The 57,671-nt window shown below is 53.2% G+C and carries 51 protein-coding genes, 1 tRNA gene and 3 pseudogenes (1 of these 55 cut by a window edge); 23 read left to right on the top strand and 32 right to left on the bottom strand.

The window, feature by feature from the left end; genetic code table 11:
* The 8 genes from ACZ500_RS05080 to ACZ500_RS05045 all read right to left on the bottom strand — a co-directional run.
* A protein-coding gene (locus tag ACZ500_RS05080; RefSeq protein ID WP_464231436.1) for a PAS domain S-box protein crosses the window boundary here: on the bottom strand, positions 1–4,345 show its 5' portion. It extends 464 nt beyond the left edge of the window; the window shows 4,345 of its 4,809 coding nt (coding positions 1–4,345); the start codon lies at positions 4,343–4,345; its stop codon lies off the left edge, out of view.
* 159 nt (positions 4,346–4,504) lie between these two features.
* The gene (locus ACZ500_RS05075; RefSeq protein WP_464231435.1) at positions 4,505–5,326 is read right to left on the bottom strand and encodes a flavodoxin family protein; all 822 of its coding nucleotides are present in this window, start codon (positions 5,324–5,326) and stop codon (positions 4,505–4,507) included.
* 3 nt (positions 5,327–5,329) lie between these two features.
* On the bottom strand, positions 5,330–5,551 hold the full coding sequence (locus tag ACZ500_RS05070) for a hypothetical protein (protein WP_464231434.1): 222 nt from the start codon (positions 5,549–5,551) through the stop codon (positions 5,330–5,332).
* Between the two features lie 132 nt (positions 5,552–5,683).
* Positions 5,684–6,643 (bottom strand): L-lactate dehydrogenase, encoded by a 960-nt coding sequence (locus ACZ500_RS05065; protein ID WP_464231433.1) that lies wholly within the window; start codon positions 6,641–6,643, stop codon positions 5,684–5,686.
* Positions 6,644–6,694: 51 nt separating this feature from the next.
* The gene (locus ACZ500_RS05060) at positions 6,695–7,117 is read right to left on the bottom strand and encodes a hypothetical protein (protein ID WP_464231432.1); all 423 of its coding nucleotides are present in this window, start codon (positions 7,115–7,117) and stop codon (positions 6,695–6,697) included.
* A gap of 54 nt (positions 7,118–7,171) precedes the next feature.
* Positions 7,172–7,591 carry an ester cyclase gene (locus ACZ500_RS05055; protein WP_464231431.1) on the bottom strand — a complete coding sequence of 140 codons (420 nt, stop codon included), beginning with the start codon at positions 7,589–7,591 and terminating at the stop codon, positions 7,172–7,174.
* A gap of 94 nt (positions 7,592–7,685) precedes the next feature.
* The gene (locus ACZ500_RS05050) at positions 7,686–8,186 is read right to left on the bottom strand and encodes a hypothetical protein (protein ID WP_464231430.1); all 501 of its coding nucleotides are present in this window, start codon (positions 8,184–8,186) and stop codon (positions 7,686–7,688) included.
* Between the two features lie 45 nt (positions 8,187–8,231).
* Positions 8,232–8,729 (bottom strand): hypothetical protein, encoded by a 498-nt coding sequence (locus ACZ500_RS05045; RefSeq protein WP_464231429.1) that lies wholly within the window; start codon positions 8,727–8,729, stop codon positions 8,232–8,234.
* A 522-nt stretch (positions 8,730–9,251) separates the two neighbouring features.
* On the opposite strand from ACZ500_RS05045, the gene ACZ500_RS05040 reads away from it, so the two are divergent.
* The 7 genes from ACZ500_RS05040 to ACZ500_RS05010 all read left to right on the top strand — a co-directional run bounded on the left by ACZ500_RS05040 (position 9,252) and on the right by ACZ500_RS05010 (position 15,590).
* Positions 9,252–9,434, top strand: coding sequence for a hypothetical protein (locus ACZ500_RS05040; RefSeq protein WP_464231428.1), 183 nt, complete (start codon positions 9,252–9,254; stop codon positions 9,432–9,434).
* An 11-nt stretch (positions 9,435–9,445) separates the two neighbouring features.
* Positions 9,446–10,237, top strand: coding sequence for a sulfide-dependent adenosine diphosphate thiazole synthase (locus tag ACZ500_RS05035; protein WP_464231427.1), 792 nt, complete (start codon positions 9,446–9,448; stop codon positions 10,235–10,237).
* 3 nt (positions 10,238–10,240) lie between these two features.
* Complete coding sequence (thiE, locus tag ACZ500_RS05030) at positions 10,241–10,888, top strand: thiamine phosphate synthase (RefSeq protein ID WP_464231426.1); 648 nt, start codon at positions 10,241–10,243, stop codon at positions 10,886–10,888.
* An 874-nt stretch (positions 10,889–11,762) separates the two neighbouring features.
* Entirely contained in the window at positions 11,763–13,001 is a 1,239-nt protein-coding gene (locus tag ACZ500_RS05025; protein ID WP_464231425.1) for a glycosyltransferase family 2 protein, read from the top strand.
* Positions 13,002–13,031: 30 nt separating this feature from the next.
* Positions 13,032–14,123, top strand: a complete 1,092-nt coding sequence (locus ACZ500_RS05020) for a UDP-galactopyranose mutase (protein ID WP_464231424.1) — start codon at positions 13,032–13,034, stop codon at positions 14,121–14,123.
* 98 nt (positions 14,124–14,221) lie between these two features.
* Positions 14,222–14,965, top strand: a complete 744-nt coding sequence (locus ACZ500_RS05015) for a hypothetical protein (RefSeq protein ID WP_464231423.1) — start codon at positions 14,222–14,224, stop codon at positions 14,963–14,965.
* 28 nt (positions 14,966–14,993) lie between these two features.
* Positions 14,994–15,590 (top strand): glycosyltransferase family 2 protein, encoded by a 597-nt coding sequence (locus ACZ500_RS05010; protein WP_464231422.1) that lies wholly within the window; start codon positions 14,994–14,996, stop codon positions 15,588–15,590.
* Positions 15,591–16,908: 1,318 nt separating this feature from the next.
* Here the strand turns inward: ACZ500_RS05010 and ACZ500_RS05005 are convergent.
* Entirely contained in the window at positions 16,909–17,073 is a 165-nt protein-coding gene (locus ACZ500_RS05005; RefSeq protein ID WP_464231421.1) for a hypothetical protein, read from the bottom strand.
* Between ACZ500_RS05005 and ACZ500_RS05000 the strand changes: the two genes are divergently transcribed.
* The gene (locus ACZ500_RS05000) at positions 17,057–17,344 is read left to right on the top strand and encodes a hypothetical protein (protein ID WP_464231420.1); all 288 of its coding nucleotides are present in this window, start codon (positions 17,057–17,059) and stop codon (positions 17,342–17,344) included. The genes ACZ500_RS05005 and ACZ500_RS05000 overlap by 17 nt on opposite strands.
* A 111-nt stretch (positions 17,345–17,455) precedes the next feature.
* On the opposite strand, the gene ACZ500_RS04995 is transcribed toward ACZ500_RS05000, so the two are convergent.
* The 5 genes from ACZ500_RS04995 to ACZ500_RS04975 all read right to left on the bottom strand — a co-directional run bounded on the left by ACZ500_RS04995 (position 17,456) and on the right by ACZ500_RS04975 (position 21,985).
* On the bottom strand, positions 17,456–18,985 hold the full coding sequence (locus ACZ500_RS04995; RefSeq protein WP_464231419.1) for a hypothetical protein: 1,530 nt from the start codon (positions 18,983–18,985) through the stop codon (positions 17,456–17,458).
* A gap of 581 nt (positions 18,986–19,566) precedes the next feature.
* Complete coding sequence (locus tag ACZ500_RS04990) at positions 19,567–20,604, bottom strand: potassium channel family protein (RefSeq protein ID WP_464231418.1); 1,038 nt, start codon at positions 20,602–20,604, stop codon at positions 19,567–19,569.
* Positions 20,605–20,768: 164 nt separating this feature from the next.
* The gene (locus tag ACZ500_RS04985; protein ID WP_464231417.1) at positions 20,769–21,608 is read right to left on the bottom strand and encodes a GNAT family N-acetyltransferase; all 840 of its coding nucleotides are present in this window, start codon (positions 21,606–21,608) and stop codon (positions 20,769–20,771) included.
* Positions 21,609–21,654: 46 nt separating this feature from the next.
* Positions 21,655–21,798, bottom strand: coding sequence for a hypothetical protein (locus tag ACZ500_RS04980; protein ID WP_464231416.1), 144 nt, complete (start codon positions 21,796–21,798; stop codon positions 21,655–21,657).
* 19 nt (positions 21,799–21,817) lie between these two features.
* Positions 21,818–21,985: a hypothetical protein gene (locus ACZ500_RS04975; protein ID WP_464231415.1), complete on the bottom strand. Its 168-nt coding sequence runs from the start codon at positions 21,983–21,985 to the stop codon at positions 21,818–21,820.
* A gap of 413 nt (positions 21,986–22,398) precedes the next feature.
* Between ACZ500_RS04975 and ACZ500_RS04970 the strand changes: the two genes are divergently transcribed.
* The 5 genes from ACZ500_RS04970 to ACZ500_RS04950 all read left to right on the top strand — a co-directional run bounded on the left by ACZ500_RS04970 (position 22,399) and on the right by ACZ500_RS04950 (position 28,432).
* Entirely contained in the window at positions 22,399–24,348 is a 1,950-nt protein-coding gene (locus ACZ500_RS04970; RefSeq protein ID WP_464231414.1) for an alkyl sulfatase dimerization domain-containing protein, read from the top strand.
* A 164-nt stretch (positions 24,349–24,512) separates the two neighbouring features.
* A complete protein-coding gene (locus tag ACZ500_RS04965) occupies positions 24,513–24,743 on the top strand; it encodes a 4Fe-4S binding protein (RefSeq protein WP_464231413.1) in 231 nt (76 codons plus the stop codon).
* A gap of 103 nt (positions 24,744–24,846) precedes the next feature.
* Positions 24,847–25,242, top strand: coding sequence for a hypothetical protein (locus ACZ500_RS04960; RefSeq protein WP_464231412.1), 396 nt, complete (start codon positions 24,847–24,849; stop codon positions 25,240–25,242).
* 104 nt (positions 25,243–25,346) lie between these two features.
* A complete protein-coding gene (locus ACZ500_RS04955) occupies positions 25,347–25,700 on the top strand; it encodes a DUF488 domain-containing protein (RefSeq protein WP_464231411.1) in 354 nt (117 codons plus the stop codon).
* A 161-nt stretch (positions 25,701–25,861) separates the two neighbouring features.
* Positions 25,862–28,432 carry an amino acid permease gene (locus ACZ500_RS04950; protein WP_464231410.1) on the top strand — a complete coding sequence of 857 codons (2,571 nt, stop codon included), beginning with the start codon at positions 25,862–25,864 and terminating at the stop codon, positions 28,430–28,432.
* A gap of 43 nt (positions 28,433–28,475) precedes the next feature.
* Here ACZ500_RS04950 and ACZ500_RS04945 read toward each other — a convergent pair whose 3' ends face one another.
* Together ACZ500_RS04945 and ACZ500_RS04940 are read right to left on the bottom strand one after the other, a co-directional pair.
* The gene (locus tag ACZ500_RS04945) at positions 28,476–28,982 is read right to left on the bottom strand and encodes a BON domain-containing protein (protein WP_464231409.1); all 507 of its coding nucleotides are present in this window, start codon (positions 28,980–28,982) and stop codon (positions 28,476–28,478) included.
* A gap of 207 nt (positions 28,983–29,189) precedes the next feature.
* Positions 29,190–30,062 carry an MBL fold metallo-hydrolase gene (locus ACZ500_RS04940; RefSeq protein ID WP_464231408.1) on the bottom strand — a complete coding sequence of 291 codons (873 nt, stop codon included), beginning with the start codon at positions 30,060–30,062 and terminating at the stop codon, positions 29,190–29,192.
* Positions 30,063–30,361: 299 nt separating this feature from the next.
* Here ACZ500_RS04940 and ACZ500_RS04935 point away from each other — a divergent pair, with 299 nt between their 5' ends.
* The 4 genes from ACZ500_RS04935 to ACZ500_RS04920 all read left to right on the top strand — a co-directional run bounded on the left by ACZ500_RS04935 (position 30,362) and on the right by ACZ500_RS04920 (position 33,156).
* Complete coding sequence (locus tag ACZ500_RS04935) at positions 30,362–31,351, top strand: 4Fe-4S dicluster domain-containing protein (protein ID WP_464231407.1); 990 nt, start codon at positions 30,362–30,364, stop codon at positions 31,349–31,351.
* Positions 31,335–31,847, top strand: coding sequence for a FeS-binding protein (locus ACZ500_RS04930; RefSeq protein WP_464231406.1), 513 nt, complete (start codon positions 31,335–31,337; stop codon positions 31,845–31,847). Before ACZ500_RS04935 ends, ACZ500_RS04930 begins: the two co-directional genes overlap by 17 nt.
* A gap of 387 nt (positions 31,848–32,234) precedes the next feature.
* A tRNA-Glu gene (locus ACZ500_RS04925) sits at positions 32,235–32,312 on the top strand.
* A 304-nt stretch (positions 32,313–32,616) separates the two neighbouring features.
* Positions 32,617–33,156: a hypothetical protein gene (locus ACZ500_RS04920; RefSeq protein ID WP_464231405.1), complete on the top strand. Its 540-nt coding sequence runs from the start codon at positions 32,617–32,619 to the stop codon at positions 33,154–33,156.
* 168 nt (positions 33,157–33,324) lie between these two features.
* On the opposite strand, the gene ACZ500_RS04915 is transcribed toward ACZ500_RS04920, so the two are convergent.
* The 10 genes from ACZ500_RS04915 to tnpA (ACZ500_RS04870) form a co-directional block, all read right to left on the bottom strand.
* Entirely contained in the window at positions 33,325–33,858 is a 534-nt protein-coding gene (locus ACZ500_RS04915) for an aminotransferase class V-fold PLP-dependent enzyme (RefSeq protein WP_464231404.1), read from the bottom strand.
* Positions 33,859–33,860: 2 nt separating this feature from the next.
* On the bottom strand, positions 33,861–34,226 hold the full coding sequence (locus tag ACZ500_RS04910) for a TusE/DsrC/DsvC family sulfur relay protein (RefSeq protein WP_464231403.1): 366 nt from the start codon (positions 34,224–34,226) through the stop codon (positions 33,861–33,863).
* 5 nt (positions 34,227–34,231) lie between these two features.
* Positions 34,232–36,889, bottom strand: coding sequence for a molybdopterin-dependent oxidoreductase (locus ACZ500_RS04905; protein WP_464231402.1), 2,658 nt, complete (start codon positions 36,887–36,889; stop codon positions 34,232–34,234).
* A gap of 370 nt (positions 36,890–37,259) precedes the next feature.
* Entirely contained in the window at positions 37,260–38,057 is a 798-nt protein-coding gene (locus ACZ500_RS04900) for an electron transfer flavoprotein subunit beta/FixA family protein (protein WP_464231401.1), read from the bottom strand.
* A complete protein-coding gene (locus ACZ500_RS04895) occupies positions 38,054–39,043 on the bottom strand; it encodes an electron transfer flavoprotein subunit alpha/FixB family protein (protein WP_464231400.1) in 990 nt (329 codons plus the stop codon). Before ACZ500_RS04895 ends, ACZ500_RS04900 begins: the two co-directional genes overlap by 4 nt.
* A gap of 441 nt (positions 39,044–39,484) precedes the next feature.
* Complete coding sequence (locus tag ACZ500_RS04890) at positions 39,485–41,086, bottom strand: FAD-binding oxidoreductase (protein WP_464231399.1); 1,602 nt, start codon at positions 41,084–41,086, stop codon at positions 39,485–39,487.
* 16 nt (positions 41,087–41,102) lie between these two features.
* A complete protein-coding gene (locus ACZ500_RS04885) occupies positions 41,103–42,290 on the bottom strand; it encodes a (Fe-S)-binding protein (RefSeq protein ID WP_464231398.1) in 1,188 nt (395 codons plus the stop codon).
* A gap of 111 nt (positions 42,291–42,401) precedes the next feature.
* On the bottom strand, positions 42,402–43,868 hold the full coding sequence (locus tag ACZ500_RS04880) for an FAD-binding oxidoreductase (protein ID WP_464231397.1): 1,467 nt from the start codon (positions 43,866–43,868) through the stop codon (positions 42,402–42,404).
* A gap of 159 nt (positions 43,869–44,027) precedes the next feature.
* Positions 44,028–44,150 (bottom strand): hypothetical protein, encoded by a 123-nt coding sequence (locus tag ACZ500_RS04875; protein WP_464231396.1) that lies wholly within the window; start codon positions 44,148–44,150, stop codon positions 44,028–44,030.
* A 250-nt stretch (positions 44,151–44,400) separates the two neighbouring features.
* Positions 44,401–44,832 carry an IS200/IS605 family transposase gene (tnpA, locus tag ACZ500_RS04870; protein ID WP_464231395.1) on the bottom strand — a complete coding sequence of 144 codons (432 nt, stop codon included), beginning with the start codon at positions 44,830–44,832 and terminating at the stop codon, positions 44,401–44,403.
* A 582-nt stretch (positions 44,833–45,414) separates the two neighbouring features.
* Between tnpA (ACZ500_RS04870) and ACZ500_RS04865 the strand changes: the two genes are divergently transcribed.
* From ACZ500_RS04865 to ACZ500_RS04840, 6 genes and pseudogenes are all read left to right on the top strand, one after another.
* Positions 45,415–47,031: a sigma 54-interacting transcriptional regulator gene (locus ACZ500_RS04865; RefSeq protein ID WP_464231394.1), complete on the top strand. Its 1,617-nt coding sequence runs from the start codon at positions 45,415–45,417 to the stop codon at positions 47,029–47,031.
* 259 nt (positions 47,032–47,290) lie between these two features.
* Positions 47,291–47,722, top strand: a complete 432-nt coding sequence (gene tnpA / locus ACZ500_RS04860; RefSeq protein ID WP_464231393.1) for an IS200/IS605 family transposase — start codon at positions 47,291–47,293, stop codon at positions 47,720–47,722.
* A 586-nt stretch (positions 47,723–48,308) separates the two neighbouring features.
* Positions 48,309–49,019 (top strand): annotated as a pseudogene (ltrA, locus tag ACZ500_RS04855) (group II intron reverse transcriptase/maturase); the annotation flags it as partial.
* Positions 49,020–49,215: 196 nt separating this feature from the next.
* Entirely contained in the window at positions 49,216–49,359 is a 144-nt protein-coding gene (locus ACZ500_RS04850) for a hypothetical protein (RefSeq protein WP_464231392.1), read from the top strand.
* Positions 49,360–49,580: 221 nt separating this feature from the next.
* A pseudogene (gene ltrA / locus ACZ500_RS04845) lies at positions 49,581–50,828 on the top strand (group II intron reverse transcriptase/maturase).
* Positions 50,829–50,880: 52 nt separating this feature from the next.
* Complete coding sequence (locus tag ACZ500_RS04840; RefSeq protein WP_464231391.1) at positions 50,881–51,501, top strand: group II intron maturase-specific domain-containing protein; 621 nt, start codon at positions 50,881–50,883, stop codon at positions 51,499–51,501.
* Positions 51,502–51,657: 156 nt separating this feature from the next.
* Here ACZ500_RS04840 and ACZ500_RS04835 read toward each other — a convergent pair.
* The 6 genes and pseudogenes from ACZ500_RS04835 to ACZ500_RS04810 form a co-directional block, all read right to left on the bottom strand.
* A pseudogene (locus ACZ500_RS04835) lies at positions 51,658–52,116 on the bottom strand (aminotransferase class V-fold PLP-dependent enzyme).
* Positions 52,117–52,193: 77 nt separating this feature from the next.
* Positions 52,194–52,556, bottom strand: a complete 363-nt coding sequence (locus ACZ500_RS04830) for a TusE/DsrC/DsvC family sulfur relay protein (RefSeq protein ID WP_464231390.1) — start codon at positions 52,554–52,556, stop codon at positions 52,194–52,196.
* Between the two features lie 8 nt (positions 52,557–52,564).
* Positions 52,565–55,222 carry a molybdopterin-dependent oxidoreductase gene (locus ACZ500_RS04825; RefSeq protein ID WP_464231389.1) on the bottom strand — a complete coding sequence of 886 codons (2,658 nt, stop codon included), beginning with the start codon at positions 55,220–55,222 and terminating at the stop codon, positions 52,565–52,567.
* 253 nt (positions 55,223–55,475) lie between these two features.
* Positions 55,476–55,640 carry a hypothetical protein gene (locus ACZ500_RS04820; RefSeq protein ID WP_464231388.1) on the bottom strand — a complete coding sequence of 55 codons (165 nt, stop codon included), beginning with the start codon at positions 55,638–55,640 and terminating at the stop codon, positions 55,476–55,478.
* A gap of 456 nt (positions 55,641–56,096) precedes the next feature.
* Positions 56,097–57,329, bottom strand: a complete 1,233-nt coding sequence (locus ACZ500_RS04815) for an acyl-CoA dehydrogenase family protein (RefSeq protein WP_464231387.1) — start codon at positions 57,327–57,329, stop codon at positions 56,097–56,099.
* A gap of 24 nt (positions 57,330–57,353) precedes the next feature.
* Complete coding sequence (locus ACZ500_RS04810) at positions 57,354–57,518, bottom strand: hypothetical protein (RefSeq protein ID WP_464231386.1); 165 nt, start codon at positions 57,516–57,518, stop codon at positions 57,354–57,356.
* Between the last annotated feature and the right edge of the window lie 153 nt (positions 57,519–57,671).

The following is a 57,671-nucleotide window of genomic DNA, read 5'->3' as shown; positions in this document are numbered from 1 at the left end:
CACGGCCCGGTTCACTGTAGACATTGATGAAACCATTGTTTTGCTTGACAATGCCGTAAACCGTAGACAATCCCAGGCCGGTTCCCTTTCCCAAGCCTTTGGTGGTGAAGAAAGGCTCGAAGATATGATCCATCGTCTCGCGGTCCATGCCGCAACCGTCGTCGCTCACAACCAAAAGGACGAATGCACCGGGTATAAATCCCGGATGCTCGGAACAATAATCCGCGTCAATGGTCGCTGCGCCTGTTTCGATGGTGATCCTGCCGACGTCGGCGATGGCGTCGCGGGCATTGACGCACAGGTTGGCCAGGATCTGATCGAGTTGGGATGGGTCCATCAGCACCGGCCCAGGCACCTTTCCTGGATGCCAGGCCAGGTCGATGTCTTCGCCAATGAGTTTTCGTAAAATCTTGAGCATGTTTTCCACGGTTGCATTCAGATCCAGGATTTCAGGCGCGATGGTTTCCTTTCTGGCGAAGGCAAGCAACTGCCGCGTAATATCCCTGGATCGGTTGGCGGCGCCATGGATTTCATCCAAGTCTTTTAGCAGCGGATCTTCCGCCCCCACTTTGTCCATGGCCAGTTCGGAGTAACCGATAATGACGCTGAGGATATTGTTGTAATCATGGGCTACACCACCGGCCAAGCGCCCCACCGCTTCCATTTTCTGGGCTTGTCTCAGTTGTGCTTCAAGATTTCGCTGCTTCGTGATGTCTTCAACGATCCCCTTGTAATGGGTGATGCGTCCGTCATTGTCCCTGACGATGAACGTCCAGTCACGTACGAATTTCTCTGAACCGTCTTTAGCGATGACGCGATAGGGTTCGTGGACGAACTCCACGGTCTTCTCTTGAGCGCTCATTCTTGCCACTTCTTCCATCACGCGCGGCAGATCCTGGACGTGGATACAATCGGTGTACGACACCTCCCCTATGATGAATTCACCCGCCTTGTAGCCAAGGAGCCTTTGCACATTTTCAGAAACAAACTCCACCGGCCATCCCACCGCGTTCTTCCAGGTGAAGGCCACGGAAGAGCTCCTGTTCACGATAGTGCAGGCTTCTTTCAACGCCTTCTCGGCACCCTTGCGCTCGGTAATATCGCGGAAAATGCCGACGAGGTAGCGGCGGCCGTCCATCTCCAGGGGTGCGGAACTCACGTCCACGGGAAAGACGCTTCCGTCCTTCCGTTTCATGGGGATGTCCTCGGCCAACATAATCTCGCCTTGTGCCTGCTTCTCGAACAGCGCGCGTATGAGTTCGACAGCCTCTGCCGGATGGATATCGACGACGGACAATCCCAATATCTCCTCCTCCGAGTAGCCGAGCATCCGACAAATCGCCTCATTGCCCAACCGGAAACCGCCCGACTCCGCCTCAGCCACCAGAATGCCGTCGTTGGCGGATTGAAAGACCGCCCGCAGGGTCCTCTCGTTGCGAATCCGCGCCTGCTCGGTCTCCATAGTCTGCAAGGCGTAAGCCACGTCGCCGATGAGTTCGCGGAACAGGGACTGTTCCTCGGCGTCATCGGCCAACCCTTCCGGCAAGGCCACCACCAGCACGCCGTAATCGCGCTCGGCGTGCCGGAGCCTTCCGGCCAGGGCTACCGTGTCTCGATAGTTATTTGCCAGGGCGCAAGCCTTGCACTTGACGGCGGTATCGTGCATCGGTACGATACCGCCGGGATGCTCCAGCGCACGCCGGTAACACTCGGGCCATTCGCCCCCTTCGAGACGCTCCCTTAGGGCGCCGAAGTCCTCGCCGATCCCGCATTCGGCCACGGCCTCGAGTTCGCCTTCGGCGTCGCGCAAGGCAACCCACGCGCTGTGATAGCCCCGCGTCGAAACAAGAATCTCACATGACCGGCGCAGCAGGCGGTTCCTATCTTTCTCGTGGGTAATGAGCTGATTGACATCGCGAATCGCCCGCAACACGCGGTTCAAATGCTCGATTCGGCTTTCCGCCCGCTTGCGGTCCGTGATGTCCTGGAACGAGCCGCGCACGCGCACGACCTTCCCATCTTCAAGGATCGGGCTACCGATGGTGCGGACCCACTTGTGGAGACCCTTTGCGGAGACCAGTTCCAGTTCGAGGTCGTATGGTTTGCCGGATTCGATGGCCTCCCTGACCGCCAGTTCAATCCTCGCGCGCGACTCGTTTCGGTAGAAACTCAGGCCCTCCTCCATGCTCGTCTCGTCGGCCCAGTCGAGATCGTGGATCCGGGCAACTTCTTCGGTCCAGGTCCCTTCGCCGGTATCGGGATCGAACTCCCAGCCGCCGATGTGGGCGATCCGGCCCATCTCGCGGAGAAGCATCTCGTGATGCCGCAGGCTCTCTTCCGCCCGTTTACGTTCGCTGAAGTCCACGTTCGTGGTGATGAAGTGGAGCGGTCGGTTACGGCTGTCGCGCACTATGCTCATGCTGACATCCGCCCAGACAATGCCGCCGTCCTTGTGGACGTACCGCTTCTCGAAACGCGCGGAGTCTTCGCGCCCGTCCAGCAAGGGCGAGATGCGCCGCTCCGTCTCCGGCACGTCCTCGGGCAGGGTCAGTTCCTGCCAGGTCTTGCCGCGCAGTTCCTCGGGCGCATATCCCAGCATCTCGGCAAATGCCTTGTTGGGATTGAGTTCTCCCGTGGGCAGGGTGATGGACTTGCCCACGTTCGCCGCCTCGAACACGGACTGAAAACGGTCGAGGCTTTCCCGTAATTCCCGCGTCCGGCCGGAGACCTGCCGCCGCAGCAACCACGACCAGAGTAGGGCCAAGAGGGCAATCAGCAAGAGCGGCACAGCAATGAAGGCGACGAGCTTGAAAACGGTCCGCGCGGACATCCCCGGCTCATAGAGGCCCAGCCATTTCTCGTATATACGCTGGTATTCGCCCGAATCTTCGAGTATCCGCAGCCCCTCGGTGAATTCCGCCAGCAACGCCTCGCGTCCCTCCGGGACCGCGTAGCAGTACTGGCCGGAGTAGAATGCGCGATCGCCGACCGCGATGTTCGTCCACCCGTTTTTCTTGATCGCGTAAAGCGCGCCGAAGCGAGTCCCCAGACCGCAAGCGTTCCGGCCTTCGGCAACCGCACGCACGACATCCTCCTGGGTTTCGACGGTCGTGATCCGGGCCGCGATGCCATGTTCCGCGAGCGCATCCAGAATGGCATCCTCGGCCTGCACCACCAGGTCCCGTCCGGCGAGACCTTCGAGCGTTGTGGGGGGCGGGCCTTCGCCGCGCCGCATCATGCTGACGCAGTGGATCACCAGATACCGCGGGGAGAAATCCATTACCCGATCGCGTTCCGGGCTGTAGAACATCCCTTCCAACGCGTCGATCTTGCCATCGCGCAGCCCATTGACCATGTCTTCCCAAGGGCCCAGTTGAATGTGCACGTCCATGTTCAGCTCGCGCGCGATGGCCCGCGTCAGCTCCACCGTGAACCCCGCCGGGCGGCCTTTTTCGTCGAGAAATTCAAAAGGCGGATAGTTGTGGTCGCCGCCCACGACAATGGGCCGGTCCGACGGCAGCTCGAGGTGGGCAAACCACCTGGCGTGCAAACGGCGGTGCGTGCCGTCGGCCACCGCCAGGGCCAACCCTTCATTGAGGACCGACAGCATCTCGCGGTCGCCTTCTTTGACCGCGAAACAGAAGTCCTGCGAAAACCGCCGGATGGGCCGGTCAACGATCTTGAGGTTCGACAGGCCGGTTTCTTCCAGGAGCCGGAGGGCCACCAGCCGCTGGATGACGACGGCCTCACAGTGTCCCTCCGCGAGCGCGTGGAAAGCGTCCGAAAACGTGGGCCTCGTGACGATGTCGAATCCCCGGTCTTCACGCCGAAGAAACTCCTCCGCATTGTCGCCCTTCATCACGCATACCCGCCGCCCGCGCAAATCCGCCAGCCTGCGCACATCTTCCGTTTCCTTGCGCACGACAATCGCGCCATGTATCGTCATGTAGGGGACCGTGAAGTCGAAAAGCGGCTCCCGCTCCCGCGTCCGGCCCACCATCGGCAGCGCCTGGACCTCGCCCCGCTCCAGCCAGCCCCGCACCTCGGCCCACGGGCCGGTTCGGAACGTGACCTCGCGTCCCATCTTGCCCAGCGCCGCCCGCATCAGCTCGACGGAGAACCCGTCGACACGTCCGTCTGCATGAACGATACAGAAGGGAGGATAATCGATTTCGCAGCCGCTGCGGACCGTCAGTGCGGTCATCTCATCGGCAAAGCCCTCTACAGGGCACAATAACCCGACCGCCAGACTCACAACGTACAGCGCCAAAACACCCATCCCTCCGGCAGCACCCCGCAACGCCCGGGCCGGACATCGTTTGCTGTTTTGCCTTGCGCTTTTCATGCTTTCCTCTTCCCGGCGCTTTCCCAAAGTACTCGTCGCCCCGCAGCGCTTCGACGATCTCCGGGCCGGGGCTGTCGCGTTCATTGCCCAGCACGTCACTTCAGCCGATGAGGCATCACCTGTTGCGCTCTGCCAGGAAATGACGTTTAGAATTCATCATCAGAGAAAACATTCCGGTTCCCGCCGCGTACCGGCAAACTTGACCTCCAGTTCATGCTTGTGCCATAAATAATTTTCATCATCGAAATATTTCGCCCCAACAGGACATTTTTTGATGCAGGCGCAACACTTAATGCAAATGCCTGTCATTTTAGAAACATCATCTGGATCAATCGATCCCATGGGGCAAACCTCGGCGCAAAGCTTGCAGTCGATGCAATCGCTGCTTGTCTTGGGAGTAACTTTAAGGATGCTTATGGAATTACCTTTTTGATCCTTCAGTCGGTAATATTCTCTGTAAGGTTTATTTCCTCTTACGGCAACGGCGGAAATTTTACCCGGTGTCTTTGTTTTAGCATATATCCTGGCAGCAAAATCGCCCGCCGCGGCCATATCCTGTTCGTCAGGCCTGTCGGCCCCGAGCGTCGTTGAAAAAGAATGCTCGCCGATAAATGCTCCACCGGCAATAACATTAAAACCGTTCGACTCCAGAATGTCCTTGAACTCTATTAACGCATCGTCATAATCACGGTTTCCGTAGAGAACCACGGCGACTGCAGTTGCCCCGTTACCGGAAATTGTGTTTAAGAATTTCAGCAACACATTAGGTACGCGTCCAGCATAAACCGGAATACCCGCGATAACAAGGTCATCCTTGTTAAAGGAAAAAATTTTCTTTCGAGCTTCCGGCAGCGTAACGTCAATATTGCTGACCGTAATTTTCCCGCCGTAATTTTCCGCAATTTTTTCCGCAATACCGGTTACAATTCTCTCAGTTGTGCCTGTTGCGCTGAAATACAGTGTATTGATTTTCTTATTCATCGATTAAGTCTCCCTATTTGCATTGGGTGCAATCGGTCTTATTTCAAAATTCGAGTTTAAATAGTCTCCATCCGGAAATGATTTCCCGGTACAACCCAGTTTCCAATCCGGAAATGAGGATTTTTTGCCAATATCAAGGAAATCAAGCGCTTGCGCGGAGGCGACCTGGTGGTCGCCGCACAAGCAAATGTGCAGATTGACGCCGAGATTGGCAAAAAAGACCATTCCCGGATGGAAACTAAATATCAAATATACCAATGGGTTCCAGCTCGCGCCAGTTGATTTGGAAATAAAAAGATTAGAGGTGTGGCACTTAGGACATCGCCTCCAGTGCCTGGTTCGGCATCGGTTATTCCATCATGCGTTGGTATCGAGTTGCGCAATTGCCACCTTCAGGACCGCGGCTGAGGCATGGAGAGCCGCAGTTTCATTCTCCGGAAGATTGGCGGTAACGATCTGCTCGACTCCCGTTTCAGAGACGACACAAGGCACGCTGACGCAAACATCCTGAAGCCCGAATTCACCTTCGAGTCTCGTGCAAACAGTCAACACGCTTCTTTCCCTCCGTAGGATCGCTCCTACAATACGTACGAGTGCCAGACCCACTGCGAAGCAGGTGGCGCCCTTGTAATCAATGATGTGGTAAGCCGAGTCCCGCACCTGTTGTTCCATAGCGTCGCGTTTCTCATTCCAGTCCTCACACCGTCCGCAGATTGGGCAGAACTCGTTGATCGGTATTCCGGCGACATGCGTCATGGACCAGGCCGCGAATTCAGAATCGCCGTGCTCACCAAGGATGTATGCATGGACATTGTGAACATCAATACTGCAATGGGCACTGAGAAGATGCCGAAGACGTGCGCTATCCAGGACTGTGCCGGAACCCAGAATTCGTCCTCTGTCAACCCCGGCGCTTTGCAGGGCAACGTAGGTCATCACGTCCACGGGATTACTCACGACGAGGATCAAACCATCCGAGTCCTGCTTGACAATATCGGCGACGATGTTGTGCATGATGGCCGCGTTCTTATGCAAAAGCTCAAGTCGGGTTTCCCCGGGCCGTTGAGCTGCCCCCGCCGTGATCACGATCAGTTGGGCGTCCCGGTAGTCGGAAGGATTGCCCTCACGAATGGAGACCGCGGGGAAGAACGGCTGCCCGTGCGCAAGGTCTAGAACCTGTCCCCGCGCGAGTGCTTCGTTCTGGTCGATCAGTACGATTTCGCCAGCCAAGCCGCTTTGTGCGAGAGCGTAAGCAAAGGTCGAACCAACAGCACCCGCACCGACCACAGCAATCTTTCTTTGAGATGCCAAGGGCATAGCCTTCACTCCTTTCTGATTGCCGAACGAAAAAAGTCAGCGACGCGGGCGTCAACCCGCTTTCGCTGCATTGGTTTTGTTAGGAGATGGGGCTGACAAAAAGCCGAAATAGGCGAACAACAGTCCGACACAAATGGAAATGCAGGCGAAAATTTTCACGGTTCCGCCTGTGTATATCCGCATGGACAAATCATGAACCCATTGGGGATAGACAATGATGACAATGCCCTTCAGCAAAACGGGCCAACCGAGGAGAGTGATCAGAACCGTCCAGTTCTTTGCCCAGTTATTGTGGTAGTTCGCGATGAGGAATCCAATGATGACTGTCACAAAACCGCTCATGTAGGTCAGTCCGGCGTTGCTGAACAAATCGTCAGCGATTTGGCGATAATGCCCCAGGTTGAAAAACGCCTCCAAACTGGCGGACGGATAGATGATCGCCGCCATCTTCGCGATGAGTTTGGATAGTTGCATTTCTTTTCCCCCTGACATTTGAATTGGACGGCATTTCTAGGCGCCGGCAGATGCCTACCGTAATTGCCGATAAACCCCGAGGCGATCGGTGATCTGCCAATGTCCGGTTAGTCGACTGCCAGCAAAGTAGTAAACAGTAGCCCCCGACATCTCGATCTGCTTACCGGTAGCAGGAAATCCCGGAATATCCCCCTTCTGCGTGGCTGAACAGAACCATATCATTAAAACAGCGTCACCATCGGCAAATAGGCCCTGAATTTCGAAGTGTTGATCCGGAAATGCAGCCCGCAACGTTTTGACGCGCTCCTCATAACCGGCGAGCTCAAGTTCTTTTCCCTCCCACGGATCGCCTGGATCGTGATGAATCGTGTACTTCGGCGCGATGTATTTGTCCGATGCCTCGATATCGCCCTCGCTCCATACCTCGCGGGTAAATTCGCGCAGTATCGCTTTGGCGTTGTTACTGATTGACATCGGTGTTGCTCCGTACTTTTGATGTTTATTTCTTTGATCACCGATTTTCGCGCTCCTTTTAAGCGTCACAGCGATATAAGAACCGACGACACATTCAGGAAAATATCAAATGCAGTTTTGCATCCTCTAACCAGTTGATAACGAAAGGTATTCGGTGCCAGGGAACCGCTCTTGAAATGGAGTTATGGGCTCTTTTGGGGTATATGACGCTTAAAATTCCGTTTTTGGCGACTATTTTGCCCCTGCCTTTAACAAAATGGCGGTAAAGCTCAGGCGCGTCACAGTCCTCGAAACCCCGCAGGTTTTTGGCCAGCATGCTGTAGAGGGTGTCTGCAATTATGGTCATAACGACATCGAAGTGGACCTTGATCAGGATTGGAGAGGATAACGCATTGAGATTGAAAAATTTGACAGCCTCAGAGATGGCGTTTTCAACCCGCCATCGACCGGAATAATTCCCCACAATCAACTCCACGGGTGAATCGAAATCGTTGGAAATGAGGAAGACCGCTTTCTCATGGCCGTTGCCATGGATAATCACCTGCCGTAAGAAACCTTCATAGTCTTTGATCTCAATGAGCGACTCATGGACCAACGGCTCAGGTAATTTCCGTCTGGCGTGGGGGATGTGAATTACGATTCAAGGGCTAGAGAGAAAATAGTTGATTGCTGGAATTATTTTGGTGCCAGGCAATCCAGCCTGTTGAAAAACCCGTTGGATATCCAGTTTCTGGATGAATGGGGCAAAAGTGAAAATACCGGCATCCCGGCATTCATGTTTTCTTTTGTCCCATCCCCTCATATGAACCACCCGGGATGTTTCGGGCACCTTGGCGCCTTTTACCGTAAATCCGATCTTAAGGCTAGTCCGACGAGGCAGTTTTGGGTACCCCTCTTCTGCCAAAATACGCTCGACCGTGCGAATAGAAATCTCAATTCCTCCTCCAAACAACAGTAGCTGCGCAATTTCACCAGCTGAGAACTGATGTTCATGCCAACTACAGATTTTGTTGCGAGCAATGGTGCCGACTTTGCGTCTTTTGATCTTGTCTTCAGGAACCGGTTCAGAAAAGTCGATTTTACCATGAGCGAACCGATGACAAAGGATACTCTTAAGGATTCGTACCGCCTCTGCCATTCCTGGGTTGGATGTAGGAAGAATTTTTCATCGAGCATGTCTTTTATATATGCCATGACGCTTATTTTGTAAAGATATAATGGAAAAATCCGCGAATTTCTTGAGCCTCACGGAATCCCAATAAGATTCATGGACGCGCTCATTGCAGTCGATGCGCCTTGTCGGGGTTGTATTTTGGTCACCAACAACGGACGGCAGTTCCGTCGGGTCCCATTTCTAAAAATCGAAAACTGGACCCACTTGTTCCCTTCAGAGGGTCGGCCCGCCGAACGTCCCGGCCGAACCGGGACGCGTCGGCGCCGTCGCGCTCCAGCCGGTTCTTTAATTTTTTCGAGCCGTCTTCCATGCAACACCTCCTACTCTCCGACCCTTTCACCTCAAAGAGCGCAACCACCTTTTATCGCCCTCAGCTTGTCTGGGCGGCACCTTATCACAGGCGATTGACAGATCAGGTCAGATAGGCGTACTCTCCATCGAGGCGCCCGCCGCTGATGCGAGATCCCGCCTAGTTTCCATCCGGAAATGGTCTTTTTTGCCAATCTCGGCGTCAATCTGCACATTTGCTTGTGCGGCGACCACCAGGTCGCCTCCGCGCAAACGGTTGATTTCCTTGATATTGGCAAAAAATACTCATTTCCGGATTGGAAACGGGGTTGTACCGGGAAATTATTTCCGGATAGACACCGCCCAATATCCGACGTCTGAAGGAGCAAGCTATGAACCTTGATGACCTGCTTATCTCGAAATCGATTATAGAAGCATTTCACGAAAAACTGCTGGCCCACCTGAAAGTGGACGTAGCCTTGGTCGGAGCCGGACCGTCCAACATGATCGCCGGGTTTTACCTGGCCCGCGCGGGCGTACATGCCGCCTTATTCGAGTCCAAACTTGCGCCCGGCGGCGGCATGTGGGGCGGCGGGATGATGTTCAACGAGGTCGTCATCCAGAATGATGCTCTTGAAGTCGCCCAGGACATGGGGCTCAGATATGTGGAAAGAACAGACGGCTATTACACGATTGACAGTGTCGAAGCCACTTCCACGATCATTTCACAGTGTGTTCGGAGCGGAACGCCTATTTTCAATCTGATTCGGGTGACCGACGTACTGTTCAGAGAAATCGACGGAGCACCCAAGGTGTCGGGCCTGGTTCTGAACTGGTCCCCGGTGGAAAAGCTTGACCTCGCCGTTGACCCACTCAGCATCCAGGCGGAGGCCGTGGTGGACGGCACGGGCCATCCTGCGGATATCTGCCGCGTCATTACCCGGAAAATGGATGCCCGGCTGAACACACGCACCGGAGACGTCATCGGCGAAATGTCCCTTTGGGCCGACCGCGGCGAGCAATTCACCGTAGCCAATACAGGGGAGGTGTTCCCCGGCCTGTACGTAACCGGTATGGCTGCGAACAACGCCTTCGGAGGACCTCGCATGGGGCCGATTTTCGGGGGGATGATGCTCTCCGGGAAAAAGGTCGCAGACATGCTGGCCGCGAAGCTGAAGGAGTGATCGTTGCCAAGAACCGCAGAAGACATCCGCCTCTACTGTTTCTCCCCCGGTCCCTTTCTCGCCGGGAGGGATCCCGTCGCACTGGTGGAGGCCCAAATCGAAGGCGGAGCGGACGCGATCCAGTTGCGCGAGAAAAACCTCCCCACACGGGAGCGTTTGGCCCTCGGACGGAAGATCCGGGACATAACGAGGCGGCACGGTGTCCTTTTCATCGTCAATGACAACCTGGACTTGGCCTTGATCCTGGAAGCGGATGGGCTTCACCTCGGCCAGGAGGATATTCCTATCCAGTCGGCCCGCCCGTTCATGAGAAACCGTATCATCGGGGTTTCAACCCATTCCATGCAGCAGGTGCAGGAGGCTGCAGCAGCCGGAGCGGACTATATCGGCTTCGGTCCCGTTTTCCCAACCGGTACGAAGCCGGATCACGCGCCCGAAGTAGGGCCAGAAGGTCTGGCAAGGCTGGCCCGGATGTGCCCGCTGCCTTACGTAGCCATCGGCGGCATCACACGGGCCAATCTGCCGGAGATCATCCAAGCGGGCTGCTCCCGAGTAGCCATTATGTCCGATATTCTGAAAGCGGAAAGCCTCGACGAAATAGAAGAACGATGTCGGAAAATAAAGCTGACCTTGTGTTCTTCGCGGAAATAGGGCCGCTGAGTGCGTGTCAGGGACGCTGTCCCTCATTCACCACGTTTTTGCCACAGCCGTTCCTAATTCCAGGGTAAAATTTCATTTCTGCAGTCTGACAACCTGCCGAGATTCATTGATGATGCGTTTAGAAATCTCTATTCTTCATTGGTCAACATCGAATAAGATTTTGGTCGGAAATAGGGCTTGTCTTTCATGGCCTTTGTAGTCGAATCTTGCCTTAGAAATGAGAGGGTGTTTATGCAACTCATTTGCGTCTGGTGCAGCGGCAAGTGATAAAACAGAAACATGTTGCGGAATCGCAGGAGCGGCCTCTTTTTTGACATTCGAGCATTGTGTCAAATTCTAGACACTGGTCCAAAACCGAGCCAATACGTCCTTTGTTCCACGCACCCTCGCAGCCTAGTTTCCATCTGGAATAGAGTCCATCACGCTCGTAGACGGTCGTTTCTCCGTTCTCCATCGCCTCTTGAAGGTTGGGCAAGTCGTTGACCAGCCATGTGTTTGATGTTTCCTTAACCGCCCCATATCCGATGAACCCGTCCGTTGCCCAAGACCGCGCCTCCCGGATTGCTCCATGCGGCCGGTTCGTAGATCAAGAAAAGCACAGCAGCCAAGAGCGCTGATGCATTGAACCTACGACGTAAACATGCCTTCCTTTGATGCCCCCCTGTGATGAAATCGGCACTTCCTTCTGTCAGCATAGGGCTCAGCGTTCCCCATGCAAAGAGAAAGAACCATTGCGCTGTAGGCCTTCCACTGGATGTAGCCATGCCCAGGCCGGTTACGCCACGTAGCGCTGCAGCTCGGAAACGGTTTACAGGTCGCTGCACCAGCCCGGCGGGACATTGAAGCGGGACACTGACCCGGGGCCTTGACAACCAGCCTTCGACATGATGATATCATCGACTTCCAAGACCCCGTTATTTGCAAAGAGAGGTATGGCTCCGATATGAAAACACCCAGACCGGTCAGCGTCATCATGCCCGTCTACAACGCCGCCCCGTACCTATCAGAGGCGGTGGAAAGCATTCTCAATCAAACCTTCCGCGATTTCGAATTCATCATCATCAATGACGGGTCGACAGACGCCAGCTTGGATATACTGGAACATTATTCCCATATTGACCGCCGCATCACGGTTTACCATCAGGAGAACAAGGGGTTGATCCACGCCCTGAATAGGGCATGCCGGTTGGCACAGGGACCTTTATTAGCGCGCATGGATGCAGATGACATCAGTTTGCCCACTCGGCTCGAGCGGCAGGTCGCCTTTCTCGAAAACCACCCCGAGGTAGGTGTGCTGGGCTCCTGGTATGAGAGCTTTATCCAAGACAAAGAAAAATCCACCTTGGTGCCGCTGCCAACACAACCCTTGAGTACAGCCTGGAGACTGCTCTTCGGGACGCCTGTCCCTCATCCAACGGTTATTTTACGTAAGGAATTGTTGGAGAAATCCGGTTACTACAGGGAAACTGCACCTTTTATCGAAGATCGCGATCTTTGGCTTCGAATGTCCAAAATTACAAAATTGATGAACCTTCCAGAGGTTCTCTTGCGTTATCGAATACATGATGACAGCATCTGCGTAAAATTTTCCGAAATGCAAAGTCAGATGCTAAGAGAATCTGTTCGCGAAAATATGCCGGTTTACATTGAAAAAGATTTTAAAGACAGATCCTTTGAATCATTTTATGATCTATTTATTGATAATCATGTATGCAATCAGAGGGCAATAAAAGAGGCTGTTGATATGCTAATAAAGCTCTACATATCGTTTAAAAACAAAAACAAATTAGATGCCGTATCACACTGTGAGATAAAAAAAGATATTATAGAAAAACTTTTGGTTGCTGCAAAAATGCATATCAAGTATTTTCCCTATAAAAGTCTGAAGTTGCTACTTGACTCCTTTTCCATTGATGGATATATAACTACGAGACGGTTATCTTTCAAACTGCTGTTATGTATATTACCGGAGAATCTACCATTTTCACCTTTTGCAAAAAGATCATGGCTTGTATCAATGAATAATTTTTGTGCAAATATACGTTCCGAATCGAATATATCCTTTCCCTGCACAATCATAAGCCATCATCATAATAGACGTTAAACATTATCATCATATTGTTGAAGCGCAACAATGGAAAATGATTATATTATAGTTGGATCAGGATTAACTGGATCGGTCATAGCTCGCATGCTGACTGATGCGGGATGCAAAGTGACTGTTATAGAAAAAAGACCTTACATGGGAGGGAATCTACACGATCAAATATCCAACACAGGTATCCCTTACCATACATATGGACCCCATTTTTTTCGCACAGATTCTAGCGAAATCCGGGATTTCCTTAAGCGATTTTCCATCTGGTATCCATTTGAGGCTGTCATAAAGACGTTTGTCGATGGGAGACTTGAGAACTGGCCAATTTCTCTCAAATATATCCAGCGTGAGATTGGCTCCACATGGGATTCTTGCTTCAAGGGACACCCGACCAATTTTGAAGAGCAGTCTCTGTCCATGATGCCAAGGCTCGTTTATGAAAAATTTGTCAAACCATATACGGAAAAGCAGTGGGGAGTATCGGCCGACACATTGGAGACAGCACTGGCCAGCCGTTTCGAGGTCCGCTTGGACAATGACCCAAGGCTGTCAAAAAAACGCTACCAGGGGTTGCCGGAGCAGGGATATACAGAACTTATAAAAAATGTGCTGAATGGAATTGAAGTGCATCTGAATTGCGACTATCTCAAACATCGCCCCCAAATCAACGCAAAAAAACTCCTTGTATTTACGGGGGCTGTCGATGCCTATTTCGATTATCGATTCGGGCGCCTCCGGTACAGAGGACAAAAAAGAACGGTAAGATATCTTCGTGATACAGAGATTCATCAGCCCTATCCTATCGTCAATTATCCATCATCGGATCGTGAATTCATCCGTGTTATCGAATGGAAACATTTTCTGCCCACCCATCAAGCTCAACGGTGCAAAGGAACATTGCTTTCTTATGAAACTCCCTTTACTCCAGAGGACCCCGATCTATTCGAATATCCTTTCCCAGGCAGTATTGACCGTGCCATATATGACAGATACAGACAGCTCGCCTATACAATCCCTGGCTTATTGATCTGTGGGCGCCTTGGAGAATACCGTTATTATGATATGGATCATTCAATTGAAAAAGCTATGGTCCACGCAAAAAATATCATTAGTAACAGTTCTTTCTGATGGATAAGACAAGAATATATACAAACAGATGAATTGTTTATGTGTAAAATATATGGTTTTTCTTTTTAAATGAATTTACCATTTAATACTGTTTGTTTATGAATGATACAGCCATTCTTTTTTGTTGCCATTTTATCGATCCCAAAATCAAATCTGCGTTTTCGAGATTAAAACGAAACTGCGCGCATGATTTTGATGTCTATTTTTCATACGATAACACAAAAAGCCCAGAAATTGAACTCTCATGTTTTTCAAAACATGTTTTCAATCTGAATATTCTAAAAAATCACGGGTACAAATTTGCAGAAGAATCTACCTGGTTTCACATAGATTATCCTATCATCGATTTCTTCCTGAAAAATCCAAACTACACATACTATTGGCGTATTGAGTATGATGTAAGGTTTTTTGGAAATTGGCATATTTTTTTCGATTATTTCGCTGGCAGCGATGCTGATATTATTGCAACTTATATAAGAAATTTTGCTTCTGATCCAAATTGGTACTGGTGGAAAGCCATCAATATAGAAATTGATCGTTCAGATCTTATAGGCATGTTTTTTCCGGTTGTTAGATTTTCTAATACTGCTCTGAGGCTTCTTCATGAAAAATACCGATCAGGCATATGCGGTTATCCAGAGGTTACCGTTCCCACTTTGTCACGTTTAAATGGCCTGAAATTGCAGGATATTGGAAAACAATTCTATAATTTTCTGACATTTAGCTTCGACGGTCTTGTTTTCAGAATCCCTGGAAAATTGCTGCATCCGATTAAAAAATCCTCTTTGAGGGGAAGGATGCGAGGCACGTTACGCGGCCTGATCCAGAAACGTATACCCTGAAAAATTTACATTTTAGGACTTTCACACGATGTCACATGCGAAACTATGGATCATTATGCCGGTTTTCAATGAAGAAAGAGGTCTCGAGTCAGTCCTAAGCGAGTGGGTGCGGAATCTGCACAAAATTATCCATAAATCCTCATTCATATTTCTAACGCTGAACGATGGATCGACCGATGGATCATTGGCGAAATTAAAAAGTTTATCTTCTCACTTTCCCGAAATAAGGGTAACCGACAAGGTCAACAGCGGCCACGGTCAAACGTGCGTAACAGGTTACCGGATGGCCGTCTCAGCAGGGGCCGAGTGGATCCTGCAGATCGACTCCGACGGACAGTGTGACCCGCGCTACTTTGCAAGACTCTGGGCACGTCGAAATGAGGCCGGTGCCGTCTTCGGATTTCGAAAGGTGAGATCGGATGGCATCGCGCGCCTTTTGATTTCTAGAATGCTGTCCCTCGTCATTTTCCTTCGCACCGGAATCTGGATTCGCGACCCCAATGTTCCTTATCGGCTGATTCGAACGGATGTTCTTCGCCCCTTGTTACCCCATATACCCCGGGATTTTTATCTCGCCAATATCCTTCTGAGCATCCTTTTAGAACGCTGCACTTCTATTGATTAGGTCGATATCGCTTTTCGTAAACGTTCGACCGGTGCATCATCTTTTAAACCTGTTACATTTGTCCGTGAAGGATTCCGCCTGCTATCAGATCTAAAGCGTTGCGATATGGGTCTAAAATGAGGTGTCGTTCAGCCTTCACGCTCGAAAACATACTCCTGGCGCTTTTTTTGCTGCCAGTGATTCTGTTTCTCATCACGTGGTTCCGCTACTCAGTCGGAATTCCAAGCGCATTCGCTTTGAGCCTCTTTTTTTGGCGGCTGCTCCGAGCAGACGGCAACGAAACCCCATTCCCAAAATGGACCTTCCTCGAATGGGCTTTGCTTCTTTCGGGAGCGTTGGTGTGGGTAGGTTTATCCGGCACCGGGGGTATAGGATATCAAAACTGGGACCATGTAAAACATAACGCCATGCTGAACACGATCTGATCCTGAATGAATGGCCGGTTCGCTACGGGTCTGACTCTGCAACACTGGTGTACTATATTCCGTTCTATCTGATACCGGCCCTAATCGGAAAAGCCGCGGGTTGGATACCCGCCAACATCCTTCTCTGGATTCAGTATTTCATCTTCGTAACCCTTATCTTGATTTGGATTACCCAGAGAACTGGAGCGAAACACTTCGCAGTCCTGCCCGCTATTTTGATTATCATGTTCTTCTCAGGCAACGACTGGATTGCCCACACCGGGATGGGGGGGCCACCCCCTCTCCACCGTTCGCTCGAATGGTGGAATCCCTTCACGGCCTATTTGTCGATCACCACACAGCTTTTCTGGACCCCAAATTCCGCTCTTGCGGCATGGACAGGAACCATACTTTTGCTTGCTTGCTTAAAGCGAGAAACGGTTTCTCGGGCCCTCTTTATCTGCCTTCTGGTTTTCTACTGGTGCCCTTATGTCTTTTTCCGAATTTTCCCATTTCTCCTACTCTTCATCCCATTAAAAAAACGACGGATTCGGTTCTTCTCGTCCGAGTGGAGATGGCTAATACTCCTCATTCCTGCTTCAATACTCCCAATCGTGTATTACTCTGCAAAAACCGACTCAATACCGGTATATTCCGTTTTTCAGAATCAAATGAGCATCTTGTCCCTCATATTTAGCTACATAAGTTTTGTGTTTTTGGAAATCTTGTGGCTTTTCCCATTCATTTGGTACTTTAGAACAAAGCGAGCTATTGATGACGATTCCTGGCGAATCGCCCTCCTAGCATTTGCAACACTCATAGTTATTCCGCTTATGATGAGCCCAAGCATCATGGACTTCATTATGAAAGCTTCTATGGGACCCATCTTTATAATTGCCATATGTTTGAGCCAATTAGTGTCCATCCGGAAAAGAGCATCCAGCGCGGCAAAGTTTCCAATCCGGAAATGAGGATTTTTGGCCAATATCAAGGAAATCAAGCGTTTGTGCGGAGGCGACCTGCAGGTCGCCGCACAAGCAAACGTGCAGATCGACGCCGAGATTGGCCAAAAAGACCATTTCCGGATGGAAACTAGTTAAGTATATTGATGATTCGCCAAATCACCATCAATATGGACGAAGCTCAAAATACATTATGGCAGCAATGATCATAGTTTACATTTTTGGAAGCATCACAGCAATACACGAAATAGGACGTGCCGTGCACCATTACAATCTCATCACACAGGATTTTCAATTCGTGAGCCAGGTTCCGCTGCTCGAACCAGAAAGCATCGCTAAGCAGTATTTAGGAAACAATCATTTTCTTTTTAAGCCAAAAGTTTTTTGATCGCAATCAATATGCATATACTTGCGTAAAAAAGCTGAAAATTGGCAGTTTATATTCAGTGATTATACCCCATACATTCCATTCTGACAATTCCTGCGGCAGATTGATTAGTTACTGGTTGTGATGGAGTTTATGGACATATGGATTGTTTACATGCGCATACAAATAAAAATTCTCATCATCTATTAACGCTCCGCGAAATGCAGCTATCTGCACTAATTCACATTTTTTGACAATATTATCACTGATTTCCCAATTTAGAACAATAAGTGCCTTATCATCAAACAGTAATGCTCTCTCTATCCTCAGCAATTCGGGTATCTCAAGATTTTTTTTCCAATTTTGATCCCAAACAATAAAAGATCCCATCCTATTGCCATTTAGATAGTGAATGTTGTCAATGCCAAGATATCCTACAATGGTGGTAGCAGCGTAATCTCTATCACCGATAATTGTAATATCTTTCATATTAGCAGCTTCGATATAACGCGCAGCTCTTTTTCCATTCGAAAAAGGATGAACCAGATCCAGTTTCACCATGCTAAATCCGAAGTAAACGTGCACTGCAAACAATAATACTAGTAGTATATCTGTTATGATACAGGACATTTTCTGCAATCGATTCTGTAACGGCGATCTCGTTAATCGTTCCAGCCAAGCCGTAAGAAATAAAACCATGTATATATAACCATGGTGCCATACATTTCCCATATATTTGATATAAAAAAAACATAATAATCCAGCAGTTGCCATAACATAAAAAATAAGCAATTCCAGACGGTGACGCAGATGAAACCCAAACCACACCGATATTCCTATTGAAGCAAGCACCTGGAGTTTTGGATAGAAAACATTCAAGGCGTTTGACGTATTGTAACCCATGGGATAAACAAGTATTTTAAGAAATTCAACAACTCGTTTGAACCTTTGAAAATCGATATTGAAATGCCATTCAGTGTAAAAACCCGTGTCCGGTGGGGGAATAAGCTGGATCATGGATGTAAGAATACCGATGCCAATAAGCGCTAGCCCAATCATGATATTATGCTGAGTAATTCCATTGCTTGAAAATTCGTTGCGTTTCCAAATTCTATAGAGATCGCATAGAATATAGGCTGCAAATGCTATTACTATAATTAGCGCTAATACATTGGTGTGAGACGCTAGCATCAGAACAACGCCAACCCAAATAAATCGTTTGTATCTAATTGGATAAATAATGCACAATATAACAAAAAACAACCAGCCTAATGCATAATTGCGACTTTTCACAGAATATTCGTAAATCATAAAATAGCCAAATGTAAACAGCACTTTCTGCAATACTGTAAATGGCGAATAGCGTAATATAAGATAAATGACTGCAGAAGCAATTATAATACTCCACAATTGCATGATTGCAGGTTTGCATGTAATCATAGTAAGTGGCATTAAAGTTATATGCCATAGTGCTGGATGACCTTCATATTGCAAATTCTTCAATAAGTCGATAACCGAGTCGCTGTCACGGGCGATTAACCACGCCTGGATTTCATCTCTCCACATCTCGTGATACATAGCAGTATATCCCGTAACTGCTATGAATATCAAAGTGACTAATAACGCAAATTTTTGATTAGATTGATTGCTGGAGATTTTCATTGAATTTCATTTGCAGATTGTTTTCTATTTTTCATTTACGAAATGACCGGAGCAGTATGCCGCGATAAGACACCGCGTGGAATGGATCGACCATTTTTCTCGACAAGGGCAGGAAACGCCTGCCAATTCATTTTATGGTGTGTCAGGTGGATCTACGGGCGCGTTGCCATATATGCCAGATGGTGACTTCCTCACCGGGGTTGAGGGTGACCAGCCCCATGGCCTTCAAGCCGCCGCCCGCCCCCGGCTGGAAGCTGGTCTAGCCTGGTTTCCATCCGGAAATGGTCTCCCGGTAGAACCCAGTTTCCAATCGGGAGATAACGACCGGCTGGCGGAATTCCGGCTGCGGTATTTTTTCTGACGGACGTTACTACAGATCCTGGAAGAAGGTCTCGCAGGGTGTCGAGTGCTCCCGGCGTGGTTGTTCACCGCAGGGCTCGCGCTGTTTTCAAGAACCTGTCGGGTTTGCTTCGCGAGCCGCTGAAATGCTCAGAAGCATGATCTCTACTGAAAAAGCTGCCGTCCTTTCCGGCAGAGGCAGGTGTTCAAGTCGGCCAAAAACAATCCCTTGTCGATCCGGTTCAACCACCTGCGAGGATGCGCTCGAGCTTTTCCAGATCGTCCCCGTGCCCGAGGGCGATCAGCGTATCGCCGGCCTCTATTCGGGCTTGGGAGGATGGGTTGAAGAGCATCGTACCATCTTTTTTGCTGATGGCCACGATGATGATGTTTAGTTTCTGGCGGATTCCAGAATCGAGAAGGTTCACCCCGTTCAATCTCGACTGTTCATTGACCTGCAGCTGCTCCATCTTGAGATCGATGTTCTGATCCTGGACCGTAAATTCCAGAAAATCCATGACCGCGGGTTTCGTGATGGTGTGCGCCATCCGCTGCCCGCCGATCCGGTAAGGCATGGCGACCCGGTTGGCCCCTGCCCGCAGAAGCTTCCTCTGGTTCGTCTCGCTGTCAGCACGGGCCAGGATGAAGAGACCGGGGTTGAGGCCCCTTGCCGTCATGGTCAGGAAGAGGTTGTCGGCATCGGAAAGCACGACCGCGACGAGACCTTTGGCCCGTTCGATGCCCGCCTCCTGGAGAACGTCTTCGCTCGTGGCGTCATCGATGATGTAGGGAATATCGTTCTGCTCCAGATGCGGGCGCGTCTCTGGATTGTGATCGATCACGATCAGCGGAATGCCTTTTTTCTTCAGTTCCTGGGCGATGATCCGCCCGATTCTGCCGTAGCCGCAGATGATGTAGTGGCCCTTCATGCTCCTGATTTTCATCCCCAGCTTTCTCCTTCCCATGATAGTTCTCAGCTGCAGCTCCACCATCGCCTGAGCGACCATACCGAGCGTATACGCCATGATGCCCATCCCCACGACAATCAGCGAGATGGTGAACACCCGCCCTGTCTCGGAAACCGCGCGGATCTCACCGTAGCCCACCGTGGTGATGGTAATGATGGTCATGTAAATCGCGTCGAGGAAGTGCCACCCCTCGATGGTCATGTAGCCGAAGGTGCCGTAAAAAAGAACCATGGAAAGCAGGAGGAGCGCCTTAATGATTTTCCTGCTCGCGTCGTTCGAAGCGCTTTTTGCCGTTCTCACCGTGTTCGACATCTCGGGGCCTCAAAGCAGCTCGTTCTTCCGAGCGCTTGCACGATCTTGCGAGTGCGCCATGCAGTGGGCTGCTGAACCTTCCTTGGCGACTTTCCCCCCAGCGCCGCACTCCTTCCATGCCTGCAGGCCTGACTGCGGACGAGCACGCGCGGGCCGAGAGCGGTTCAACCCAGTTCGAAGCTGGTGATGCCGTAGATATTTTCCAGCGGAAGTCGGGGGGTCTCGCCCTTGTAGATCCGGGCGGTCTCGAACACCTTGTGCATCGCGTGCCGTTCGACCAGATCACAGGCAGCACGGTTACAGACGGGGATGTCCAAGTATATCCTTTCGCCCTCTGCACAGCCGGCCAGAGACAGAAAGAGCTCTTCGGCGACGTCGGGCGTATCGGCAAAAAGCGGGCCGATTTTGAAACCGCTGCGGCAGGGGCGGATGACCCCGTAGCCGGCCAGGCGCCCTTCGACAATTGCAGCGTGGCCGATGGTTCCAGGGCGGCTGACCCACTGTTCCAGAAACGCCGTACGGGCGGCAGGGAAGAAACGGCGGTCATAGCGTTCGAGTTCGGCGAACGGCAGATCGCGCAGATCGGCAAGGCGTCGACCGGAAGCGGCGCCGACCCCTTCATACCGCGCGTTGTGGTGCGCAATCCGGAACCCGATCTGTTCATACTTCGGCAACATCGCCACGACCCCGTCGGCACCCACGGTGCGGTTCCCGAGATATTCCATGGCCTTGCGGGTAAGCATCATACCGATTCCGAGGTGCCGGATCTGCTCACGCACGATAAAAATACCTGCAAACGCGAAATCCGCGTCATAGGCGACGGCCGAGATGCAGCCGGCTGGCTCACCGTCAACCTCAGCCATCAAAAACCCGCGCGGATCAGCAGCGTAAAAGCATTCGGCGTCGTAAAGGCCGGGGTTCCAGCCCTCCTGCGCCGCCCACTCGAGGGCCAATTCGACTTCGTCCCGCTCCATGCGGCGAAGGCTGATCTTTTCTCCGGTCATATTTCCTCTGCGAGATCCTTTGAGATGGCTTCCATCCGGAAATGCTTTATCCAACATGACCCGGTTTCCAGTCCGGAAATGAGGATTTTTTGCCAATATCAAGGAAATCCAGCGTTTTTGCGAAAGCAGCCTGAAGCCTTCGGCGCAAGCCAACCCGCGGATCGCCGCTGACACTGTCGAAAAAAATCATTTTCGGATGGAAACGAACCTTACAGGAACATCCTTATAGAATAAAGAGATAAATCTATATAGTTTCCAGCCGGAAATGAGGATTTTTTGCCAATATCAAGGAAATCCAGCGTTTGCGCGGAGGCGACCTGGCGGTCGCCGCACAAGCAAACGTGCAGATTGACGCCGAGATTGGCCAAAAAGACCATTTCCGGATGGAAACTGGCCAAGTTCGTGGACTCAATATTAACAAAAAACTCCATGCCCGCAAAATCGGGACTGAAATCGAATCCCGCTTTTCGGCTTGCAGCGCTGTTCCAGGGCATCTTTCCCGCGCCATAACCCGGGACCGCCGGATGAAAAATGTCTTCTGCAGAACTCCACCGCAGGTTGACGGTTGGTTCCTGTTGAAAGAAGTGCTAGAATGCCCCAGTTTCGCATGGACAATCGCCCTTTCTACGCACCGTCCCAGAGCGGTTTTCCGCTGGAATGCCCCTTCCGGACGCTGGACGGAAGCTACAACTCAAACCTGCCTCAAAAGGAGATGCCCGGGGAACAAATCCATCTGCCCTATTGATGTCGAACAGCAACTTATTTTACTGATTCATCCTATGTCGGATCGGTGGTCTTTTGCCGAAAGGGGGATTACACGATGAAATTCCGTGCCAGTCTCGTGCTATTGCTCAGCGCCTTTATCTGGATATCCGTCGCATCAGCCATCGAACCTGCGAAGGAATCGGGCCGTTTTCACTGGACCATGACCAGGGGCATTCCCGCGCATCATGGAGCCAACCCAACGAAACAATTCGATCCCGCCGTGGTGGCTGTCAATCCACAACTGCAGCAGCTTTACGACGATTTTTTCCCCGCCCAGGTTTTTCACGTCACGGACGGAATCTATGTGGCCCGCGGTTTCAACAGGGACAATCCTGTCCTGATCGACGGCCCGCAGGGTTTGATCGTGATCGATCCAGGGGAGAGCATCCCAGCGGCCGAGATTGTCAAGGCCGCCTTCAATGCCCATCTGGGAAACATCTTCTACAAGAAGCCCGTCAGCGCCATTGTTTACACCCACCACCATGATTGCCACATCCACGGCGCATCCGTCTTTGCAGGTGAGAACACCCTCATAATCGGACACGAAAACCTGATGGAGACCTTGTTTTATGACTGGTTCAGCCAGTTGTATCCCAGCCGCCTCGTCGGCGGAGCGGAGATGTCAGGGTCCCTCTTCGCCCATGACCGGCATTGGTTTGCCGGCGGCGGTCTTTTCGCGAGGCAGATCCACGGAGATTCAGGCTTCCTCCCGCCCACGACGACCGTCCGTGACAGGCTGGATATCAACATTGCAGGCGTCGATATGTGCCTGTTCTCCGCACCGGGCGAAACGCGCGATGTTCTGGTCATCTGGCTGCCGCAGCACAAGACGCTGGTGCAGATAGCCAACCTCTATGAGGCCTTCCCGGCCATCACGACCTTGCGAGGGGCTTACCCGCGTGATCCCTTGTCTTACATCAACAGCATAGACCTCTACCGCAGCCTCGAACCGGAATACCTGGTTCTGATCCATGGCCCCAACCCGGTCCAGATCGGGAAGAATAACATCAATCGCATCTTCACCAACTATCGCGACGCCATCCAGTTCGTCCACGATCAGACAGTGCAGTACATGAACAAAGGTCTGACGTCCGGAGAGATTGCAGCCCTTGTCAAATTGCCTCCGCACCTTGCCAGCGACTCGTTCCTGCAGGAAGTTTACGGGGAAATCGATCGGAACATCTATGAGATTTTCTGGTGGTATCGGGGCTCTTTTGCAGGCAGATGCAGGGACCTCTTTTTGAAATCGCCCCAGGAAGAGGCCGAGATGACGGCGGAGCTTGCAGGAGGCATCGAAGCGCTGGCCGAGAAAGCGGCCCAACTTCTCGACAGGGGAAAGCTTGAATGGGCCCTGGAACTTGCCGACAACGTCCTGCTCCTCGATCCGTTCAACGCTGGGGCACAGCTCACGAAAAACGAGGCGATGCTCTCCCTGGCGGAGGAAACGCCGAACGCCCAGAAACGCAACTATCTCCTGTCCGAATATCTGCTGGAGACCGATCAGGCAGGGGATAACCTCAAACAAATCACCGATGATCCGAAACTCGCTTTTGCCAGCATCGATGATCAGATCGTTCCCATCATGCCCATGGATGCCCTGTTCAGGATCATGGCCGTCTCTTTGAATGCTGCCGAATCCCTGGAAACTGACACAGTTATCGACCTTTCCCTGACCGATCTGCATGGTCCCATGCCGGAGTGCAAAGAGGAGGATAAGATTCTCGGCATCTGTATGCAGACCATCTTGTTCCCGCCTGAACCGCTTCATTATGCATTGCATGTCCGCCGGGGCATCCTCGAGGTTCGGGCTGGAACGCCCGAGGGCCCTGAGTTCGGCATTGTCACCGATTCCTTGAACTGGAAGAACCTGGTTTTGGGAAAGCTGCTTCCCGAAGAGGCCGTCTCAAGCGGAAAAGTGGCGCTTACAGGGGCAGATCCCCTGGAGTTCTACTCCTTTATGGATCTTTTCGATTAGACACGGTCAACGGATGTTAACGGGAGGCATCCTCGCCGCTGGCGTGCGAATGCTTCCTGGTCGTGTCGAATCTTGTCGAATGGGCTGCGTATGATCGATTTGCAGCAAGCCAGGCCGGCTGTATATTCTTTCTTCAAAGCGACAAGTACGGATAGCACATGAATATGCAGGGGAAAAAGTCATTTGCGATGGTCGATTACGAAAAGTGCGAGCCCCGGAAATGCAGCCCCGATGAGGGGATATGCGCCGCTGCAGCCGCTTGCACCCACAGGGTCATGAAACAGATAGACGGGAGGTTCGAGCCGCCCATCGTTTTTCAAGACCTGTGCATGGGATGCTGGGACTGCATCGAGGCCTGTCCATTGGAGGCCGTCCAGATCAGGCACATCACGTGACGCGTTTTCAAAGGGTTCGAATTCCGTTTTCCCAGCTGTACGCCGTCCGCCCCTCCTACTCCGACGGATAGCGCAGCCGGGCTTGACAAGGAGGGACAATGCCATGATAGGAGAACCCGGACTTTCGGTGATCATTGCGAGGATTGCTGCGGTGATCTATCTCGCGGCTGCGGCAGGCGCCCTCTTCAGCCGGAGTTATTATCGCAGGCTGATCGAGGACTTTTACAGAAACGCCGCCGTGGTCTATCTGGCGGGTTTCATGGCCGTCGTGCTTGGATCTCTTGTAGTGGTCCACCACAACCTCTGGGTAACAGACTGGAGGGTCCTCATCACCATTCTGGGATGGTTGGCCCTGATCAAGGGCGTACTCCTCATTGTCTTCCCGGGGTTCGTCCAAGGATATTCCAGGCCTTTTCTCGGGGAACGGGGGCTGATGTGGTTTCCTCCTACAGCCGCATTCCTCGGGCTCCTCTTCGGATACTTCGGTTTCCTTCATTGATGCGGCCATCTGTTCCGCCGGGTTGCCGAATCTCCGGTGCGGTGATACAGACGCTGATATTCCTGGCGCCCCCACGCCCTTTCGAAGCAGATGGAGAAAGCCGCATGAACATCCAAACGAAGCGGGTCTACGACCCGATCGACGAAAAGGATGGGACCCGTATCCTGGTCGACCGTGTATGGCCTCGGGGGGTGAAAAAGGAGCGGCTCGACGCAGAGGAGTGGCTCAAGGAGGCTGCCCCGAGCACTGAACTCCGGAAATGGTTCGCACACGACCCCGCGAAATGGGAAGCGTTCAAACGCCGCTATTTCGAGGAACTCGATCAAAAGCCGGAGGTCCTAGACCGGCTGCGCGGCCTCGCATTGGAGGGAACTCTGACCCTGCTCTATTCCGCGAAGGATGTCCGGTACAACCAGGCGGTCGCGCTGAAGGAGTTTTTGCTGTCGAAGCTACGCTGATTTCCGGATCGGAGACTGAGTTGTCCAGGAAAATCATTTCGGGATCGGCACCAGATTTATTCCCAATCAGGGTGTGAAAACGCGGCCGTGCGGGACGGTCCCTTCCTTTCTGAAGGAACCTGCCCCAGGCAAGAGGCGGTTGATCCGGGATACACGTCAGGATGAACGATACGACGGGAAAAACCTCGCCCGAGGGCAAGCCGGAAACGCTCGAATCGCAGGGCACGCTGGGGACGTTCGCCGGGGTCTTCACGCCGAGCATCCTGACCATTCTCGGCATCATCCTGTTCTTGAGAATGGGGTTCGTGGTCGGAAGCGCCGGGCTGGGGCTCGCGCTCCTGATCCTGCTCCTCGCCAATACGATTTCCGTTCTGACGAGCATCTCGCTCTCAGCCATAGCCACCAACCTCCGGGTCAGAGGAGGGGGAGACTACTATCTGATCTCGCGCACCCTCGGGATCGAGTTTGGAGGGGCGATCGGGATCGTCCTCTTTCTGGCGCAATCCGTCTCCGTTGCCTTTTACTGCATCGGCTTCGGCGAGGCGGTAGGGGCCCTCCTCCCGGTCCAGGTCCCTTACCTGACCCAGATCGCCGCCGCGTCCGCCGTTTCTTTCCTCTTTGTCTTCGCCTGGCTGGGCGCCGATTGGGCCACGCGCCTGCAATACGGGGTCATGCTCACCCTGGCCCTCGCCCTGCTGTCGTTTTTCGTCGGAGGGCTCCTGAAGTGGGATGCGAAGCTGCTGATCGAGAATTGGCCCACCCCGCAATCATCCATGCCTTTCTGGGTACTTTTCGCGATCTTCTTCCCGGCGGTTACGGGGTTCACCCAGGGGGTCAGCATGTCGGGGGACCTCAAAGACCCTGGACACAGCCTGCCCCTCGGCACCTTCATGGCGGTGGGGATCTCGATCATCGTCTATTTCCTCTCGGCGGTTGTGTTTGCAGCGGTCCTGCCGGGGGAAGTCTTGAGCGGGGATTATGGCGCCATGCGCAGGATCGCTTATTTTGGACCTCTGATCGACGTCGGAGTCGTCGCAGCCACCCTCTCGTCAGCCATGGCCTCTTTCCTCGGTGCACCCCGCATCCTCCAATCCATGGCCTGCGATCGGATCTTCCCCTTTTTGAACCCTTTCGCAAAAGGTGCAGGGCCCTTGAACAACCCGCGCCGCGGGATCCTGCTCTCGGCCGGGATCGCCTATATCACCATCGCGCTCGGGCAGCTCAACCTGATAGCGGCCGTCGTGTCGATGTTCTTTCTGATCTCTTATGGCCTGCTGAACTACGCGACCTATTTCGAGGCGCGTTCCGCCAGCCCTTCCTTTCGGCCGCGATTCCATTATTTCAACAAGTGGCTCAGCCTGGCCGGCGCACTCGCCTGCCTCGGAACCATGCTGGCGGTGGATTTTCGCTCCGGCCTCTTCGCCCTCGTGGTCCTCTTCGCCATCTTTCAATACCTCAAGCGAACGGCCGGCCCTCTGAGGTGGGCTGACAGCCGCCGATCCTACCACATGCAGGTGGTCCGGGAGCACCTGCTGGAGTCCATCGGTCTGCCGGAGCACCCCCGGTACTGGCGGCCCCAGATCCTCGCATTCTCGGACAATCCGGAGCGCCGATCCCAGCTGGTTGCATTTTCTTCGTGGATCGAAGGGACCAGCGGTCTGACGACCGTCGTGAGGGTCCTCGAGGGTGAAGGCGTGCAGATGCTCAAACGCAAGGAGGAAGCCGAAGCGGAGCTGCAGCGCGATATTCAGGAGTACGGGGTCCACGCCTTCCCGCTCATCATGGTGGCGCCTACCCTTCAGGCGGGCATTCAATCCGTTATCCAGGCCTACGGCATCGGGCCCCTCAAGGCGAACACCATCCTGCTCAACTGGATGGGGCAGACACCCGGCACCCTCCTCGGGCTCGACGGACTCGATTTCGGCACAAACCTGCGCGCCGCCCGTTTCTTCGGCTGCAACCTGGTCATCCTGGATGCGAAGGCGGATAAATGGCAAGCCTTGGAAGAAATACCGGCAGGCAAATTGGTCATCGATGTCTGGTGGCGCAACGACGCCACCAGCCGCCTGATGCTGCTCCTCTCCTACCTGATGACCCGCCACGAAAAATGGGCCAAGGCCAGGGTCCGCCTGCTTGCCTCCGCAGGCGCCTCGCAGGAAGAGGTGACGATGGCAGGGTTGCAAGAGATGCTCGAAGACGTTCGCATCGATGCGGAGCCCCAGATCGTCGCCGATGTCGACGCCGACAAGATCGCTGAGTATTCCGGGGACTCCTCCATCGTCTTCCTGCCCTTCCGCATTCGAAAAAACCAGGTGGTCGATGTCTTCGGCAATCCCATGGGTGAAACGCTTTTCTTCCTGCCGGTAACCGCGATGGCGCTGGCGGCCCGCGACGTAGAACTGGATGCGGGACCCGAATCCGGCAAGGCCGGCGAGACGGCAAAACTCCTCGATGCGCTCGAAGATGCTAGAAAACGGGCGTATGAAGCGGCGGCTGAGGCGGAAGACGCAGCCGAGGCATTCGAAAAAGCGCGGCGGAAAGCGGAGCAGCAGCGCCTTGAGAGCGTCAGCGCCGATTCCGAGGCCATTGCTCTCATGGAAAAGGCAGTAGAAGAGGCGTCAAGGCAGGCTGCCAAAACCGCCCGGCGGGCGGCCAAGGCGGCTGCCAAAGCCGAAATAGCCGCTCAGGAGGCCGAAACGGCGGGCGTCATCTCTCCAAAGAAGGATAAATAACCGGAGTAAGATCTGCCCGTGCCCGCCTCGAAGCGGTTGCTTCTTATCCTATCTGAAGAGTGGAGACGACCTCCCGGACACCCTCCGCCTCCAAGGCCAGCGCCATCGCCTTGCCGATGAGTTCGGCGGACGCAACTGTGCCCGAGAGCGTTACCTGACCCTCTGTCGTGGAGACGGATATGTCCAAAGCCGAGAGATCGGGGTCAGCCGCCAGTTTGGCTTTGATGATCGCCGTCGCGCGTGAATCGACAACGGTATCCGTTGCAGCATCCCCGATTTCGCGGGCCTTGCGCCGGACGACGCGTCCCTGCTCCGCGAGTTCCTGCTGGATGTCTTCGCTCCGTAGCTCGAAGGCCTCCAGTTTGGCGGCCAAGGCCTCCTTCGCCTGCTCGCCGGCCGCGCGAACGGAATCAAAGGCCTTTTCGGCCTGCGACGCCGCGCGCTCTTCGGCTTTCTCTATATCCGGACTCGTACGCTCTGCGGTCATATACCAGTATCCGCCGGCGCCGATGATGACCCCCAAAAGCACTCCAAAAATCAGTGTCTTCATGGTGCACCTCCGCATCGATGATTGCGTCCAATGACATGATCCAACCACTTAAAGCGTAATATTATTAAATTTAGAAGGATATGTCAAGATCACCGATTTTGCTGAAAAAAGATAAATTTCAACATCACGGAAATATTCATCTGCTATAAGATTATAAATCCTCTAGCATACGGATGGGAGATGCCGTCAAAACACCTGTCGACCTCACTACTCATCAAACAATATGTCATCTGTCCCGAAAGCTAGACTCGAGGCGAATGCCTTGGCAACAATCGGGTTGACTGCAATCATGGGAAGCCCCAACGCTTTAACTACAGATTGACACAGCTCCATCGGGTCGGCCGCTTCGGATTGATTGACCTGCAGAATGGTTTGATGGATCTTTTGAAGATAACGAATACCCTCATCGATGCGGCTCATGATGGCTTCACGCCCCTTCATCGGCGCTTCCCACGACGAAAGGAGCACTTCGACATCCGACACCTGTCGGAGGCGTTTCATCGATGCAACGCACGTGCGGATGTCGTCATAGATCGGCAGCTCTCCGGGGAGGATCAGCGCGTCCCCTGAAAACAGGGCCTTCTCGCGCCCGAAGAAAAGGGAGATCGACCCTGCCGAATGCCCGGGGGTGTGAAGGACGTCGCAGGACACAGGGCCGCCCAGATCGAGCCTCTGCCCGTCCACGAGCAGCCTGTCCAGCAAAACAGGCCCTCCCACGAGCTTGTGGAATCCGGGAACCGGTCGTTCTTTGAATTGGAGATCGGTGTCCTCGATCCAGGCCTTTTCGGCCTTGTGCGCCAGAACGGTGCAGCCCGTCTCCGCCTTGATGGACTTCGCCGAACCGATATGATCGGGGTGGGAATGGGACAGGACAAGCATCCCGATTTCGTCCGGGTGTCTGCCGTTTGCCCGGATGTAATCGAAGATCAGCCGCTCCGAACCCGAGACGCCGCTGTCGATCAAGGTTATCTGGTTGCCGAAGACCATAAAGGCGTAGACGAAGCGCTCGACTGAATTTTCAGGCGAGAACTCGAGGCGGAATGGTATGCGTATCGCATGAATATGATCGGTTATCTGCATATTTTCATCCTCACGGTGGATTGATGCCGGATCCCGGCGCACCGAGAAATACAATACATGCGGGATCCCGTCAAGCCTTTCCCAGCATCGAACCGAGACTGCGGATGATCTTCCCCGCACGTGAGGCCCCGAGGCCGAAACGGGCAGATCAGCCCTGCGGTGCGCACATGCAGTTTCTTGCATCTCTCCCCTTGCTGCCGAGATCTCTTCCCTGGGAGAGCCGCTTCGATCACATCGAGGTGTAACCTTTTTCTATTTCATGGATCTTTAGAGCAAAATCACACGGGGGATAAGAAACCATGGATCCGAAGATTTCACGCCGATCGTTTTTGAAAGGGACTCTGGCTGCAGCCGGCGTGGCTGGAATGAGCGCCCTGCCTCTTCCCAAAAGCGCCAGGGCGGCCGGCGGGCAGGAGTTGGCGACCCTGATCGACATCCGCAAGTGCATTGGCTGCGAGGCCTGCGTAGAGGCCTGCAAGGATGTCAACGCACCCAAATTTCCCGAACCCGAAAAGCCCTACCCCAAGATGTACCCGAGCCGGGTCAAGGTCGAGGACTGGTCCGACAAGCGGTACACAAGCGATCGGCTGACCCCATACAACTGGGTCTTCATTCAGAACGCAACGGTCAAAATGAACGGCGAAGAACGGACGCTTCACGTTCCACGGCGATGCATGCACTGCCAGAACCCGCCCTGCGCGGACCTTTGCCCCTGGGGTGCGGCGTTCAAGCTGAAAAACGGCATCACGCGGATCAACTCGGATGTCTGCCTGGGCGGCTCCAAGTGCAAGGACGTCTGCCCTTGGCATATCCCGCAGCGGCAGACGGGGGTCGGCCTTTACCTGGATCTTATGCCGGCCTTTGCAGGAAACGGCGTCATGTACAAGTGCGACCGGTGCTATAACCGGATCGAGAAAGGCGAGCTACCGGCCTGCATCGAGATCTGCCCCGAGAACGTGCAGCAGATCGGGCCGCGCGATGAGATCGTCAAAAAGGCGCATCAGATCGCCAAGGAGATCAACGGCTACATCTACGGCGAGAAGGAAAACGGAGGCACCAACACGATCTACGTCTCGCCGGTGCCCTTTCAGGAGCTCAACCGCGCCATCGAAAAGGGGCCCGGGAAACCCCACCTCAAGCCGGTCGAAAACACCATGGAACACGCCGACAATCTCGCGAAGGCGATGGTCATCGCCCCTTTCGCAGGGATCGCGGCCGCTGTAGGCAAAATTTACAAGACCATCAAGGACACCGGCAGTTCGGAGGCACGCCATGATGAAAACCGCTGATACGAAAGTCATCGCTCAGCCCGGCCGGAAAATGATGTTCCGGCTCTACACCCTCGCATGGATCGTCTTGGCCTTTACGGGATTCGGCCAGATGCCGATCTTCAAACGCTATTACATCTCCGACATCCCAGGGATGGCCTGGTCGGCCGATTTTTTCGCAACGCATTACATCCATTACCTCGGGGCCATTCTTTTGTTGGGGCTGATCGCATTCGCGGCAGTCGACTACCTCGCCCTCGGCCGAAAGCAGCACCGTCTCACCGCGGCCGGCTTCGTCAGGATCGCGCTGCTCGCGGGTATCGTCGTCACCGGGGTCTTCAGGGTGTTGAAGAACCTGCCCGACATCGTCTTCTCGCCCGGAGCGACCATGTTTATCGACATCGCCCATCTGGGCTTCATGATGTTCTACCTCTTTGCCGTCCTTTTCTTTGCGTTTACCCGGTCAGGGTGGGTCGTGCCGAGGAAGGAAGACTTGATGCACCATCGATCACCGTGACAGGACTGCGCCACGCCCCTCCGCTTTGAAGACCCATTTCGCGGCAAACACCGACCTCGGGCGGCGCTCATCCGTGTTCGACCTGCAATCGGCCGATCCGTCTATGCCGCCGCATCATCGGACTCAGCGAACCTTCAGCCCTGGACGGTGAAAACTCCCTTGCTGGGAAAATTGCCCCATAAAACGGTATCCACGTCAAAAAATGCTTGCAAACAACTGCGCCAAAAGGTATAAGACGGTTTCGTGTTTCGCCGATCGCTTATCGACAGCGCCTATTTGCCTCCGATTCGGCGGCGAAGCGAGCAGCAGAAAAAGCGGACCCTCTCCGGGTTGAATGCCCCGGCGAACATGAGGCTTTTCGCTGCACGAAGGTTTCATCTCAGCATCGTCCCCATCGTCTAGCCAGGTCCAGGACACCGGCCTTTCACGCCGGCAACACCGGTTCAAATCCGGTTGGGGACGCCACCAGTAAAATCAAGGGGTTACGTCAAAAACGTAGCCTTTTTTCTTTAGGTTTTTTTGTTTTCTCCAACCATATTCCCAACACCCTTTCCATGGACCGCAAAGGCACTGCAAGATCCTGATTGGCATTCCCCTGCCAGCCCTCGACGAAAGGTCCGGCGGCCGTAGGGATCAATCCCTACATCCACAGGCGGAATGCGGCCTCCTCCGCTTTTACCCGTATCGCGAAAAGCAGAGGTCAGGCAAGATTGTCGATTTTAGTCTGGTGTGATGACGCCACGAGAATGGCCAAAATGGCCATTTCCGGATGGAAAGTCTAGGTGGGGCGGAAAGGTACGGTGTCAAAATGGTATTATCCTTTAAGGACTTGGTCGATGGATTAGACAAACTTTATGACTTCGCAGGAAAACTTAAGAGAGATATCTCAAACTATTTGGAGAACCGTGAGAAGAATAGATTGCTTCGTTCATTGAGGGAATATATCAGCGCTTACGATGCTGATGTCACAAAGATCAAAGCCAAGATAGACTACGCCCAAGAAAAAGGGGATAATGAATGGTTTGACAGGAATAGGGAAAATATCGAGAAAATGTTTCACAAACTGAGTAAAGATTATTGGGATACGATAGTAGAGAATTTTTTGAGCCGCGCCGGTGAAATTTTGGCTGATAATCCTGAGTTGCGAGAAGCCCTAATAATAAAATTCCAGTATGAAGGAGTAGATGAGTACGATCCTGATCCTTTTCCTATCGAGATAAGAACGTTGCCTCAACTCTCGTGGTGGATTAACGCTGTTAAAGAGAAGACACGGACAGCATTAAAAATGTTGAATAATTATATTGGTTAAGCATCTTTATTTTTGCCTCTGATTTATGGTTTTTGTCCAACTTATTTCTTTAGCCATAATATTCTTCCTTTCGACTTTGATAATTCTGAAATTTTGTTATAGAACATCAGCAGTGAAAAATACGCCTCGTCGATTTATGAGCCCATTTGGCCTCAGAGGGCCAAGGTTCTAACCACCAGGGATGCCTCGTTCGGCACAGATGCGGCCGATTTCGGGGATGGGTTGAACCGTGCCCAGCACGTTGGATGCATGGCAGACGACAACCAAACGGGTGTTGGACTTGATGCTCTTTGCAATGGCGTCCGGATCCACGAACCCTGCTCCATCGAAAGGGACCAGGTCGTATTCGATCCATCCCCGTTGACGAAGGTGGTAGAGGGGCCTCAGGACGGAGTTATGTTCCATTCGGGTTGACACCACATGATCGCCCGGCCCGACCATCCCTTGCAGGGCGAGGTTCAAGGCATCGGTAGCATTTTGGGCGAAAACGATGTGGTTCGGATCCGGGGCCCTGAACAATGCGGCCAACTTCCGCCTCGTCTCCTGGACCAACTCTTCCGCCTCCAAGGCTAGATCATAGCTCCCCCGTCCGGGCGATACCCCCATCCGGCCATAGGTTGCAAGCATTTGTTCCAGGACGGCCCGCGGCTTGGGGAATGTCGTGGCGGCGTTGTCCAGGTAAATCAACTGTTCCACCATCATATCTAACCCGCACAGGTTTTTGGATTCGGCAAACCGGCCACCCGCCTTGCTCCCCCGCGGATCCCGCCCGGAAATAGCGCCTCGAGGTCCATGAGCGTCATCTTCACCCCTGCCTTCAGATCCCGGTTCATGGGTACGCAGCCATGTTGAAAGTAGTACGCTCGCATAAACCGGATCAACTGCCAGTGGGTCTCTCCCCATTCCTTTAGACCGCTTTCAGCCGCCAGCGATCGGGCCACCTCCTCGGGCCAGTCCTCTGGGTTGCGCAGAAAGCCTTCTCCGTCGAAGACGATCTGCGCCCCCGCAATCGTGCGGACTTTCCGGTTGGGGTGACCCGAAAGCGGGCAAGGTTCTTCGGCTTTCGCCATAGCCCTTATTTCCCTTTCAACAAGGCGGCCTTGATCTTCTCCGGTGTGGCCGGCAGATCGTAGATTCGGACGCCACAGGCGTCCTTGATGGCATTGGTGACGGCAGGGGCCGTGGAAACCATGGTCATCTCGCCGATGCCGGTCGCCCCCAGGGGCCCATTTTTCCGGGGGGTTTCCCTGGGAGTGACCACCTCCATGTCAAAAGCGGTCTTCATGGTGGGAAATTTGAAAGTGATCCAGTCCTTGGTCTCGCCGTGGACATAGATCTCCCTGAGTGCAAAGCCCACACCCTGGTCCATGCCCCCCTCCAGCTGCCCTTCCAGGTTTTTGGGGTGGATCACCAACCCGGGGTCCACGGCGGTGGTCATCTTGATGACCTTGACCTCCCCGGTATCGGAATTCACCTCCAACTCCGCCATTTGGATATTGTGAACCTGAGACTCGAAGGTGGACCCCAATCCGGTTTGAGGGTCCAGGGGCCCTCCGGGTACACTTTTCTTCCCGATAAAACGTGTCGGTTTACCTGCCTTTTGGAGCCCTTCGTACCCGGAAGCACCCGCCTCTGCCATGGCGGCTTTCATCTGTTCGATGGCGTTGAGCAGCGCCCCCCCCACCATATAGGTAATTCTGCTGCCTGCCGCAGGACCGGTTTCGGTTGTGTGCTCGGTGCTCCGGGTAGACAGGCGCACCTTTTCAAGCGGAAGATTCAGTAGATGGGCCGCGATCTGAGTGAGCATGGAATCGTTCCCCTCACCCGGGTCGGCGGCGGCGGCGTAGATGGTGATGCCGTCATCGGGGTCCCGCTCCACCGCTACCATGGCGGCGTCCCCCGGTTCAGCTATCCCGAAGGAGTGGCAAGCCAGACCCACCCCGCGCCGGATGGGACCGTTCTTGAAGGCGGCAGCCTCCTTCCTGGCCCGATCGTAATGGGGCCGGAGGTCCTCCCATAGCCCCTGAAAAGGCCACTCCTCGACGACTGCCCCGGTAGAAACGCTCTGACCCGGGGCGAGGATGTTCTTGAGACGGAATTCAAACGGATCCATCCCCAACTTCTCGGCCAGCATGTCCATGGCCGACTCCAGAGCGAAAGCGACCTGCGGGGGGCCTGCCCCTCGGGCGGCTCCCCCGGCGGCGTCATTGGTGTAAACCAGTTTGGCCATTGCCTCGACGTTGGGGATGTTGTAGGAACCGGAGAGCATCTGGAGAGCCCTCAGTCCCACCACGATGCCCAAAATCTGATAGGCGCCGTTGTTGATCGTGAAGTCATTGATAAAGGCGGTGAGTTTTCCCTCCTTGTCCGCGGCCAATTTCACCTTCATGTCGAAGGGGTGGCGCTTGGAGGTAAGGAGCATGGACTCGTGAAGGCTCGGTATGTAGCGGACGGGCTGCTTGAAATGAAGGGCGGCCGCTCCGGCGATGGCTTCGGAGGTGATGCCAACCTTGATGCCGAATTGCCCTCCGCAATACGCCTCTTCGTAGCGTATGTTTTCCCATCCCAGGGCCCCCTGCAGCATGGCCATGTGGCTGTGGATCATGATGCTTCGGCCGATCACCGCGAGGAGAGCGTCTTCCCCCTCCCCTTCGAGGTAGGCCACACAGGCCTCGGGCTCCAGAGGGGCCTGGTGGTTCATCTGGGTGGAGAAATGGGCCTCCACCACGGCAGCCGCCTCTGCCAGGGCCTTTTGGGCGTCCCCCTTGATCTGGGGCTGAGCCCAGCAAAGGTTCGGGTATTCGTCGTGGATTTGTACAGCGCCGTCGGCAAGGGCTTCGGCCGGGGTCATCATCACGGGCAACGGATCATAGTCGACCTTGACCGCCTGAGCCGCTGCCTCCGCCTGGGGCTTGGTTGCTGCCACCACCACTACGATGGGATCCCCCAGGCAGCGGACTTTGTCCGAGCATAGGACGGGCTGGTCATCGAATATGAGCTTGATCCGGTTGCTGCCCTTGATGTCCTTGGCGGTCATGACACCGACCACCCCGGGCATCTGTTCGGCTTGGGAGGTGTCGATGGATTTGATTCGGGCATGATGTTCGCTGCTCCGCAAAACTGCGATTTCAAGGGCGCCCTGCATCTGGATGTCCGCCGAGAATTCCGCCAGGCCGCACGCCTTTAGCATGGCCGAGGGCCGGGGGTGGGAGACGCCGATCGTTCCGCTTCCGGGATCGGGCCTGACCTCATCCGGGGTGATCTCGCCGCGGAGAAACCTGCCAGCCAGCTTGACGGCGTCGATGATCTTCTTATAGCCGGTACATCGGCAGAGGTTCCGTGCAAAGGCCTTCTTGATCTCCTCCTCATCCGGATCCGGATTGCCCTCGAGCAGCGCTTTCGTGGCCATGATCATCCCGGGGGTGCAATACCCGCACTGGATCGCTCCCGCGAGGACGAAGGCCTCCTGAATCAGATGGGGGTTTTCCGGTGTACCCAGACCCTCCACAGTCCAGACCTCCGCTCCATCCAGATCTGCCACCTTGCTGATGCAGGAGCGCACCGCCTTGCCGTCGACGAGAACCGTACACGCGCCGCACTGCCCCTTCCTATCGCAACCCTGTTTTGCTCCGATCAGGTGCAAATCCTCCCGTAGAAGGTCTAAAAGCACGCGTTCAGAATCGACTATGAATTGGTATCGTCGTGCGTTTACCTTCAATGAGACCTTTTTCATGGCCACCGCCTTTCCATAAATCGTGAAAAACTCCAATCGAGAGTTCTAACAAGCAATCCACTCATAAGAATAGGTTCGTATGGGCGAGTTCGTTTCGATCCGGAAATGCTCATTTTTGCCAACCTCGCCATCGATCTTCACCTTTGACTCTGCAGCAATCTAGAGGTCGCCTGCACGCAGGCGTTGGATTTCCTTGTACGTCTTTCGATGATATTGGCAAAAAATCATCATTTCCGGATTGGAAACGGGATTCTAGCGGAAAATCATTTCCGCAAGGACACCGGCTGGCTCACTCCCCAGTAAGAATAGCGGCTGAGCATCCACAAGCTCCCGCGCAAGAAACGAGGATATGGTTCAACCTCAATCCGTTTTATATCAGACCGTCTTGCCTCAGCCTCAGCGCAAGACTTCCTCCCTTCTCCTCCCCTGACCCTCCTTCGATAAAAACGCACTGCCTGGCAGTCGAAGCAGGAGCCGAGAGCGAGACGATGTTTCTCGTCCTGAGGGCGCTGACATCTAAAACCAGATCCTGCGCGGTCCACTTTGTCAGGGGCTTCTTGCGGGCTTCGAGCACCGCCTTGATGGAAGGCATCCGGAGCTCGCCCGCTTCGCTGCTCACCGTGAGGAGGGCCGGCAGAGAGGCGCGCACCCTTTCGAAGCCTACGCGTCTGAGCTTTTCCGCCTCGACCCGGCCTTCCAGGATCTCCGCGCCCTTCACAAGGTTGATCGCAGGGATGGCGAGCATCTCCGCCAGCAGGAGGCCCGTCTGCCCGGAGTCCCAGTCGGCGCTCTGCCTGCCCGTGAGGATCAGGCCGTATTCCCCTACCTTTTCAACCGCCGCCGAAAGCACCCTCGCCGCGGCTTCGCTCGTCAAATCATCGAACGCGGGGTTCTCGACCAGGATCAGTTCATCCACCCCCACTGCCAGCGCCTTTTTGAGCACCGCCGCAACGGCTCTCCCGGAGACATTGATCGCCACGATTCTGCCTCCCCAACGATCCTTGAGCCGGAGGGCGAGCTCCAGCGCATTCTCGTCATAGGGGTTGATGAGCGGTGGGATCCCTTTCGCCAGGACGCGTTTTTCCTCCGGCTGAACCTCGAAAGCCGAGGCGGGCCCCTCCGGATCGGGGACCGTCTTCAGGCAGACGATACTCGTGAGCGTTTTCATACCATCTCCTCCAGCTTCCGCATAAACCCGGGAAGCACCTCTTCATACCGGCCGACGACCCCGTAATCTGAAACCTCGAAGATGGGGGCCTCGTCGCTCTGGTTGATGGCCACGATCTTTCGAGACCCGATCATCCCCGAGAGGTGCTGGGTGGAGCCCGATATACCGATCGCAAAGTAGATCTGCGGATTCACCCGCTCCCCCGTCTGGCCGACCTGACGTGCGTGCGGGAGCACGCCGTTGTCGACGAGCGGACGGCTCGCTCCAAGCTCCACCGCCCCGAAGCGTTTGCGCAGAAGATGGATCAGCTTCTGCAACTGCTCGATCCCCTCCACGTTACCAATGCCTCTGCCTCCCGAGACGATGACTTCGGCCCCCCCGAGGTTGACGCTCTCCCCCTCCACAACGGAGAGGGTCTCTGACCGGGCGAGGGTGGAATCCAGCGCTACATCGAACGGGATGATTCTCCCCTTCGCCTCTTGGCGCAGGAGGGGTTCCTGCGTCATGCACCTCATGGTAGCCACGCCAGGGACGCCTTGGACCCCGATAACCGCGATGGCACGGCCGCCGTAGACCGGCTTGGTGCAAAGGAGCGCGCCCTCTTCCCCCCACTCCACTTCCGCACAATCGGGGACGAATTCACTGTTGAACCTGTGGGCGACCTTCGGGCCAAGTTCCACATTTTCGTAACTGTGGTTCATCAGCAGGACGGATGGCTTGACGGCCTTCACCAGGGTTTCCAAGGCCGAGGCATATAGGTCGGTCTGGTAGGATGAGAGGTTCGCGTCATCGAGCGTGTACACCTCGTCCACGTAAAGGGCTGTTTCCTCCGAAACGTCACCAGGCGCGTGCCCCATGACACACCCGCAGAGGACTCCGCTGCGGCCTTCCGCAAGCGCCTTTCCAACCGTCAGCAGCTTCAATGAAATGGGGGCCAAGCCGCCGTTTTCATGCTCCATCAAAACAAGAATCCGATCCTGTTCCATGGCTAGGCTCCTTCATATAGGGTGCAGGCGGCGGGCTTATCCCCTGATTCGAATCGCTGCAAGGCCCTATTGTTATTCACTGATTTTCTCATCTCCAATGTCCTTTCAGAATCTGTTGCATATCCTCCGGCATAGTACAGAGCACGTCTGGTTTTCAAATTTCCGGGTTCTTGGAGCGCGGAATTCGCGTGGATTTCCTTCCAAGCCGATGAAATGACCGGAATCACAATGTCCACAAAAAATCCGTAGGTTTCCTATCAGGGGCTGGAAGTGCAGATGGTCGCCCTCTTTCGATTGCAGCGTTCATTCGCAGAGCGGCTCCAGCGGTGCGTGCAAATTACCGCTGAAGCCAACTGCCGCTCCTCTTCCTCATGAAAAGCTCACTGACGGATCGGAGTTTATGTTTGACCGCATTCCGATTCCCGGCTGTCAGCGAAATGCCTATGGAAAAATGGCTGGGATATACCCAGACCAGTCCCCCACATCGTTGGGGTCGAGCATATCCCTGATCTTCCTGAGCCAGACGTCATAATGGTCATAGATAGGACCCCAGTTCTGATGGACATGGCTCTTGAATTCAACCTGAAGACCTCCCCCGAGATGGGGCACCCCGAAACGTCTGAAATCACCGTTCGGATCCTCAGAGGCCTGGGCGACATCTCGGAGAGCCTGAAGCGAATCGGCATCCCAGGGATCATAAAATGAAACATTTTCCTCATGAAAACCGACAGAGCTGTGCTCGCTCGGGATAAGGAACATCTCGGCGGTGCCGAGCTGCTGAAGCAATCCTTTGTCCATATAGGGTTGAAGCAGCCGTTCTGCTTCTTTTCTCAGGTTCAGCATCATGTCGGGGCTACCGTCGCCGGTGGGAGAGACGAAGAAATCTCCCGTGCGCCTGAATGCGGCAGTAACAAAACCGAAGTGCCAGGTGGCTGCAGAAAAGAAGCGGGCCTGCTCGGACGGGGGCAAAGGCAATGGATGGCCGCCCATTTCTTCGGCGATCTTCAGAAGACATTTCTCACGATATTCAAGCCCCCGCTTTGTCTCGGCGCCAATGACCAGAGCCACTCCTTTGCTGGCTACTTCAGTGAAGTTCATACCGGCATCACGCATCGCCTGTATCGCCAGCCACTGTTCGTCATTTCCTTCACCATACGGGAACATGAGTGCACCCATGAGCGCCGAGGCAAGCTCCGCCCTGCCAATTCTGCTCAACGCTTCGAACATTTGATCCTGGCTTTGAAACAGGATGACGAACGTTTTGTACATCTCCGGAACCTGCGTCAAACACTTTGCCGAAGGCGGTCGACCCGGCTCCGCCTCAAATTTCAGATCTGGACTTCCATGCCACGGGTAAAGCTTCACGCTCACCTTCGAAATGATTCCATGTCCACCATTCGCACCTGAGCGACCCCGTAAAATCCCTCTCATACTCGGCCCAGGTCCATCGGCGGAAAACCAGCCGGCGCCTGTTTCCGCCGAACCTGTCAGAAAGATCTCTCCGGTCGGCAGGATCCATTCCACGCCAAGGACATTACGGCCAAGGCCTCCCGTGCTGACCATCGTGGTCCCCGCACCGAAGTGGCAGCAGGAGCCGGCTATCACCCCGGCGCTGGGTCCTGCCCCGATAGATCCGACCGTCAAACCATAATTTATGGCTTCTCTTTGCAGCCTGTATATATTGACGTAGGGTTCCACCACCGCGTGCATGTTTTTGACATCTATTTCGATGATCCGATCCATCCTCTTGAGGTCCAAAAGGATGCTCTTTTCGTTTTCGAGAGCGAGAGAAATGATTTCAAATCCGGAAGAAAAGGGTTTGAAGCGAATATGGTATCTATTGCACACTTTAATGACGGCCTGACATTCCTCCGCGTTTCCCGGCAGGACGACAGCAGCCGGACGTGTTGAAAACTTCTGGTCAAATACGGCTTTATGTCCCCAGCACTGGTTGTAGGTATCCAGGATAGCCGGTTCACGCGTGATGTTCTCAGGGCCGACACAATCCTCCAAGGCCATGTATTCGATATCCGTTAACGCCATCTCGATCTACCCTCCTTCACATAGCTTTTTGGATCAGTTCTATGATGTCATAGACTTCAATTGGATCCGCGCCCTCTTCCATCGCGTCCAAGAAATTCCGTTTGCACCAGCCGCAGGCGGTGGCCATCGCTCGTGCTCCCACGGATCTGGCCTCCTTGAGCCTTTCGGCTGCCGTCCAGGTTGCAAATTCAGGATAGGCCTCCTTGACCCCACCACCGGCGCCGCAGCACCAGGCCGATTCCCTGATCCTGTGCATCTCGACCAGTTTGAGACCAGGGATGGTTTTCAGGATCTCCCTCGGAATGTCGTAGACCCCGTTGGCCCCCCGTCGATATTTTTTGGGTGGTTCATGGCAGATCATCTGCCCCATGACCTTGACCTCTTTCCCTTTCCAATGGACCCACGGCTCCGCGAGTCTTCCCAAATGGCAGGGGTCATGATATGTGACGGTCATGGGCACTTCTTTGGTCAACTGGATGGTGCCGTCTTTGATTAGTCGGTGCAGGTATTCGGTGATATGAAGGACCTCCACATCCAGTTTTTTGCCTATTTTGTCGTAGAGCACTTTGTAGGCCTGGTAACAATCCGAGCAGGGATTGACCAGTATTTCGACCCCGGCGGCCTTCAGGGCCTCCATGGTATGTTCAGCATATTTCGTGATCTCGCCGGCGTATCCCCACTGATAGGATCGGCCGCCGCAGCACACCTCATCATCACCCCAAATCCCCACATCGACGCCCGCATCGAGAAGAATCTGCAGTCCCCCGCGGACTATAGGCCACAATTCATCGTCATAGGCATATCTGCATCCGGCGCGATAGGCCACTTTAGCCTTCTCTTTATTGAGATTCTTGACGCGGATACCTTCAGCCCACTTTCCCCTGTCAGCCTTCTTGGCCAACATCATGTTGTCTTCTTTTTTTAGATTATCGATGAAAAGCATATGCTCCGGCAGAATCTGGCCGTCTTCCACAAATTTCATGCGAAGAGTCTGCATATGCTCGAGCGGTTCGATGTCTTGAACCACTTTGCACGATACATCACAGCTGCCACACATCTGGCAGCGATACACCGCATCCTGGAAGGCATCGGAGTAATCGATCCGGCCTTGCAGGAACGAATAGCTCATGTTCCACTTGCCACTCGCCGCATAGGCGTGGAAGTTGTATCGGGCGGCTGAGGGGCAGCCCTTTATGAAATCCATATTCTGCTGGTTTTCGTAGGGTATCCATTTACAGTATGAACATCTGGAGCATCTTTGCATGTCATGTTCAAAATCTTTCAGTTCCATTTTTCAAACTCCTCCCTTCTCTTCTTAGAAGCAAAGCTGCCCAGGATTCAGGACATTGTTCGGATCGAATATCTGCTTGACTTGCTTTTGCATGGCAGAGCTTACTGCGGCTCTCCCATACACCGTCTTTGCCCAGGTCCCATAAGGCCTCGAGAAAAAGGCGCCCATGTCCGCCAGATGGGCGACCCCTTCAGAAAGGAGGCCTTTCACCTTTCCCGCTTCGGATGTCTTCGCCGGATCATAAAACAGGTCGAATTCGCAGTGGCAGCTTGTGCCCTGGACAACCGGTTGGATATAAACGCCCATATCCGTTGAAGGGTACCTGCGCGCGGAGGCTAAACCGGATAGGGCCTGGATGAAATCGGGCGTCTTATCGAGGGTCGTGAGGAAGAAAATTTCTCCGCACCCGCCCTTGTATCTCAGCTTCCAGTAGGGTTCTTCCGAAGGCTTGGAGAGCACCGCAGACAGTTCTTCGGTATTCAGCCCGGAGAGGGTGGTCACCGGTCCCAATTGCCCTGCCCTGAGAGCCATTTCTCTAAAATCGCCCTCCTGCCACGCAACCTTGTCTTCCGGCAACTCCCCATTCCCCTCGAAACTGACCACCAGCACCCAGGCGGGGAGGCTCTCTCTCAAGGATCTGATCTCATTTGCATCTTTCGCCAACAGGCTGGCAAGGTTCAGATCGTTCAAGATGAAACAATGATCACACTGCCTGCTCCTTAAAAGCGGGTAGGTCAGATCGAACAGCTGCCCAATATTTTCTGACGGCACCAGGAATGTCTTGCTGAAGGAGGATGCCATCCGGCATTTCATGGTTGCCCAGGTGAGGATGCCGATCGTCCCCTGCGCGCCCGAGACGAGTTTGTTCTCATCAAACTGAGACAGCCCGAACGGGGTGATCTGGTAATTGCCGATCTTCCATTTTTCTTCCGTGCTGTCCGGTCCTGCAGCCTCGCCGCTGCGCAATACATCTCCGGTTCCGAAAATGATCTCGCCGCATAGGAAAGGATCGGTGCAGTCCCAATGATGCGCCGGCATCGTGATAGGTTCTCTCTCGAGGATACTCGTCAGGACCGATTTCGATTTCCTGGGGCACAAAGGCATATAGGCGGACAGCCCCTCTTTCGCCAGTTCAGTCTGAAGTTCGTCAAAACTGACCCCGGGCTCCACCATCGCCACCCGGTTCCGCTGGTCGACCCTGATGACCTTCTTCATCCTGGTCAGGTCCACCAGGACCGTTCCACCGGCGCGCGGAACCGTGTCACCCCGGAAGTGAGGCGGGCCTGAACTGATGGGTAGAAGAGGGACGTTCTCCTCGTTGGCCCATTTGACTATTTCCTGGACTTCCTTCGCACTCCCGGGTCTGACAAGGCACCTGGGCCGCATTCGGGCGGCAAAACTCATATCTCCGGAATAATCGTTCAGGATATCGGGACTATCCAGCACGTTGTTGCCACCCACAATCTTAACCAGCCCCTCATTCAGCATCATTTCTCCTCCTTTTCTGATGTCTTTTCCCAAAATCCACGGTAAAAATCTGCACACCTCCACCTATGGGAATCCTGTACCCCCTGCCGAAAACCCCAATTCCGCATCAAGAAACATTTCTATAAACTGAAACTCTTCTCATCCTATGGGATCCTCGAAATCCTAGATGGTTTGCATCCGGAAATGGTCTTTTGGGCCAATCTCGGCGTCAATCTGCACGTTTGCTGGTGCGGCGACCTGTAGGTCGCCGCCGCACAAACGCTCAATTTCCTTGCTATTGGCCAAAAATCCTCATTTCTGGATTGGACACTGGGATCTACCGGGAATTCATTTCCGGGATACTAGATGACAACAGGTATCGGCATCCCTGAACGCTCCCTTACAAGGGGTTTCAAAAGTCCTCATCGTTGAGATTAGACAGCATCAAACGTGCCAAACGTTTTTTTATAGTCATAACCTCCGGCAAAGCCGGAGGCTTGAATTTGTGAACCGCTCAAAGCGGTCAATGAAATCGGGGGCCACCTGAAGGTGGCTGCTATTTGAACAAACCTAGCTGGTCGAGTTTTTTGTCGATTTCTTCGTGTCTTTTGATGTATTGGCGGATCACCTCTTCATCGTGACCGGCTGTAGAGACGTAGTAGCCTCTTGCCCAAAAGTGAAGACCGGTGAAATTCTTCTGCCTTCCCATATATTGGCGAGCAACGTGAATTGCGCTTTTCCCCTTCAGGTAACCGACGATTTGGGAGACAGCATATTTTGGCGGAATTGATATCAGCATGTGAACATGGTCGCCTCGCAGATGTCCTTCGTGGATTTTGCTTTCTTTGTGCGATGCCAATTCACGCAGCACATCTCCCAAATATTTCCGCAACTCCCCGTAAAGAATCTTTTTTCGGTACTTCGGAATCCAAACCAGGTGATACTTGCAATCCCATGCCGTATGGTTTAAGCTTTGAACGTTGTTCATCGAAAGCCTCCTTGAAAGTGATCTTTGACCGGTTCACAATCTTGGAGGCTTTCGTATATTCCCGGAATTGTCAAACTTTGTGTGTCTCCCCGGCAAAGCCGGGGGTTTACTCGTATTAATTACGATATTTCGTCATTTTGATTGCTTTATTTCACAATTGGTGTATCTCTAAATAAGATTCACAAGAATCTTTTAACCACCGATCGATTTTTGGGATCCAAGAGCAGAATTTTAGGTTAAGTGTTTGGCATAACTGATATTCGTTTCTGTGGCTGAGCTGAAGAAAAACGGTAGGACTGGCTTTAGAAACCGCTGGATAGGATCATTTTTAAATGAAATGCAATTGTGAAATTTAGTGATATTTTACATCTTTCATAAAAACCAGAAGCCTAGGAGGCATACTATTCTCTGACAAGGCTATGAAATCGGATTTAGCAACGCATGCCTTGGCAGGGGAATTGAACTGATGTCTCTTCTCGTCCGCAGACTCACCAAAGTCTGCCTGATAACTCTAAGCTATTTTATTTCAAATGGACTTATATAATGAACAAGATATCTTCTTTAGACAATCCGATAATCCGTGTGAATGCAGATCGTTTTTACAAAGAAGCAACATTGCGAATCTGCGGAACTCTAGATTCTAAAACAGCTTTAGAGAGGGCATTCGACTACATTGGCAGCATTCTACCTGTAGATGTCATGTCTATTGTACATCGCGAATGGGATTGCACCGCTTTACGCGCTTTAGCAAGAGTTGATGTTTTTGGAAGTAAAAGACTGAATGATGTTATTTCTATACCTTATCAACATAGAAATTTACTACGTCAGTTAGGAGACGATCCTTTTTTGCTTATTAATGATACGAGCGCTAATCCTGTATCTGATTTGTGGCATTCGTTTTACAAAGATCCTATTTCATCAACCTTACTTTTACCATTGATCATAGACAAACAAGACATTGGAGCAGTTGCCTTACATGCTTTTGGAAAGAATAAATACACTGAAGAACACGCTCATTTGTTTTTGCAGCTAAAAGACCCCTTTGCCATTGCCATTTCAAATATTCGTAGACATGAAGAAATTATTGAAATGAAAAACATGCTTGCTCGCGAAAACCGTTACTTACGTGAAAAACTGAATGAATTTGCTGAAAACAGCATTATCGGGGATTCCGCCCCATGGAGGGCGGTGATGGAGATGGTACATCTAGTCGGACCTTTGGACAGTCCGGTATTGTTGCTAGGCGAAACAGGAACGGGCAAAGAAGTGGTCGCAAATGCCATTCATAGACACTCTGCAAGAAAGGGTGGCCCTTTTATAAAGGTAAACTGTGGCGCCCTTCCGGAAGGGGTTCTTGACAGCGTGCTTTTCGGGCATGAGAAAGGGGCTTTCACCGGGGCTATCTCCTCGAAAAAAGGCCTTTTTGAGCGCGCGGATCAGGGCACTCTCTTCCTTGACGAGATCGGTGATATGCCTTTGCACGTTCAGGTAAGATTACTGAGGGTTCTTCAAACTAAGGAACTGGAACGAGTCGGTGGGACTACTGTGATTCCGGTGAATACCAGAATTATTGCGGCCTGCCAGAACGACCTTTTACACAGCGTCAGCGCGAATCAATTTCGTGCTGATCTTTGGTATCGTTTGAATGTCTTCCCTATCAGTATTCCGCCTTTGAGAGACCGTAAGGGAGATATCCCTGCACTTGTGCGGCATTTTCTCAAAGCAAAGGCATGTGCTTTGAATCTGGTAAATATTCCAACGGTCATGCCCGGTGCCATGGATGTGCTTTTGTCCTATGACTGGCCCGGCAATGTCCGCGAACTTGAGAATTTAATAGAGCGTTCCATCATTTTAAGCAGAGGTAAACCTTTGGAATTTACTTCTATACTAAAAAATATGAATTTATCAGAATTTACACCATCAAACAATGCAAAAGACAACCTCGAATATGTCGGTTTTGATATCAACGATTCAGTTGATAGACATATTAATTCGGTGGATTTGCCACCTTATAAGCCAAAGATAGACGACATACCTCTTGGTTATGACGATAATGTGAAAAATCATATCGAGATAATTCTTGAAATGACCCATGGAAAAATCCACGGCCCTGGAGGCGCTGCTGAAGTTCTCGCTATCAATGCCAACACCCTCAGAAGCAAAATGAAGAAATTGGGCATTGCCTATAAGAAACGCTAAAAGCCTTCCCCGCAACGACAACGACGTGGAAGGTAAAGCCGCTGGAAGTTATCTTATGATTAACCTTGACGTGATCGAAGATTTACCTTCCCGAGATCAAAAAATCTATAGATGGCACCACTGCTGTCCAAATTAGATCATATGAAACGGGCTGGTCCGGGGTATAAATACGGAAGTGGACCCCTTAAATGGGACCACCTCAATACGAAAGCCTCCCCGATTGTGAACCGCTCAAAGATCACTTTCAAGGAGGCTTTCGATGAACAACGTTCAAAGCTTAAACCATACGGCATGGGATTGCAAGTATCACCTGGTTTGGATTCCGAAGTACCGAAAAAAGATTCTTTACGGGGAGTTGCGGAAACATTTGGGAGATGTGCTGCGTGAATTGGCATCGCATAAGGAGAGCAAAATCCACGAAGGACATCTGCGAGGCGACCATGTTCACATGCTGATATCAATTCCGCCAAAATATGCTGTCTCCCAAATCGTCGGTTATCTGAAGGGGAAAAGCGCAATTCACGTTGCTCGCCAATATATGGGAAGGCAGAAGAATTTCACCGGTCTTCACTTTTGGGCAAGAGGCTACTACGTCTCTACAGCCGGTCACGATGAAGAGGTGATCCGCCAATACATCAAAAGACACGAAGAAATCGACAAAAAACTCGACCAGCTAGGTTTGTTCAAATAGCAGCCACCTTCAGGTGGCCCCCGATTTCATTGACCGCTTTGAGCGGTTCACAAATTCAAGCCTCCGGCTTTGCCGGAGGTTATGACGTGTGCCCGGCATGGGCAGCGGCTTGGGGGTTAAAGTCCCCTGCAGGTCCTGATGGTGGAAACTGCTAGCTGAGGGCAAGGGCGTCCATCGCGAGGTGGGGTCTGGAGGAAGCCTAAAGCAAAACTCTGATCTGAGGGAAACGAACCGCATATAAGGCTGCGATATCTGGGTAAGCTCACGTGACAGAGCAAAGCCCGTAACCATCAAAAGATAGCGTAGTAAATGCGGCAGATGTGGAGTGGAGGCCGCGGTTCTTACCCGGGGAGGTCTGCAGGTCTGTCGGTACAGACTATGAGGTCCCGTAAGGGTCTCAGAAGGACCTGTAGAAGTCAGCAGAGGCCATAGTAGGACGGTGGACCCGTCTGAAGGGCCGAACATGTAGCCAGAGGTCTGGACCTTAGGATTCATTGTCATGGTGCCGCAGCAACTCCAGTTTCAATGGGACCGATCCTCAAGCTCCAAAGGTGAAGCCGGCGGAGAGAGTGCATCGGTGTGTCAAATGACAGAGGCATCCGAGACACCTAGACCCGCTAACCCTAGGCTGATGGAGGAAGTGGTCCAAAGGGAGAACCTCATAAAAGCACTAAAAAGAGTGCAGGCGAACAAAGGAAGTCCCGGTATAGACGGAATGACAGTGGATGAGGTTAAGGATTACCTGAAAATCCACTGGCCTCAACTCAGAGAACAACTGCTGGGGGATGAATATAAGCCTCAACCAGTTAAGCAAGTGATGATACCAAAACCTGGTGGAGGCATCCGACATCTTGGAATACCAATAGTAATAGATCGGTTTATCCAACAGGCGCTTTTACAGGTCCTCATGCCAGTATACGATCCCACGTTCTCAGCCCATAGCTATGGCTTCAGGCCCGCTCGAAACGCCCATCAGGCTGTTAGACAGGCCAAAGAGTATATCGAAGCTGGGCACGGTTGGGTTGTGGATTTGGACTTGGAAAAGTTTTTCGACCGGATCAACCATGATATTCTTATGGAAAGAATTTCAAGGCGGATCGGCGACAAACGTATTTTACGACTGATCCGGCGCTATTTGCAGGCAGGCATCATGTGCCATGGAGTTGTACTGGAGCGTTATGAAGGTACTCCTCAGGGCGGCCCTTTATCGCCCCTTCTCAGTAATATCCTTTTGGATGAAATGGATAAGGAACTGGAAAGAAGGGGCCATGCCTTCTGCCGTTATGCGGATGACTGTGCGCCACGAAGGCGCGGAAAGGAGGCGGTCATGTAGACACCGAATCGAAGCTGCCATGCTGCACAAAAGATGAGGGTAGGCCCCTCGGAGCCGCTGTGCAGGCGGAGGCTTCAAACCACCTTAAGCTGCTGTGGTCAAAAGCCATGGTGGTGAGCGTTAAGGAAAAGGTCCCGTAAGACGGGATCAGGTAGGTGCCATGGAGACGAACACCAGTGAATCGCTGATAAAGTGTCGAAAGCGTAGGGATGTCATCAAAACCAGGGGGGAGTCGTTAACCTGGGACGAGCCTGGAGGAAACCTGCTTACTGTCCAGGCGGTGACCGGCATGAAGGCGGCGTGAACATGGCACAGGCTTTTGTGTGGAACGTGGGAACCTACGACGCCGATGGTAAGGGAGAAACCCAAGTGGAAGCCCCACAAGGATGAGAGTACCGATGCGGCGTATAGGGGCGGAACAGCCCGTATGAGCGTTGATGCTTCTGTAATGGTGGCGGAGCAAAGGGGCTGTATCATCCATGTTTTAACGATTGATCAACTCTGCATAAAGCAGAGGAGGAATCAATGGAAGAAACAAAACCGTTTGAGATTTCCAAGCATGTAGTCTGGGAAGCCTACAAGCGAGTAAAGGCGAACAAAGGGGCTGCGGGAGTTGATGAGGAGTCGATAGCACTTTTTGAGGAAAGGCTGAAGGACAACCTTTACAAAATCTGGAATCGCTTGTCATCGGGAAGCTACTTTCCCCCACCGGTCAGGGTGGTTGAGATACCCAAAAAGAACGGTGGTACAAGAATTCTCGGGGTCCCTACCGTAGCGGATCGAATCGCACAGATGGTTGCCAAAATGTACTTCGAGCCCAAGGTGGAGCCGAGCTTCCACCCGAACTCATACGGGTACAGACCGGGCAAATCAGCCATCGATGCAGTGGCCGTGACCCGTCAGCGCTGCTGGCGGTATGATTGGCTGTTGGAGTTTGACATAAAGGGCCTTTTCGACAACATCGATCATGATTTGCTGATGCGCGCGGTTAGAACACATACGGACTGTAAATGGCTGCTGCTCTATATTGAGCGCTGGCTCAAAGCACCCTTTCAGTTGGAAGGCGGTCAGATAGTAGAGCGCCGGTCTGGAACACCGCAAGGCGGTGTGATCAGCCCCGTTTTATCGAATCTGTTCCTGCATTATGTGTTTGACAAGTGGATGGAGCGAAATTTTCCACAAAATCCATGGGCGCGGTATGCAGATGATGCGGTGACACATTGTCGGGCAAGAAGAGAGGCTGAATACTTGTTGGCGCGGTTGGATAAGCGTTTTAACGAATGCGGGCTTGAGCTACATCCGGATAAAACGTGAATCGTCTACTGTAAAGACGATGATCGTATGGCGGACTACCCGGAAATCAAGTTCGATTTTCTTGGGTATACCTTTCGTCCGAGGCGATCAAAAAATCGTTACGGCAAGTTTTTCATCAACTTTACGCCCGGAGTCAGCAACAAAGCTGCAAAAGCGATGCGCAAAACGATCCGCACTTGGCGGATTCATCTGAAGCCGGATAAGACGATCGAGGACATATCTCGAATGTTTAATCCGGCAATACGCGGATGGATTAACTATTACGGCCGCTTTTATAAGTCTGCGTTGTATCCGGTGCTCAGGCACATGAATCGTGCTCTGATCCATTGGGCACGTAGGAAATACAAAAAGCTGAGTCGCCATCGACGGCGCGCGGAACATTGGTTGGGGCGAATTGCCCGAAAAGAACCGCGACTGTTCGCGCACTGGCAGATGGGGATTTTGCCATCGGTTGGGTGATGGGAGCCGGATGAGCCGAGAGGTTCACGTCCGGTTCTGAGAGGGCCTGGGGATGAGATTCCCCCAGGCTACTCACCGCAACATTTACGTCCATTCCGAACGGGCAGGGAAAAGGGTGCTGGGCTCTATCGAAAGATTTTTGAGCAAGAGATTGAAGCTCAAGGTCAACCGTAATAAAACGGCTGTGGCCAGGCCCCAAGAGCGGAAGTTCCTTGGGTTCAGCTTTACATCGGGCCGGAAACTTAAGATAAAGCTCTCAGGAAAAGCCCTCAAAAACGCCAAATATCGGATCAAACGGATTACGCGCAGATCCAGAGGGGTCAACCTGCAGCAAATTATCAAAGAGCTGAATGTGTTTACCCGTGGATGGGTCGGCTATTATCGACTCATTGAGACGCCAACTGTTCTGAGGGATTTGGACAGCTGGATACGCCGGAGACTCCGCTGTTTCGTAATGAAGAAGTGGATCAACAACTGCCACACCAGGTACAACGGCCTGCTGGCGCTTGGCGTCAGTGACCGGAATGCCAAACCGGTAGCCGGGTCCCGAAAGGGCCCGTGGGCAATGTCCAACATGAAACCGGTCCAGGTGGGCATGCCGAATCACTTTTTTGCTAAAAGAGGCCTACAACCGTTACTCAATCAGTATAACAGGTTGGTTACTGCTATATGAACCGCCGTGTACGGACCCGTATGCACGGTGGTGTGGGAGGGCGAAGGCCGTGAGGCCTTCCCCTATCCCGATTCTGAAGTTTTCTTATAGAACATCAGCAGTGAAAAATACGCCTCGTCGATTTATGAGCCCATTTGGCCTCAGAGGGCCAAGGTTCTAACCACCAGGGATGCCCCGTTCGGCACAGATCGGGCCGATTTCCGGGATGGGTTGAACCGTGCCCAGCACGTTGGATGCATGGCAGACGACAACCAAACGAGTGTTAAACTTGATGCCCCTTGCAATGGCGTCCGGGTCCACGAACCCTTCCCCATCAAAGGGGACCAGATCCTAATCGATCCATCCCCGTTGACGAAGGTAATAGAGGGGCCTCAGGACGGAGTTATGTTGCAATCGGGTGGACACCACATGATCACCCGGCCTGAGCATCCCTTGCAAGGCGAGGTTCAAGGCATCGGTAGCGTTTTGGACGAAAACGACGTGGTCCGGATTCGGGGCCCTGAACAATGCGGCCACCTTCAGCCTCGTCTCCTGGACCAGCCCTTCCGCCTCCACGGCAAGGTCATAACTCCCCCTTACGGGCGATACACCCATCCGGCCATAGGTTTCAACCATCTGTTCCAGTACGGCCCGCGGTTTGGGGAATGTCGTGGCGGCGTTATCCAGATCGATGATGGGTTCCCCCATCATCTCTAACGCGCATAGGTTTTTGCATTCGGCAGACCGGCCACCCGCCGTGCTCCCCCGCGGATTCCGCCCGGGAAAAGCGCCTCGAGGTCCATGAGCGTCATCTGGACCCCAGTCTTCAAATCCCGGTTCATGGGTACGCAGCCATGTTGAAAGTAGTACGCTCGCATAAACCGGATCAACTGCCAGTGGGTCTCTCCCCATTCCTTTAGACCGCTTTCAGCCGCCAGCGATCGGGCCACCTCCTCGGACCAATCCCCTGGATTGCGCAGAAACCCTTGTCCGTCAAAAACGATCTGTGCCCCCGCGATCCAGCGGACTCTCCGATTAAGGTGACCCAAAAGCCAACGTGGTTCTTCGGCTTCCACAATAGCCGTTATTTCCCTATAACCAAGGCGGCCTTGACCTTCTCCGGTGTGGCCGGCAAATCATAAATCCGGACGCCACAGGCGTCCTTGATGGCATTGGTGACGGCAGGGGCCGTGGAAACCATGGTCATCTCGCCGATGCCGGTCGCCCCCAGGGGCCCCTTTTTCCGGGGGGTTTCCCTGGGAGTGATCACCTCCATGTCAAAGGCGGTCTTCATGGTGGGAAATTTGAAAGTGATCCAGTCCTTGGTCTCTCCGTGGACGTAAATCTCCCTGAGTGCAAAGCCCACACCCTGGTCCATGCCCCCCTCCAACTGCCCTTCCAGGTTCTTGGGGTGGATCACCAACCCGGGGTCCACGGCGGTGGTCATCTTGATGACCTTTACTTCCCCGGTATCGGAATTCACCTCCAACTCCGCCATTTGGATATTGTGGACCTGAGATTCGAAGGTGGAGCCCAGGCCGGTTTGAGGGTCCAGGGGGCCCTCGGGTACACTCTTCTTCCCGACAAACCGTGTCGGTTTACCTGCCTTTTTAAGCGCTTGATACCCGGACGCGCCCGCCTCTGCCATGGCGCGCTTCATCTGTTCGATGGCGTTGAGCAGCGCTCCCCCAACCATGTAGGTGATCCTGCTGCCCGCCGCAGGGCCGGTTTCGGTCGTGTGCTCGGTGCTCCGGGTGCAGAGGCGCACCTTTTCAAGGGGCAGATTCAGCAGATGGGCCGCGATCTGAGTGAGCATGGAATCGTTCCCCTCACCCGGGTCGGCGGCCGCGGCGTAGATGGTGATGCCGTCATCGGGGTCCCGCTCCACCGCTACCATGGCGGCGTCCCCCGGTTCAGCTATCCCGAAGGAGTGGCAAGCCAGACCCACCCCGCGCCGGATGGGACCGTTCTTGAAGGCGGCAGCCTCCTTCCTGGCCCGATCGTAATGGGGCCGGAGGTCCTCCCATAGCCCCTGAAAAGGCCACTCCTCGACGACTGCCCCGGTAGAAACGCTCTGACCCGGGGCGAGGATGTTCTTGAGACGGAATTCAAACGGATCCATCCCCAACTTCTCGGCCAGCATGTCCATGGCCGACTCCAGAGCGAAAGCGACCTGCGGGGGGCCTGCCCCTCGGGCGGCTCCCCCGGCGGCGTCATTGGTGTAAACCAGTTTGGCCATTGCCTCGACGTTGGGGATGTTGTAGGAACCGGAGAGCATCTGGAGAGCCCTCAGTCCCACCACGATGCCCAAAATCTGATAGGCGCCGTTGTTGATCGTGAAGTCATTGATAAAGGCGGTGAGTTTTCCCTCCTTGTCCGCGGCCAATTTCACCTTCATGTCGAAGGGGTGGCGCTTGGAGGTAAGGAGCATGGACTCGTGAAGGCTCGGTATGTAGCGGACGGGCTGCTTGAAATGAAGGGCGGCCGCTCCGGCGATGGCTTCGGAGGTGATGCCAACCTTGATGCCGAATTGCCCTCCGCAATACGCCTCTTCGTAGCGTATGTTTTCCCATCCCAGGGCCCCCTGCAGCATGGCCATGTGGCTGTGGATCATGATGCTTCGGCCGATCACCGCGAGGAGAGCGTCTTCCCCCTCCCCTTCGAGGTAGGCCACACAGGCCTCGGGCTCCAGAGGGGCCTGGTGGTTCATCTGGGTGGAGAAATGGGCCTCCACCACGGCAGCCGCCTCTGCCAGGGCCTTTTGGGCGTCCCCCTTGATCTGGGGCTGGGCCCAGCAAAGGTTCGGGTATTCGTCGTGGATTTGTACAGCGCCGTCGGCAAGGGCTTCGGCCGGGGTCATCATCACGGGCAACGGATCATAGTCGACCTTGACCGCCTGAGCCGCTGCCTCCGCCTGGGGCTTGGTTGCTGCCACCACCACTACGATGGGATCCCCCAGGCAGCGGACTTTGTCCGAGCATAGGACGGGCTGGTCATCGAATATGAGCTTGATCCGGTTGCTGCCCTTGATGTCCTTGGCGGTCATGACACCGACCACCCCGGGCATCTGTTCGGCTTGGGAGGTGTCGATGGATTTGATTCGGGCATGATGTTCGCTGCTCCGCAAAACTGCGATTTCAAGCGCGCCCTGAATCTGGATGTCCGCCGAGAATTCCGCCAGGCCGCACGCCTTTAGCATGGCCGAGGGCCGGGGGTGGGAGACGCCGATCGTTCCGCTTCCGGGATCGGGCCTGACCTCATCCGGGGTGATCTCGCCGCGGAGAAACCTGCCAGCCAGCTTGACGGCGTCGATGATCTTCTTATAGCCGGTACATCGGCAGAGGTTCCGTGCAAAGGCCTTCTTTATTTCCCCTTCATCCGGATCCGGGTTGCCGTCGAGCAACGCCTTCGTGGCCATGATCATCCCGGGGGTGCAATACCCGCACTGGATGGCCCCGGCAAGGACGAAGGCCTCTTGAATCAGATGGGGGTTATCCGGCGTACCCAGACCCTCCACAGTGATTACCTCGGCCCCATCCAGTTCAGCCACCTTCTGGAGACAGGACAGAGCCGCCTTTCCATTGACAATGACCGTGCACGCGCCGCACTGTCCCTTCCGGTCGCAGGACTGTTTCGTCCCGGTGAGGTGCAGGTCCTCCCTCAGCAGATCGAGCAGAACCCTATCCTCGTTCACCACGAATTGCTTCGCTTGGCCGTTGATACGCAAAATCACTTTCTTCATACTTGCCACCGCTCCCACAATTTTTCTTTTATCGGATTCTTGATGGGTTAGTACGTTCCATTATAGTCTTAGCCGGTCGAGAAAAAACATGGAACTGATATGCCCCTTCGATATATTGTTTTGAATTCGGAACCACTTGCCATAAAGACGGCGTAAAACATTAGCGTTTTTCAGAAAAATTTCCCTCTTAAAACCAGCTATTTCGTTTAAAAATCAAGTGCATCAGTAAAAATACATCACAGAAACATACCACTTAGTCTCCATCCGGAAATGATTTCCCGGTACAACCCAGTTTCCAATCCGGAAATGAGGATTTTTGGCCAATATCAAGGAAATCAAGCGTTTGCGCGGAGGCGACCTGGTGGTCGCCGCACAAGCAAACGTGCAGATTGACGCCGAGATTGGCCAAAAAGGCCATTTCCGGATGGAAACTAGGTATCATAGGTTAGATCGTCTTCACTCCGAATGTCCAAAAATTATCGAATGTGCAACCAGCGAATACCGGCATCGTAACTTACCGCAATTTATAAATAACCGTTTGTGGCACCTCCGATCGGACAGACATCCGCTTATGCGGCCCTCTTTTCTCTGGCTTTTTCAGAAGCGATCATAGCGGCGCATGAAGCACCGACAATCCGCGGGTCAATTTCTTGAGAAAAGGTAACGAAGGTGCACCCAAAAACGCTCTTTAAGGCATCTACGACGCCTTTGTTCTTTGCTACGCCTCGGGAAATAACGATTTCATCGCTTAAGCCCACCCTCCTCGCCAACGTACTTGTTCTCCCAGCTACTGATGTTTGGAGACTTCGCCTGAGGGCGAGGGATTATCTCCCACTCCCGGAAGGGGGCATTAATAATTCTGGATGGACACTGCCTACAGATTCAGATCGTAGTAGCCCCGGCAGACGTCAAGGCGCCCGAGCTGAGCACCTCCTTCCCACAATTGAATCATCTTACAGTCGCGCCAGTATTTTTCGACATCGTAATCCCGAACGTAGCCAAAAGCGCCCATCAATTCCATGGCCTTGTTGGTAACCGAGACGGCCACATCACAAGCATGCATCTTGGCAGCACTGCCTCGAGACAACATAAAAGCAGAAGTAGGCGCACCATAGGTCTCCGGGTGGTCATACATCCAAGCCGCGGCTAGATAGGACCAGCGGGCCGTCTCAATGCCGATTGCCATATCTGCTAAAATCCCGGCTGCGATCGAGTGTTGCCGAATTGGTTTGTCGGCCACGATCCGATCGCCTGTATATTTTAAAACGGTTTCGAAGGCGCCCTGTGCCGAACCGACAGCCATTGCCGCAGTGACAATCCGGCCAATGACGAGATTATTATGCAATAATTCGGCGTCCATCCCAGGTCCGGCGGCCCGCCAGTCTTTCGGCACCCGAACATTATCCAGAAACATGGGATGGTTTTTATCCGCAGCCATTCCGGCCTTTTTTTCATTATTGCCGAAGGACATGCCTTTGGTACCTTTCGGCACGTAAATCATGGCCACTCCTTCGTCACCTAGATTTGGATCGGTAGTGCAAACGACTAAATAAAGATCGGCTATCCCCTGATTAGAGGCCCACATTTTTTGACCGTTAAGGACCCATTCGTCCCCGTCGAGAATGGCCTTGGTTCTGACTTTTCTACCATGCAGATTGACGTTTTCAATGTCGCAGCCACCTCCGCCGTGGGAACCGCCGGGTTCGGTCATTGAAAAACAGCCAAATTTGAGGTCTTTTCCGCAAAACTCGGGGGCAAAACGATCCAGAACCGACTTGTTATTAGCTGCCAGTGCCGGGATCCAGGCCCAGCCGGTGACATTACGGGCGGTACATAGCCCGCAATCTCCTCGTCCCAGTTCCTCATGTAAGATGCACGCAGAAACTGCCGAATTAATCCCCATTCCACCGTATTCAGGGGGAAAAGCAGACTTTTGAGTGCCGAGGTCTGTTAGACCCTGAAGGATGCGGTTTACTATAATGTGGTCTTTATCGTCATCGATTTGCTGGCGAACAGGCATAATCTCCTTGTCAACAAAACTGCGCAACATATCCCGCATCATAAAATCTTCTTTAGTTAGAAAAAGGTCCAAGTGCTGTTTTGGCATACCAAATCCTCCTCATGATTTAAGTTAGTATCCATCCGGAAATGATTTCCCGGTACAACCCAGTTTCCAATCCGGAAATGAAGATTTTTTGCCAATATCAAGGAACTCAAGCACTTGCGCGAAGGCCACCTGTAGGTCGCCGCACAAGCAAATGTGCAGATTGACGCCGAGATTGGCAAAAAAGACCATTTCCGGATGGAAACAAGTTACTGTTGCTTAGTGGCAGTGCATTTTTCAGCGGCTCGTCCTTTGAATCTCTCACCAGACGGACCTAAAGTAAAAAAACCTTTGTTCCCAAGACTCATGGATTTCACATGGGCGGTACCTTTCAATTAAACAAAG

The sequence above is a fragment of the Desulfatiglans parachlorophenolica genome (assembly GCF_055394735.1).
Note: the sequence above shows the minus strand (reverse complement) of the source record. Positions and strands in the feature narration are given on the sequence as shown.

Bases quoted from the DNA above. Each gene is read 5' to 3' on its own strand.
- ACZ500_RS05075 (WP_464231435.1), bottom strand. From the start codon at position 5,326: ATGAATAAGAAAATCAATACACTGTATTTCAGCGCAACAGGCACAACT.
- ACZ500_RS05070 (WP_464231434.1), bottom strand. From the start codon at position 5,551: ATGGTCTTTTTTGCCAATCTCGGCGTCAATCTGCACATTTGCTTGTGC.
- ACZ500_RS05065 (WP_464231433.1), bottom strand. From the start codon at position 6,643: ATGCCCTTGGCATCTCAAAGAAAGATTGCTGTGGTCGGTGCGGGTGCT.
- ACZ500_RS05060 (WP_464231432.1), bottom strand. From the start codon at position 7,117: ATGCAACTATCCAAACTCATCGCGAAGATGGCGGCGATCATCTATCCG.
- ACZ500_RS05055 (WP_464231431.1), bottom strand. From the start codon at position 7,591: ATGTCAATCAGTAACAACGCCAAAGCGATACTGCGCGAATTTACCCGC.
- ACZ500_RS05045 (WP_464231429.1), bottom strand. From the start codon at position 8,729: ATGGCAGAGGCGGTACGAATCCTTAAGAGTATCCTTTGTCATCGGTTC.
- ACZ500_RS05040 (WP_464231428.1), top strand. From the start codon at position 9,252: ATGGTCTTTTTTGCCAATCTCGGCGTCAATCTGCACATTTGCTTGTGC.
- ACZ500_RS05035 (WP_464231427.1), top strand. From the start codon at position 9,446: ATGAACCTTGATGACCTGCTTATCTCGAAATCGATTATAGAAGCATTT.
- ACZ500_RS05020 (WP_464231424.1), top strand. From the start codon at position 13,032: ATGGAAAATGATTATATTATAGTTGGATCAGGATTAACTGGATCGGTC.
- ACZ500_RS05015 (WP_464231423.1), top strand. From the start codon at position 14,222: ATGAATGATACAGCCATTCTTTTTTGTTGCCATTTTATCGATCCCAAA.
- ACZ500_RS05010 (WP_464231422.1), top strand. From the start codon at position 14,994: ATGTCACATGCGAAACTATGGATCATTATGCCGGTTTTCAATGAAGAA.
- ACZ500_RS05005 (WP_464231421.1), bottom strand. From the start codon at position 17,073: ATGGTCTTTTTGGCCAATCTCGGCGTCGATCTGCACGTTTGCTTGTGC.
- ACZ500_RS04995 (WP_464231419.1), bottom strand. From the start codon at position 18,985: ATGAAAATCTCCAGCAATCAATCTAATCAAAAATTTGCGTTATTAGTC.
- ACZ500_RS04990 (WP_464231418.1), bottom strand. From the start codon at position 20,604: ATGTCGAACACGGTGAGAACGGCAAAAAGCGCTTCGAACGACGCGAGC.
- ACZ500_RS04985 (WP_464231417.1), bottom strand. From the start codon at position 21,608: ATGACCGGAGAAAAGATCAGCCTTCGCCGCATGGAGCGGGACGAAGTC.
- ACZ500_RS04980 (WP_464231416.1), bottom strand. From the start codon at position 21,798: ATGATTTTTTTCGACAGTGTCAGCGGCGATCCGCGGGTTGGCTTGCGC.
- ACZ500_RS04975 (WP_464231415.1), bottom strand. From the start codon at position 21,985: ATGGTCTTTTTGGCCAATCTCGGCGTCAATCTGCACGTTTGCTTGTGC.
- ACZ500_RS04965 (WP_464231413.1), top strand. From the start codon at position 24,513: ATGCAGGGGAAAAAGTCATTTGCGATGGTCGATTACGAAAAGTGCGAG.
- ACZ500_RS04960 (WP_464231412.1), top strand. From the start codon at position 24,847: ATGATAGGAGAACCCGGACTTTCGGTGATCATTGCGAGGATTGCTGCG.
- ACZ500_RS04955 (WP_464231411.1), top strand. From the start codon at position 25,347: ATGAACATCCAAACGAAGCGGGTCTACGACCCGATCGACGAAAAGGAT.
- ACZ500_RS04950 (WP_464231410.1), top strand. From the start codon at position 25,862: ATGAACGATACGACGGGAAAAACCTCGCCCGAGGGCAAGCCGGAAACG.
- ACZ500_RS04945 (WP_464231409.1), bottom strand. From the start codon at position 28,982: ATGAAGACACTGATTTTTGGAGTGCTTTTGGGGGTCATCATCGGCGCC.
- ACZ500_RS04940 (WP_464231408.1), bottom strand. From the start codon at position 30,062: ATGCAGATAACCGATCATATTCATGCGATACGCATACCATTCCGCCTC.
- ACZ500_RS04935 (WP_464231407.1), top strand. From the start codon at position 30,362: ATGGATCCGAAGATTTCACGCCGATCGTTTTTGAAAGGGACTCTGGCT.
- ACZ500_RS04930 (WP_464231406.1), top strand. From the start codon at position 31,335: ATGATGAAAACCGCTGATACGAAAGTCATCGCTCAGCCCGGCCGGAAA.
- ACZ500_RS04920 (WP_464231405.1), top strand. From the start codon at position 32,617: ATGGAAAGTCTAGGTGGGGCGGAAAGGTACGGTGTCAAAATGGTATTA.
- ACZ500_RS04915 (WP_464231404.1), bottom strand. From the start codon at position 33,858: ATGATGGTGGAACAGTTGATTTACCTGGACAACGCCGCCACGACATTC.
- ACZ500_RS04910 (WP_464231403.1), bottom strand. From the start codon at position 34,226: ATGGCGAAAGCCGAAGAACCTTGCCCGCTTTCGGGTCACCCCAACCGG.
- ACZ500_RS04905 (WP_464231402.1), bottom strand. From the start codon at position 36,889: ATGAAAAAGGTCTCATTGAAGGTAAACGCACGACGATACCAATTCATA.
- ACZ500_RS04900 (WP_464231401.1), bottom strand. From the start codon at position 38,057: ATGAAAACGCTCACGAGTATCGTCTGCCTGAAGACGGTCCCCGATCCG.
- ACZ500_RS04895 (WP_464231400.1), bottom strand. From the start codon at position 39,043: ATGGAACAGGATCGGATTCTTGTTTTGATGGAGCATGAAAACGGCGGC.
- ACZ500_RS04890 (WP_464231399.1), bottom strand. From the start codon at position 41,086: ATGGCGTTAACGGATATCGAATACATGGCCTTGGAGGATTGTGTCGGC.
- ACZ500_RS04885 (WP_464231398.1), bottom strand. From the start codon at position 42,290: ATGGATTTCATAAAGGGCTGCCCCTCAGCCGCCCGATACAACTTCCAC.
- ACZ500_RS04880 (WP_464231397.1), bottom strand. From the start codon at position 43,868: ATGATGCTGAATGAGGGGCTGGTTAAGATTGTGGGTGGCAACAACGTG.
- tnpA (WP_464231395.1), bottom strand. From the start codon at position 44,832: ATGAACAACGTTCAAAGCTTAAACCATACGGCATGGGATTGCAAGTAT.
- tnpA (WP_464231393.1), top strand. From the start codon at position 47,291: ATGAACAACGTTCAAAGCTTAAACCATACGGCATGGGATTGCAAGTAT.
- ACZ500_RS04850 (WP_464231392.1), top strand. From the start codon at position 49,216: ATGGAGACGAACACCAGTGAATCGCTGATAAAGTGTCGAAAGCGTAGG.
- ACZ500_RS04840 (WP_464231391.1), top strand. From the start codon at position 50,881: ATGAGATTCCCCCAGGCTACTCACCGCAACATTTACGTCCATTCCGAA.
- ACZ500_RS04825 (WP_464231389.1), bottom strand. From the start codon at position 55,222: ATGAAGAAAGTGATTTTGCGTATCAACGGCCAAGCGAAGCAATTCGTG.
- ACZ500_RS04820 (WP_464231388.1), bottom strand. From the start codon at position 55,640: ATGGCCTTTTTGGCCAATCTCGGCGTCAATCTGCACGTTTGCTTGTGC.
- ACZ500_RS04815 (WP_464231387.1), bottom strand. From the start codon at position 57,329: ATGCCAAAACAGCACTTGGACCTTTTTCTAACTAAAGAAGATTTTATG.
- ACZ500_RS04810 (WP_464231386.1), bottom strand. From the start codon at position 57,518: ATGGTCTTTTTTGCCAATCTCGGCGTCAATCTGCACATTTGCTTGTGC.